This is a genomic window from Sanguibacter sp. Leaf3 (assembly GCF_001425965.1).
Classification (GTDB): domain Bacteria; phylum Actinomycetota; class Actinomycetes; order Actinomycetales; family Cellulomonadaceae; genus Sanguibacter; species Sanguibacter inulinus.
In genome coordinates this window covers 344,091-401,761 of the sequence record NZ_LMRH01000004.1, presented here as the reverse complement: position 1 = coordinate 401,761, position 57,671 = coordinate 344,091, and the positions used below count along the sequence as shown (strand labels likewise).

Here is a 57,671-nt window from a genome sequence, read left to right as displayed (position 1 = left end):
CGCTCCCCCGCCGAGGATGACCACGCCGATCGCGGGGAACAGCACGCGAGGCATCGCGAGGATCATCGCGACCAGGTCGACGAGGAAGGTCATGCGGACGTTGGGGCGCGTCGCGAGGTAGCGGAGCCCCTCGAGCACGGACGACAACCCGACCCGGCGGCGCGCCGCGTCCTTGGTCCCCGACCGTGGGTCGACCTCGCCCTCGACGCCGTCGACCCCGTCCCCGGCGTGCGAGGGCTCGGGCGGCATGCCGGGCAGCTGGACGAGGGCCCACAGCGCGGCCGTGAAGCACAGCACGTCGACCGTGTAGACGATGCCGTAGCCCCACCGGCTCACCACGAGGGCCGCGACCAGCGGACCGACGGTCAGCGCGATGTTCCAGGTGATGGTCATGAGGGTGTTCGCCGCCGGCAGCAGGCGCGCCGGCAGCAGCCTGGGGATGATGGCCGAGCGCGCCGGGTTGTTGACCGCGAAGGTGGCCGACTGGAGCGCGACCAGCCCGTAGAGCAGGCCGACCGAGCCGATGTCGAGCCACGCCTGCGCGGCGAGCAGCATCGTCACGACCCACAGCACCACCGACGCCGAGAGCGCGACCTTGCGGCGGTCGTAGGCGTCGACGAGCGCACCGCCGTAGAGGCCGAGCACGACGAGAGGCACGAGCGCGCAGATGCCCAGCACACCGACGGCGAAGGTCGACGAGGTGAGCGAGTAGACCTGGAGCCCGACCGCCACGACCGTGAGCTGAGCGCCGAGGTTCGAGATCCCCAGCCCCCACCACAGGCGCCTGAAGGCAGGCGACTCGCGCAGCGGGGTGGTGTCTGCGAAGAGGCGGCGGCCGCTAGCCACCGGCACGCTCGGTGAGGATCTCCGCCGCCCGCACGACGGTCCCGAGGGTGCCGCGGGCTCGGTCGGGGGTGCCGTCCGTGGTCCAGGTCGCGGCGCTGCCCGCCGAGGTGAGGACCACGTCGGCGAGCCCTTCGGCTGGCAGACCGAGACGCCGCCACGGGACGCTCACGAGGTCGGCGAGCCCCCGGACGTCTGCTCCTGCGCACTGCGAGACCGTCGCGGGCGGCAGGCCGGCCCAGAGCTGCGTCCCCCGCTCGACGGCGCGGGCGAGGAGCTCCCACCCACGAGAGTCCCAGCGGCCGTCGGCGACAGGGCCGACCTCGAGCCCGACGGCGTCGGCCCCCGACAGCACGACGGGCGGGACGGCGTCCCAGACCTGCCCGACGTGGACGACCGAGCGGGCACCGGCGGCGCGGACCGCGTGGACGACGGGCTCGAGCCCTTCGAGGATCTCCGGCCCGCGGACCGCACGCAGCCGTGAGTAGCCCGAGAAGCTCGGGATCACCCCCGCGGAGACCTGACCGAGGAGCGACTCGTCGACCTGGACCGTGAGCTCGACGCCCGGAGCCTGCGCCCGGACAGCAGCGACGTGCTCACCGATTCCCTCGGCGAGGGCGCCGACGAGGGCCCGCACGGCTCCGAGGTCGGAGAGCACCCTGTCGCCCCGTGCCAGGTAGAGGGTCGCGGCGAGCGTCCACGGACCGACGACCTGGACCGTCAGCGGGCCGCTGTACCCGGCGCCGGCGATCGCGAGGGCGTCGAGGTCTTCGCGCAGGAAGGCCTCGGCACGGCTCGCGTCGAGGCCGGGGTGGTCGGCGATCTTCCAGCCGTGCGGGCCGAGCTCGACGGGCATCTCGGGCAGGAGCAGCGCCGTCCGGGCGACGGGCTCAGAGCCGGCTCCCCGGCCGGGGAGCTGGGTGAAGAAGGGAAGGCCTTCGACCCCCGTCGGCGCAGCCGAGAGGTCGCCGATGATGGTCAGCAGCGACTCGAGAGGATCTGTGCCGGGCCAGACGCCCGGGCCGCTCGCCCCGGTCACGCCGAGCGTGCGGGCTCAGCCGTCGCGAGGCCCACCGGCTCGGCCGGGCGAGAGCGCGACGACGAGACCACCGTCGACTGCCCGAGGACCCGGGTGCCGAGGTAGACCACGAGCGACTGGCCCGCGGCGACGCCGCGCAGGGTCGCGCCGACGAGCTCGACCTCCATGCCACCGGTCGCCCCACCTGCGTCGGGGACCGAGCGGACACGGGCCGCCACGGGCTCCCCGTGCGCCCGGACCTGGACCTCGGCGTCGATCCACGCCGACGGTGCCGGGCCGCTCGGAGCAGCGGGAGCGTCAGCCCCCGAGGCGGTTGCAGGGGTAGCGACCCCGTGCGCCGCGAGCACGTCGTCTGCGAGCCACACGCTCTGGTCGCCGACGATGCGGTCGACCGAGAGCATCTCGGCAGGACCCACGACGACGGTGTTGGAGACGGGCTGGATGTCCAGGACGTAGCGCGGCTTGCCGTCGGCAGCGGGACGCCCGAGCTTGAGGCCCTTCCGCTGCCCGACCGTGTAGGTGTACGACCCCTCGTGCTCCCCGAGGACCGTGCCGTCGGAGTCGACGATGTCGCCGGTCTTCGCGCCGAGGCGCTCGCGCAGGAAGCCCTGGGTGTCACCGTCCGCGACGAAGCAGATGTCGTAGGAGTCAGGCTTGGTCGAGACGCTCAGCCCGCGGGCCGCAGCCTCGGCACGGACCTCGTCCTTCGTCTCGAAGGCCCCGAGGGGGAACATCGCGCGCTGGAGCCTGTCGGGCCCCATGACCGCGAGCACGTAGGACTGGTCCTTCGCGGTGTTCGGCGAGCGGTGCAGCTCGCGCAGCTCGGTGCCGTCGGCACGCGTCGAGGTGATCACCTGGGCGTAGTGCCCTGTCGCCACGGCGTCGAAGCCGAGGGCCGTCGCCTTGTCGAGCAGCGCCTCGAACTTGATGTGCTCGTTGCACCGCACGCAGGGGTTCGGCGTGCGCCCCGCCGCGTACTCGGAGAGGAAGTCGGCGACGACAGTCTCCTCGAACTTCTCGGACAGGTCCCACACGTAGTACGGGATCCCCAGCACGTCGGCTGCGCGGCGGGCGTCGCCGGCGTCCTCGATCGAGCAGCAGCCGCGAGACCCCTCGCGGAACTGGTTGCGGTTGCGGGACAGCGCCATGTGCACGCCGACCACCTCGTGGCCGGCGTCGACGACGCGTGCTGCGGCCACGGCGGAGTCGACCCCGCCGGACATCGCTGCGAGGACCTTCATGAGCTCACCTCTCGATCGCTGCGGGGACGGCGCGTCCCGACAGACGCAAGACCGGCTGTCGTCGCGCGGGCGACGACGTCGGGGAGGACCTCGAGGACGAGGTCCACGTCGCTCTCGGTCGACGTGGCGCCGAAGGAGAAGCGCAGGGCCCCTCGTGCGTCGTCTTCGTCGATGCCGAGCGCGAGCAGGACGTGGGACGGCTGCGGCACGCCGGCCTGGCAGGCCGAGCCCGTCGAGGACTGGACCCCCGCGGAGTCGAGCAGGTACAGCAGTGAGTCACCCTCGCAGCCCTCGAAGGTCAGGTGCGCGTTGCCGGGCAGCCGCAGAGTCGGGTCGAGCGCCGGGTCGGGCCCGCGGAGCGTGGCCGAGGGGACGAGCTCGGCGACCCCGCGCAGCAGACGGTCCCGCAGCGACGCGAGCCGGGGCGCGGTGGTCTCGCGCGCCGCGACAGACTCGCCGACCGCGACGGCGAGGGCCCGGATGCCGGCAGTGTCCAGGGTGCCCGAACGGATCCCCCGCTCCTGACCTCCTCCGTGCAGGACCGGAGTGACGTCGAGGCTCCTGCGGACGAGCAGCGCACCTGCGCCGACGGGTCCGCCGAGCTTGTGGCCGGTCAGGGTGAGCGCGTCGAGCCCGCTCGCGGCGAAGTCGACGGGCACGTGCCCGACTGCCTGGACGGCGTCCGAGTGCACGGGGATGCCGTAGGGGCGTGCTGCGGCGACGACGGCGTCGATCGGCTGGACAGCACCGACCTCGTTGTTGGCCCACATGACCGAGACGAGCGCGATCTCGTCGGCGTGGGCCGCGAGCTCGGCCCGGAGCGCGTCGACGTCGAGGATCCCCCGCGAGTCGACCGAGAGCAGGACGATCTCGGCGCCGGCGTGCTCGGCCATCCAGAAGGCGGGGTCGAGGACAGCGTGGTGCTCGACGGCCGAGACCAGGATGCGACGACGCTCGGGGTGCGAGACACGGCGGGCCCAGAACAGGCCCTTGACCGCGAGGTTGTCCGCCTCGGTGCCGCCACCTGTGAAGACGACCTCGCTCGGACGGGCGCCGAGCGACCCGGCGACCTGCTCACGGGCCTCTTCGACGACGCGCCGGGCGGCCCGCCCTGCGGAGTGCAGGGAGGACGGGTTGCCCACGAGCGCCATGTGCTGCGCGTAGGCCTCGATCGCGGCCGACGACATGGGGGTCGTCGCCGCGTGGTCGAGGTAGGCAGACCGGTCAGGATTCACAGTCGACCAGTCTACGAGCCACCGCTGGGCGCGCGATCCGCCAGGGCTGTGACGTCCGCAGCCCTGAGTCCTGCTGCCAGCAGCACGTCATCCCTGCGCTGCGCGCTCCTTGTGCGCACGGACGGCCTGGGCCGCCTGCGGGAGGACGTCGGCGAGGTCGCCCACGACGCCGAAGTCCGCGATCTCGAAGATCGGGGAGTCAGGGTCGTTGTTGACGGCGATGATGACGCTCGAGGCCTGCATGCCGCCGCGGTGGTGCGGCGCACCCGATATCCCCGCACCGACGTAGACCCGCGGCGCGATGGTCACGCCGGTCTGGCCGATCTGCGCGTCGTGCCCGACCCAGCCCTCGTCGACGGCGTCGCGGGTCGCGCCCACGGCAGCGCCGAGAGCGTCGGCGAGATCTTCGACGGGCCCGAAGTCACCGAGGGTGCCTCGTCCGCCGGCCACCACGTAGGCGGCCTCGTCGAGGGCGGGACGCCCGGAGGTCTCCCCCGCGGAGGCGTGGGGTGTGCGCGAGACGAGCACGGCGGCCGTCGCACGCTCTGTCGGCTGGACCGCGAGACGCTCGACCGCAGGTGCAGAGGGGACGGGCGCGCTCGAGGCGACGACGGCGTTGGAGCGCAGGGTGAAGACCGAGCGGCTCGTCGTCGGGGCGCACTCGACGTCCCAGGTCCCCGCGAAGACCCGCTTGACGCCGACCAGCCCGGCCTCCGTCACCGTGACACCCGAGGCGTCGTAGACGTAGCCGGCCGAGAGCGAGCGTGCGGCGAGCGCACCGATCTCCCGGTTGACGAAGGACGAGGTGAGCAGCACGACGTCGGCACCCCGGTGCTCGGCGGCAGCCGCGAGCGCCTCGGCGGCGACTGGGGTGAGGTGGGCTCCGACGGTCTCGTCGCCCGGGAGGTCGACGACCAGGACCGACGCCGCGCCCTGGTCGGCAAGACCGGCGAGGGTCGCCTCGGAGGGTTCGGCGAGGGCGACGGCGGTCACGGTCCCGAGGCTGCGGGCGAGGGTGAGCAGCTCGCGGGCGGGTGAGCGGAGGCCCTCGGCCGGGGTGTCGAGCAGGACGAGGACGGTGCGGTCTGGTGCAGTCATGGTCGGTCCGTCTCTCTCAGGTCAGACGAGGTCGTTGCGGATGAGGTAGTCGGCGAGCGCGAGCCCGCCCTCACCCTTGTCGGTGACGAGCTCCACGTCGGGGCGCGGCGGGCGCGGGGCACTCGTGACGACGGTCGCCCGAGCCGCCTGCGCGCCGACGGCCTCGGGCGCGAGGCCGACGTCGGAGAGCCCGAGGACGGTGATCTCCTTGGTGCGAGCCGCCATGATGAGCTTGAAGTTGGGGTAGCGCGGGGTGTTCACGTGGTCGGTCACGGAGACGACGGCGGGGGTCGGCGCGCTGAGCACCTCCGCCACGCCGTCGAGGTCGCGCTCGATCTCGACCTGGCCGTGCTCGACGCTCAGCCTGGACGCGAGGGTGAGCTGCGGGAGCCCGAGCTCGGCGGCGACGAGGCTGGTGACGACCGAGCCGAGACCGTCGAGGGCCGCCATGCCGGTGATGACGAGGTCGACGGGGGTCTGCGCGTCGAGGGTGCGGACGGCTGCGGCGACAGCCGTGGCCGTCGCGAAGACGTCCGAGCCGGCGAGCGCGTCGTCGCCGAGGCGGACCGCTGTGTCGACACCGATCTGGAAGGCCTTGCGGAGCGCGGCGTCGGCCTCGACGGGTCCGACGGTGAGCGCGACGACCTCGCTGGTCGCCCGCTCGGCCTCGTCGAGGGCCTCGACGATCTGCAGGGCAGCCTCGACGGCGTTCTCGTCGAGCTCGTTGAGGGTGCCGTCCTCAGCACCGCGCCTGACCCGGCCCTCGGGGGTGAGCCCTCGGTCGGAGTGGATGTCGGGGACGTGCTTGACCGGGACGACGATCCTCATAGTGCCGCTCTCTCTTCCGTCGCGATGATCCTGCTGAAGCCTACAACGGGGCTGCGACGCGACCTGGCCGGTCGGGCGGCGCTGGAGAGGTCGGCGACGAGCCACAATAGGGCCATGAGCGACACACGAGCCGCCTCCGTCCACGGTCCGGTCCCACCCTTCGGCGTCCACCTCGACGGCGGTGGCGTCCGCGTCTCGGTGCTGGCCTCGCACGCGACCGGGGTCGACCTCTGCCTGATCGACGTGGTGCGGTCCGCCCCGGGTGCAGAGCCCCGCTACACCGAGCGGCGGGTCCCGCTGACCGAGCGTGCCTACGGCGTGTGGCACGGCTACGTGCCGGGCGTCCACGAGGGCCAGCGCTACGGGTTCAGGACCTACGGGCCCTGGGACCCTGCGGCCGGTCTGCGGCACAACCCGGCCAAGCTCCTGGTGGACCCCTACGCCCGCGGGATCGTCGGCGAGCTCGACTTCGGCCCGGAGACCTACGGCCACGTCGCCCACGTCGAGCCCGTCGAGCCCGTCGAGCCCGTCGAGCCCTTCGACGGAATGCAGACCGCAAGCACCGCCACCACAGCACCCACAGCACCCACGAGCCTCACCGGGGTGGCCGACCTCGCCCGCACGGACGACGCTGACCAGACGTCCCTCCCGGGCGTCCCCCGCACGCGCACACCGATGCTCGGCAGGCACGTCGTCGGCGACCCCTACGGCCCCGCGGACGACCGTGACTCCCTCGGCTCGGTGCCGCACTCTGTCGTCGTCGGGCCGCGCCACCACCACCCACCCGTCCGCCGCCCGCAGGTGCCGTGGCGCGACACCGTGATCTACGAGGCGCACGTGCGCGGGCTGACCCAGCAGCTCGACGCCGTGCCCGAGCACCTGCGCGGTACCTACGCAGGTCTGGCGCACCCCGCCACCATCACGCACCTCAGAGACCTGGGCATCACCACGGTCGAGCTGCTGCCGATCCACGCCTTCGTCCCCGAGCCGCACCTCGTGACCAAGGGGCTGACCAACTACTGGGGCTACAACACGATCGGCTTCTTCGCCCCGCACGGCGGGTACGCGACGGCTGCAGCGCAGGCCGCAGGCCCGGGAGCCGTCCTCGACGAGGTCAAGGGCATGGTGCACCTGCTGCACGAGGCCGGTCTCGAGGTCCTCCTCGACGTCGTCTACAACCACACCTGCGAAGGGGGTGCGCCCGGTCAGCACATCGGCTGGCGGGGTCTGGACAACAGCGCGTACTACCTGCACGACGGCGGTTCGCCCGCACGGCTCGTCGACGTCACGGGGTGCGGCAACTCCCTGGACTTCAGCAGGCCGCGCGTCGTCCAGATGGCGCTCGACTCCTTGCGCTACTGGGCGCAGGAGGTCGGCGTGGACGGCTTCAGGTTCGACCTCGCCGTGACGCTCGGCCGCGACCGCGCAGGCTTCACCTCGAACCACCCCTTCCTCGTGGGGCTGCAGACCGACCCCGTGATCAACCAGCTCAAGCTCGTCGCCGAGCCGTGGGACGTCGGCATGGGCGGGTGGCAGACCGGCGGCTTCCCCGCGCCGATGGCCGAGTGGAACGACAGGTTCCGCAACGCCACACGCTCCTTCTGGCTCTCCGACCCCGCAGCCGCCGCCCACGGGCGCGGGGGTCATGGGATCCGCGAGCTCGCGACGCGTCTGGCCGGGTCCGCGGACCTCTTCGGGCACTCAGACCCGCCGCTCGTGCGTGGCGCGATCGCGTCGGTCAACTACGTCACCGCACACGACGGTTTCACGCTCGCCGACCTCGTCGCCTACGAGCACAAGCACAACCAGGCCAACGGTGAAGACGGCCGTGACGGCAGCGACGACAACCGGTCGTGGAACCACGGGATCGAGGGGCCGGTCCCGGCCGACTCGCTCGGCATGGAGATCGCTCCCCTGCGGCGCCGGTCGATCCGCAACCTGCTCGGCATGCTGCTGCTCTCCGCGGGCACCCCGATGATCACGGCCGGTGACGAGACCGGACGGACGCAGGGCGGCAACAACAACGCCTACTGCCAGGACAACGAGATCTCCTGGGTGGACTGGGACCTCACCCCGTGGAGGGAAGACCTCCTCGCGACCACCCAGCACCTGCTGCGGCTGCGGCGCGAGCACCTCGCGCTGCGCGTGGACGGGTTCTTCCTCGGCCACCCCCAGCCCGAGGACGAGCCCGGTCAGCCAGACCTCGCCTGGTACGACGCCGAGGCCTCGCCCGTCTCGCACGAGCAGTGGCACGACACCAGCACCCGGATCGTGCAGATGCTGCGCCGCGAGCGCCGAGGGCACGACGACCAGGAGATCGACGACTCGCACGTGCTGCTCGTCCTCAACGGCACCCTGGACGACGTGCACGTGACGCTCGCCGGGCGCGGCAACAGCTCGCGCGCCTGGACCCTCGCGTGGGACTCCGCGTGGGAGCACCCCGACGACCGCGAGCTGGCCGCCGACGGCGGACCGCACGACGTGGCCGCAGGGACCCGCGTCCACCTCGAGCCTCTGAGCATGCAGGTCTACCTCGCCTACCTGGACCACGCGTGAGCGGCCCGCAGACTCCTGTCCTGTGGGAGGTCGTCGACCCGACGTCCGAGGCAGCCCGGCAGATCCTCACGGAGTACTTCGACGACATCGTCGGTCGGTACTGGGGACGTGCGGCCACCCCGACCGAGGTCGCGACGGCGATGACCGACGAGCCGAGCGACGACCTCCAGGCACCGACGGGGCTGCTGCTCGTCGGCTCGGCGGACGGGACACCCGTCGCGTGCGGCGGGGTGCGGCTCGTCGGCTGCGGGGTCGCAGACCTGACGCGCATCTTCGTCTCCCCCGTCGTGCGCGGGAGGGGGCTGGGGGCCGGCCTCGTGGCCCGGCTCGAGGCGCTCGCGGTCGAGGCCGGGGTGCGGACCCTGCGCCTGGACGTGCGGGCCGACCTCGCGCAGGCCCGCTCGCTGTACCAGCGCCTGGGCTTCGTGGACGTCCCCAGGTTCAGCGACGCCCGCTACGCGGACCACTGGATGGCAAAAGAGCTGACCGCGCCCGCTCAGACGTCGAGCGCCCCCACGGTCTGACCGAAGAGCTCGACCCCTGTCGGCACAAAACCGAGCCGCAGGTAGAAGCCCTCGGGCCCGCCCTCGCCGCGCTCCCACAAGACCGTGATGCGCGAGGTTCCACGGCGACGCGCCTCGGCGACCACCTGCTCGACCGCAAAACGCCCGACTCCTGTCCCCTGGGCCGACGCGTCGACGAGCAGCCGCCAGATGCCGGCCCGGAACTCCTCGACCTCGTGCTCAGGGTCGAAGCTCGCCATGACAAAACCCACCACGGTGCCGTCGCGGACCACGACCCGCGGCCAGGCCGAGGGGTTGACGTAGGCCTCGGCGACAGACTCGAGGACCGAGGCCACGAAGACCTCCTGGCCTGGTGCGACACGCAGGCCGACAGCGGCAGGGAGGTTCTCCGGGGTGAGCTCGGCGAGCGTCAGGCTGGTCATCCCCCGAGTGTAGGCAGACACCCCCGCCGGGAGACCCGGCGGGGGTGTCTGGTCCCTCTCACGCGCAGGGCGTCAGCGGGTCGGTGAGGCGAGGAGGTCAGGCGTTGCTGACCAGCCCGAGCTCGGCCACGTTGGCGAGGCCGGCGTGCCGCGGCACGACCCGGACCGTGTAGCCGAAGGCCCCGGAGAAGTCGAGGACGATCTCCCCACCGAAGGCGAAGCGGCCGTTCTCGTACTCTTCGGTGACCTCGAGGGACTGCGTCTCGAAGCTCGACATCTCGTCGGACTCGGAGACCTTGCCGTGGACCACCTGCACGTCGACGTCGGCGGGCGTCAGCGCACCGAGCGAGACGTAGGCCCTGACGGCGAGCCTGTCACCGACCTGCGGGGACTCCCCGAGCCCTGCGGACTCGACGTGGTCGACGCGGACCTGCGACCAGTCGGACCGGACCGTGGCCTTCCAGCCCGCGAGGTCCTTGGCCCCTGCGTAGCCCGAGCCGTGCAGCTCCCGGCCCGCGACAGCAGCCGGGGCGTAGAGGTGCCGGACGTAGTCCTCGACCATGCGGGTCGCCTGGACCTTCGGGCCCAGGGTCGCGAGGGTGTGCCGGACCTGCTGCAGCCAGTGCTGCGGTGTCCCGTCCTCGCCACGGTCGTAGAAGCGCTGGGCGACCTGGGACTCGATGAGGTCGTAGAGCGCGGCCGCCTCGAGGTCGTCACGACGGTCTGCGTCTTCGACGCCGTCAGCCGTCGGGATGGCCCAGCCGTTCTCGCCGTCGAACCACTCGTCCCACCAGCCGTCGAGGATCGACAGGTTCAGGCCACCGTTGAGCGCGGCCTTCATGCCCGAGGTGCCGCAGGCCTCGAGGGGGCGCAGCGGGTTGTTGAGCCACACGTCGCAGCCCGGGTACAGCGTCTGGGCCATGCCGATGTCGTAGTTCGGCAGGAACACGATGCGGTGGCGCACGGCGGGGTCGTCGGTGAACTTGACGAGCTGCTGGATGAGGCGCTTGCCCTGGTCGTCGGCCGGGTGCGACTTGCCCGCGATGATCAGCTGGACAGGGCGCTCGGGGTCGAGCAGGAGCGCGCGCAGGCGGTCAGGGTCGCGCAGCATGAGCGTGAGCCGCTTGTACGTCGGCACACGACGGGCGAACCCGATGGTCAGGACGTCGGGCGAGAGCGCCTCGTCGACCCAGCCGAGCTCGGCAGGGCTCGCGCCGCGCTTGCGCCAGGACTTGCGCAGGCGGGCCCGCGCGTCCTCGACGGTCTGCGCCCGCAGCTCGCGGCGCAGCGCGAACAGCTCGGCGTCGGTGATGGCCGAGGGGTCGAGCCACCCTGTCGAGTCCGCGAGCGCCTCGGGCGCGAAGCGGCTCTCGGCGAGCTCGCTCACGCGGCGGTCGACCCAGGTCGGGGCGTGCACGCCGTTGGTGATCGAGCTGATCGGCACCTCGGAGCCGTCGAAGCCCGGCCACAGACCGTTGAACATGCCGCGAGATACCTCGCCGTGGAGCAGCGAGACACCGTTGGCACGGCCGCCGAGGCGCAGGCCCATGACGGCCATGTTGAAGACCGTCGGGTCCCCACCCTCGTAGTCCTCGGCGCCGAGCGCGAGGACACGGTCGAGCGGGACACCGGCAATCTCGTTGGCACCGCCGAAGTACTGGCTGATCGTGTCGACACCGAAGCGGTCGATACCCGCGGGGACGGGGGTGTGCGTCGTGAAGACCGTCGCGGAGCGGACGGCCTCGAGGGCCTCGTCGAAGCCGAGACCGTGCTGCGAGACGAGCTCGGCCACCCGCTCCACGCCGAGGAACCCGGCGTGGCCCTCGTTGGTGTGGTAGACCTCGGGCTCCGGCGCCCCGGTCAGGCGAGACCACAGGCGCAGCGCACGGACGCCGCCGACACCGAGCAGGAGCTCCTGCTGGAGCCTGTGCTCACCGCCGCCGCCGTAGAGGCGGTCGGTGACCTTGCGCGCGAGGTCGTCGTTCTCGGGGATGTTCGAGTCGAGGAGCAGCAGCGGGACGCGGCCGACGGCAGCCATCCACACGTGGGCGTGCAGCATCCGGTCGCCGGGCAGGTTGATCGAGACGGTCGCCGGGGTGCCGTCGTCCTCACGGACCAGCGTGACGGGCATGGCGTCGGGGTCGAGCAGCGGGTAGTCCTCGACCTGCCAGCCGTCACGGGTGAGGGACTGGACGAAGTAGCCGGCACCGTAGAGCAGACCGACGCCGACGATCGGCACACCGAGGTCAGAGGCGCTCTTGAGGTGGTCGCCCGCAAGGATGCCGAGGCCGCCCGAGTACTGGGGCAGGACCTTGGTGATGCCGAACTCGGGCGAGAAGTACGCGATCGCGGCGGGCAGGTCGTCGCCCGCGCCCTGGTACCAGCGCGGCTCGTTGAGGTACGTGCGCAGGCCTGCGGCCTCCACGCGGACACGCTCGACGAGCCCGGCGTCGGCGGCGAGGGCCGCGAGCTTCTCGGGGCTCAGCGCACCGAGGAGCGAGACGGGGTCGCCCTTGACCGAGGCCCACAGGGCAGGGTCGAGGCTCTCGAACAGGTCCCGGGTCGGGCCGTGCCACGACCAGCGGAGGTTGTGGGCCAGCTCGTCGAGATCGTGGAGCGCGGCGGGGAGGACGGTGCGGACGGTGAACCTGCGGATGGCTTTCACCTGGCTGACACTAACCACCCGACGGGCACCCCGTCACCAGTTCTCGGTAAATTCTCTGCAAGATCTGAAAAGGGTTGCTCGGAAGGGTGCCCGGACCCTCACGACCTGGGCCCTCTGTCCCGGTCACGACGTCGCCGGGCACCACCAGGATCGCCTCCCGAGTGTCCGGACCGGCCAGGAGTCGGTAGGTTCGTCAGGTGACCTCCAAGCGCAGCGCGAAGCAGTCCTCGCGAACCAGTCCTGCACCCGCTCCGGCCGCCACCACCGACCCCACCAGCAGCGCGACCCCGAGCGCCGCCGCGGCACAGCCCGTCGGTCGGCACACCGCTGACGACTCCCCCGCAGCGGTCGCCGTCCTGGTCGACCCGATCGGCCGCATCCCGGTCGTCGACGTCGCCCCCGTGATCGCCGAGGGCCGCTGGCCCGCGAAGGCGAGCGTCGGCGAGGTCGTCCCCGTCGAGGCGACGGTCTTCCGCGAGGGGCACGACGCCGTCGCGGCTACAGCCGTCCTCGTCTCGCCCACGGGCGAGCGCCACGAGGCCCGGATGGTCGACATCGCGCCCGGCCTCGACCGCTTCCGCGCCGAGATCGTCCCCGGCGAGGTCGGCGCCTGGACCCTCCTGGTCGAGGGCTGGTCCGACCCCTACGGCACCTGGGAGCACGACGCGACCGTCAAGATCGAGGCCGGCGTCGACGTCGACCTCATGCTCGCCGAGGGTGCAGCGCTCTTCGAGCGCGTCGCCGCCCTGCCCGGCCTCTCCCCCGAAGACGCCCAGGTGGTCGCCGGCACCGTGACGGCCCTGCGCGACACGAGCAGGCCCCCCGAGGTCAGGCTCGCCGCAGGCACCGCCCCCGAGGTGCACGCCGTCCTCGCGCGGACCCCTCTGCGCGACATGGTCTCGCCCAGCCGCGCGTACCCCCTCCAGGTCGACAGGCCCCTCGCGCTCGCGGGCTCCTGGTACGAGTTCTTCCCGCGGTCGGAGGGTGCACGCCTCGACGAGACCACGGGCACCTGGGTGTCCGGCACCTTCGCGACGGCGGCCGAGCGGCTGCCGGCGATCGCCGAGATGGGCTTCGACGTCGTCTACCTCACGCCGATCCACCCGATCGGCACGACGAACCGCAAGGGTCGCAACAACACCCTCGACCCGCAGCCGGGCGACCCCGGGTCGCCCTACGGCATCGGCTCGGCCGACGGCGGGCACGACGCGATCCACCCCGAGCTCGGCACCTTCGCCGACTTCGACGCCTTCGTCGCCCGGTCGCGCGAGCTCGGCATGGAGATCGCCCTCGACCTGGCGCTCCAGTGCTCCCCGGACCACCCGTGGGTGACCGAGCACCCCGAGTGGTTCACCACCCGGGTCGACGGGTCGATCGCCTACGCCGAGAACCCGCCGAAGAAGTACCAGGACATCTACCCCCTGAACTTCGACAACGACCCCGAGGGCATCTACACCGAGATCCTGCGGGTCGTCAGGCTGTGGATCGAGCACGGCGTGACCGCCTTCCGCGTCGACAACCCGCACACCAAGCCGCTGCCCTTCTGGGAGCGCCTGATCGCCGAGGTCCGCACGACGAACCCCGAGGTGATCTTCCTCGCGGAGGCCTTCACCAAGCCCGCGATGATGCACACCCTCGCGAAGATCGGGTTCCACCAGTCGTACACGTACTTCACGTGGCGGAACACCAAGGAAGAGCTCACCGAGTACCTCGAAGAGGTCTCTGGCCCCTCGGGCTCCTACATGCGTCCGAGCTTCTGGCCGACGACCCACGACATCCTGCCGCCGTACCTGCAGGAGGGCGGCGTGGCCGCCTTCGCGATCCGTGCTGTCCTGGCGGCGACGGCGTCCCCGACGTGGGGCATCTACTCCGGCTACGAGCTCGCCGAGCGCGTGCCGCGCCCGGGCGTCGAGGAGCAGATCGACAACGAGAAGTACGAGCTCAAGCAGCGCGACTGGTCGCAGGCCGCGACCGTGGGCATCTCGACCCTGCTCACCCGCCTCAACGAGATCCGCCGCGAGCACCCCGCGCTGCGCCAGCTGCGCAACCTCACGGTGCACCCGACGACGGACGACTCGATCTTGGCCTTCTCCTCCCACCTCGCGGCCGAGCACTCCCCGACGGGCGTCGCCGACACCGTGGTGACAGTCGTCAACCTCGACCCGCACAGCACCCGCTCGGCGATGGTCTGGTTCGACATGGCTGCCCTCGGTCTCGACGACGCGTCGGGCCACCCCGCGGCCTTCGCCGCCCACGACCTGCTCACCGGAGAGACCTACTCCTGGGGCTCGCAGGCCTTTGTCCAGCTCGACCCCTGGGCCAACTGCGCCCACATCATCGACGTGAGGCCGCTATGACGCGCGCGACCGACCCGCCCACCATGCCGATCCCCGTGGGCGCGCTGCCGCCCCGGCGCCAGCCCACAGCCCCGGGCGGCGGTGCGAGCGACGAGGCCATGGAGACCGAGCACACCTTCCCCGGCCTGACCGACGACCCCGAGTGGTTCAAGACGGCCGTCTTCTACGAGGTGATCGTCCGGGCCTTCTCCGACTCGACAGGTGCCGGCTCGGGCGACCTCCGCGGGCTGATCCAGCGCCTGGACTACCTCCAGTGGCTCGGCATCGACTGCCTGTGGCTGCCGCCGTTCTACCCCTCGCCGCTGCGCGACGGCGGGTACGACGTCGCCGACTACACGGCGATCGCCTCGCAGTATGGGGCCATGAGCGACTTCACCGAGCTCATCGACGAGGCCCACAAGCGCGGCATCCGGGTGGTCATCGACCTCGTGATGAACCACACGAGCGACGAGCACCCGTGGTTCCAGGCGTCGCGCTCGGACCCTGAGGGTCCCTACGGCGACTTCTACGTGTGGAACGACGAGAACACGAAGTACCAGGACGCCCGCATCATCTTCGTGGACACCGAGACGTCCAACTGGACCTTCGACCCTGTGCGCCGGCAGTACTTCTGGCACAGGTTCTTCTCGCACCAGCCCGACCTCAACTTCGAGAACCCCAAGGTCGTCGACGCGATGATCGACGTCGCGCGGTTCTGGTGCCAGGTCGGCGTCGACGGCTTCAGGCTCGACGCCGTGCCGTACCTCTTCGAGGACGAGGGCACGAACTGCGAGAACCTCCCCGCGACCCACGAGTTCCTGCGGACCGTGCGCAAGGTGATCGACACGGAGTTCCCGGGACGGATCATGCTCGCCGAGGCGAACCAGTGGCCCGAGGAGGTCGTCGAGTACTACGGGACCGACGAGGACCCCGAGTGCCACATGTGCTTCCACTTCCCGGTGATGCCGCGCATCTTCTACTCGATCAAGGACCAGCGCGCCAAGCCGATCCTCGACATCCTCGCGGACACCCCGGCGATCCCGGCGGGTGCCCAGTGGGGCACGTTCCTGCGCAACCACGACGAGCTCACCCTCGAGATGGTCTCGACCGAAGAGCGCGCGTCGATGTACGGCTGGTACGCACCGGACCCCCGGATGCGCGCCAACGTCGGCATCCGGCGCCGGCTCGCGCCGCTGCTCGACAACTCCCGCAAGGAGATCGAGCTGGCGCACGCGCTGCTGCTCTCGCTCCCGGGCAGCCCGTGCCTGTACTACGGCGACGAGATCGGCATGGGCGACAACATCTGGTTGCCCGACCGCGACGCCGTGCGCACCCCGATGCAGTGGACCCCGGACCGCAACGCCGGGTTCTCCACGGCTGACCCGGGCAAGCTGTACCTGCCGCTCATCCAGTCGCTCGTGCACAACTACCAGCACGCGAACGTCGAGGCCCAGTGGGCCCAGCCGACCTCGCTGCTGCACTGGGTGCACGGCATGCTCAAGGTCCGTCGTCAGCACCCCGCCTTCGGGACCGGCACCTTCGTGCCGCTCGAGGCGGACAACGAGTCTGTGCTCGCGTTCTTGCGCGTGACTGCGGACGAGACGCTGCTGTGCGTGACGAACCTCGCATCGACCGCACGATCGGCCAAGATCAGCCTCCCCGGGTACGCCGGCGCGCAGCTCACCGACGTGTTCGGGGGTTCTCCACTCGGCTCGACGGGCGCCGAGGGCGAGGTCGTGGTCACCTTGGGTTCACGCGACTTCTACTGGCTCTCCGTCGCCCGTGCCGAGGAGCCCCTCGGCACGGTGTAGACGGGAGCGACGACCGCCTCCGGGCGGTCGGTCCACGACGACGAGGACGGCAGGTTCACCCCTATGGCACACGAGAGCCCAGCACCGGAGACCTCCGAGCGTCTCGACGCCCCGGACGTCCTCGAGGCCGTGCGCGCCTGGTTGCCCGAGCGCCGGTGGTTCCCGACGACGGCCGACGCGACGTCGGTCGTCCGGGTCTCCCGGACCGACCTCGGGACCGACGAGCACGGCGCGCACGCTGTCGTCGACCTGCTGCGGGTGGCGGGGACCTCGTCCTCGTCGCCGCTGACCCTGCAGGTGCCGCTCGTGCTCGAGCCGGCCGGGACACCACCCGCGGCGGTCGACGCCCGCGGGCTGGTGGCTGCCCTCTCCGACGGCAGCCGGCTGCTCGACGGGGCCTACCACCCAGCCTTCGTGTCGGCGTGGCTCGAGCGGGCCACCTGGGCCGAGGGCTCGGGTGCTGCGGGTGGGGAGTCCAGCTCCGCCTTCAGCCCGGCACGGTTCGACGTCCGAGGCCTGCACGTCCTCACCGGCGAGCAGTCGAACACCTCGATCTTGCTGCCGTCCGTCTCCGGCGGGTCGATGCTCAAGGTCATCCGGGCGCTGGCCCCCGGCCAGAACCCCGACATCGTCGTGCCGCTGGCCCTGACCCGCGAGGGCTGGGGCGGCGTGCCCGCTCCCTACGCGTGGAGCGAGACCGCTGTCGACGAGAGCGCTGCCACGGACGGGGGTCCTGCCGGCGCGAGCACGGGTGCTGCTACGTCTGCCCTCCCCCGGACCTGGACCACGCACACCGGGGTGCTCGCCGAGCTCGTGCCGCAGGCACGGGACGGCTTCGAGCTCGCCTGCGACTTCGCCCGCGAGGGTCAGCCCTTCGCCAACCCGGCGCGCGAGCTCGGGACCCAGGTGGCCCAGATGCACAGCGCCCTGCGCCGTGCATTCGCCTCCGAGGTGCACGAGGCCGACCCCGAGTGGCTGCTCGACGCGATGCACCGCAGGGTCAGGTCTGCTGCCGGGGCCAGCACGGCCGTGCGGTCCAGGGTCGACCAGATCGAGGCCTTCCTCGAGCACATGCGCGGTGTGGCCGAAGAGGCCGTCCGTCAAGGACGCCCCCTCCCCCCGGTCCAGCGCATCCACGGAGACCTCCACCTCGGCCAGGCCCTCTACAGCCCGCAGAAGGGCTGGCGCATCCTCGACTTCGAGGGCGAGCCGTTGCGTCCGCTCGCCGAGCGCACCCGTCCGGACCTGGGCGAGCGCGACGTCGCCGGCATGCTCCGCTCCTTCGACTATGCCTCCGCGGTCGGCGGGGCGACGTCGAGCGAGTGGGCCCGCTCGGCCCGCCGCGCCTTCCTCGAGGGCTACACGGGCTACCTCAGCGTCCCGGGTGCCCTCGGTTTCGGCCGTCCGCCGTCGCTCGCCGACAGGGTGCTCATCCGCGACGCCTTCGAGCTCGACAAGGCCCTTTACGAGGTCGTCTACGAAGAGCGCAACAGGCCCTCCTGGATCTCGATCCCGCTCGACGCCGTCGACCGCGTGCTCAGCGGGCTGCCCGCGCCCCTCACCTCGGCGGACGCCGGGCGCCCCAGCAGCGGTGCCTGACCGTCCACCGTCTGACCCGTCGTGCGCGCCTGGCCCTGCACGACCCTCTCGACCATGGAATGGTAGGGCTATGACCGACTCTGAAGCACCGGCTCCCGCAGCGTCCCGGGTCCCCGCGACCCTCGACGACCTCGCAGCCGTCGCGCACGGCACCTTCTTCGCCCCGCACAGCGTCCTCGGCGGGCACGTCGACCCAGGCTCGGGGGCCGTGACGGTCCGCGTGGTGCGCCCCCTCGCCGACGAGGTGGAGATCCTCACCGAGCACGGGGCCACCCCCGCCGAGCACGAGCACGAGGGCGTGTGGGCCGCAGTCCTGCCCGACGCCGGCGGGCACGTCCCGGACTACCGCGTGAGGGCCCGCTACGGCGAGGACGTGACCGTCGCCGACGACCCGTACAGGTTCTTGCCGACTGTCGGCGAGCTCGACCAGCACCTCGTCCGCGAGGGCCGCCACGAAGAGCTCTGGACAGTCCTGGGTGCGAACACCAAGACCTTCCCCGGCACGCTCGGCGAGGTCCGCGGGACCGCCTTCGCGGTCTGGGCTCCCAACGCGCGCGCCGTCCGCGTGATCGGTGACTTCAACACCTGGTCCGGCTCGAGCCACCCGATGCGGTCCCTCGGCTCGACAGGTCTGTGGGAGCTGTTCGTCCCTGACGTCACCGCCGGGTCTCGCTACAAGTTCGAGATCCTCTCGGCCGACGGCTCGTGGCACCAGAAGGCCGATCCCATGGCCCAGGGCACCGAGATCCCGCCGGCCACGGCGTCGGTCGTCGTCGAGTCCGCCTACGAGTGGCAGGACGCCGACTGGCTCGAGCGTCGGGCCGCGAACGACCCGCACAACGCGCCGCTGAGCATCTACGAGGTCCACCTCGGCTCGTGGCGCCAGACGCTCTCGTACCGCGAGCTCGCCGAGCAGCTGACCGACTACGTGGTCGACATGGGCTTCACTCACGTCGAGCTCATGCCCGTCGCGGAGCACCCCTTCGGCGGCTCGTGGGGCTACCAGGTGACGTCCTACTACGCACCGACCTCACGCTTCGGGCACCCTGACGACTTCAGGTTCCTCGTCGACTCGCTGCACCAGGCGGGGATCGGCGTGATCGTCGACTGGGTCCCCGCGCACTTCCCCAAGGACTCGTGGGCTCTGGCCCGCTTCGACGGGACCCCGCTCTACGAGCACCCGGACCCCATGCTCGGCGAGCAGCAGGACTGGGGCACCTACGTGTTCAACTTCGGTCGGCCCGAGGTGCGCAACTTCCTCGTCGCCAACGCGACCTACTGGCTCGAGGAGTTCCACGTCGACGCGCTGCGCGTCGACGCCGTGGCCTCGATGCTCTACCTCGACTACTCCCGCGAGCCCGGCCAGTGGCGACCGAACGTCCACGGCGGCCGCGAGAACCTCGAGGCGATCGCGTTCCTGCAGGAGACCAACGCGACGGCCTACCGCCGCACCCCCGGGATCATGATGATCGCCGAGGAGTCGACCGCGTGGCCCGGCGTCACGAAGCCGACCGACGGTGGCGGGCTCGGCTTCGGCCTCAAGTGGAACATGGGGTGGATGAACGACACCCTCCGGTACCTGGCCGAGGAGCCCGTCAACCGTCGGTACCACCACCACGAGGCGACGTTCTCGCTGGTGTACGCCTACTCCGAGCAGTTCGTGCTGCCGATCAGCCACGACGAGGTCGTGCACGGCAAGGGCTCGTTGCTGCGCAAGATGCCCGGAGACGACTGGCAGCAGCTCGCCGGGGTCCGCACGCTCTTCGCGTACCAGTGGGCGCACCCGGGCAAGCAGCTGACCTTCATGGGCAACGAGCTGGCCCAGGGCACCGAGTGGGCCGAGTCGCGCAGCCTCGACTGGTACCTGCTCGACCACGCCCCGCACGCGGGGGTCCAGCGGCTCGTGCGTGACCTCAACACGGTCTACCGCGACCACCCGGCGCTGTGGGCTCTCGACCACGACCCCGCGGGATTCGAGTGGCTCGACGCCTCGGACGCCGACCACAACGTGCTCTCCTTCCTGCGACGGGACCGCGAGGGCAACGTCATGGCCGTCGTCATCAACTTCGCCGGGACGCCGCACCTCGACTACAGGCTGCCCCTGCCCTCGGGCGGGACGTGGCGTGAGGTCATGAACACCGACGCGCAGGTCTACGGCGGGTCCGGGGTGGGCAACCTGGGAGCCGTGCACTCCGACGACGTCCCCTGGACCGGGCGGCCGTTCTCCGCGCTCGTGCAGGTTCCGCCGCTCGGCGCCGTATACCTGATTCCAGAGGGCTGACGGGCAGAAGCCACGGCGCATCTTCTCGACTCGCCGAGAATTCACCCCGATGCGCGTACATTTTTCAAGAATTACTCCCCAATGCCAGGTCGTAGGTCCTCGAAGACCTCGACCCGTGAGTGATAGCTTGCGGTGCGGAAATCTTCCGCGCGCGGCTGGGTCTGACAAGACCCAGCCGCACCGGTACCACGCAAGGGGAGTTTCATGGGTCCGGTCCGACGTAGGACATCGCATCACCTCACAGTGCTTCTCGCATTCCTCCTGCTCCTCGGTGGGCAGGTTCTGATTGCGCCGACTGCAAGCGCCTCGACCGTCGACGGCGAGATCTCCCGCTCGGAGATCCTCGCGCGGGCGAACTTCTGGGTCAGCCGCAACGTCCCGTACAACCAAGGCCTCTCGACCGGAGACGTCGACGGCCGGAAGTACCGTCAAGACTGTTCCGGTTTTGTCTCCATGGCCTGGCACCTTCCGACGAGCGCATCCACCCGCACGCTCGCGACCTATGGCAACCGGCTAGCCAGCCTCGATCAGCTGCAGCCTGGAGACATGCTCCTCGACGCGGGCACCCACAGCTCCCTCTTCGTCGGCTGGAACAACTCGTCCCACACCTCAGCGACGATCTGGCACGAGTCGACACCAGGGGTCGGGACGGTAGCGGCGAACTGGACACGCGCCACGATGGGAAAGTACGTCCCGTACTCCTACAAGAAGGTGGTCGGCGACACCGCGACAAACCCTAACCCCGGCATCCTCAAGCGCGAGGTGTTCGAGTCCGCGAGCAGCACGGGATGGTCCGCACTCCCGACCGGGATCGCCGGAGAAGCCGTGGCCTCGATCACCATGGATGGCGTCAAGTACATCTACACCGTCAATGACGGGATCGTCTACGAGGCAGCGTCGAACAACAACTGGAAGAACCTCAGTACCCGGATCACCAGCAGCGGTGGAGTTGCCGCTACCGCGATCGACGGTGTCAAGTACGTCTACACGGTGAACGGTGGCCAGGTCTACGAGGCAGCCTCCAACAACAGCTGGAAGAACCTCAACTCCGGGATCCCGATGGGCGGCGTCAAGTACGTCTACACCGTCAACGGTGGCCAGGTCTACGAGGCAGCCTCCAACAACAGCTGGAAGAACCTCAACTCCGGGATCCCGAGCCGGGGGCCGCTGGCTGCGACGTCAGCCGACGGGGTCAACTACGTGTACACGGTCAACGGCGGCCAGGTCTACGAGGCAGCCTCCAACAACGGCTGGAAGAGCCTGAACTCGGGCATCTTCAGCACTACAGGTGTGGCAGCCACCGAGATGGGCGGCATCAAGTACGTGTACACGATGTGACCATCGTGAGCACCTGACCGCACGCTCGGCGCACGTCGGCTGGACGACTCTCGTGGTCCGAGCGAGGCATCGGCTGGGGGAACAGGCGAGCCGCTGGTGATCGAAAGATCCCAGCGGCTCGCCTGCGCTCTCTCGCTCAGCTCGTCACGGCCGACCGGCTGGACTCGCTGCCGTCAGTAGAGCGCGTTCGTCAGGGCGCGGCGGGCTGGTGCGACCCGCGGGTCCTGCGGGCCGAGGAGGTCGAAGTACTCGACGAGACGCTTGCGGAGCACGTCCTTGTCCTCGGCGTCGGGGACGAGCTCGATGAGACGACCCAGGGCGTCTTCCACCTTGCCGCCCAGGAGATCGAGGTCGGCCACGGCGAGCTGCGCCTCGACGTCCTCCGGGTGGTCGGCCGCGGCGGCACGGACCGTCGCGAGGTCCGCCCCGCGGGTGCGGAGCAGGAGGCGCGCCTGCGCCAGACCTGCGGTCGCGAGGTGGTCGCGGGGATCTTCGCGCAGTGCCTGCTCGTAGGCCGCGACGGCCGTCTCGAGGTCGTCGGCCTCGATCGCGTCGTAGGCCTTCTGGTGCAGCGGGGGGAGCTCGGGCTCAGGCTCGGCTGCGACAGCGGGGACCGTCGGCTGCTGGCCCTCCGGCGGGGCCAGGACACCTGTCACACCGTTCGCCTCGGCGGCGGTCAGGAGCTCGTCGAGGACAGAGCGGATCTGTGCCTCGTCGGCGGTCCCCTGGAACAGCGGGACCGGCTGCTGGGCGAGGACCGCGACGACAGTTGGGAAGGCCTGGACCTGGAAGGCCTGGGCGATCTGCGGGTAGGCGGTCGCGTCGATCCGGACGAGCAAGAACCGTCCGGCGTACTCGGCCGTCAAGGCCCCGAGGGTCGTCGCGAGACGTGCGTTCTCGGCGTCGGTCGGCATCCACAGGAGGGCCACCACGGGGACCTGGGCCGACTGCTGGACGACCGAGGGGAACATCTCGTCGGTGATGTCGACGACGAAGCCGCCGGCTGCGGGCGCGCCCCCCGGGGCTCCGGGCGGCGGGGCGCTCGGACGGCCGAGCGAGGACAGGTCGACCGCTCCGCGGACGTCGAACTGGGGACCGGGTGCGCCAGGCTGACTCATGGGGACTATCTTTCCATCCGTCGGTGACAAGGGAGACGGCTCGCCGTCCGTGCTGGACGGGGCGGGCCTGAGGGCTCGGACCACTCTACCGAGAGAGACGGCCACCCACCGGGCGGCCGTCTCTGGGGTGCTGCTGTCGGACCAGGAGCCCCCTGGAGCCGGTCTGGCTGCCTGGGCGGAGCGATCCCTGCGAGGGTCGGGGACCCGGGACGGTCAGGGGATCGACGCAGAGGTCGTGAGGAACTCGCTCCCGACAGCCTGCAGACCGGTCTCGCCGCCGTCCGCCGGCGGGACGTAGATGCCGACGACGATCGTCCGGCCCCACGACACGGAGTTCGAGTCGGGGGTGTCGCCGATCAGCGCGCGCTGCGAGGCGGCAGGGGACACGATCGCGCCCTCTTCCCCCGTCAGGGTCGACGCGGAGTCGATCTGCGCGACGACGAGCGCACCGCCGTCGGCGGTCCGCACCGACCGCAGGGCACCCTCAGGTGCCGAGTAGGTCTCGGTGTAGGTGCCGGCGAGCTCGGCCGCGATCGCCGTCTGCTTGGTGAAGGAGTCGGCCATAGCGGCCCGCAGCGGGTCGGCCGCGAAGTCGGCCGCGTAGGCAGAGCCCTCGCGCGAGGCCAGCACGTCGACGTATCGGGCGACGGCGTCGGCCGGGGTGACCAGCAGCGAGGTGTCGTCGGGTGCCACGGCCTCGGAGCCGACGCTCGGTGCGGCGAAGGTCGGCAGGGTGATCGAGGGGAACAACCGGATCCAGGCCCAGAGCTGGTACTGCGCGCGCGCCGAGTCCTGGCCCAGCACGAACAGTCGCTCGGTCCCGAGGTCGTCAGGGCGGGCCGAGACCGCCATCGAGGTGCGTGGCCACGTCTGGGTCGTCGGGAGGATCTCGGACTGGACCGTCGTGGGGAGCTCGGTGAGCCCGTCCTGGTTGCCGACGGCCGCGGCGACCTGCAGCTCGACGGTGCGCAGGGTCAGCGCGGGGCCCGTGAGCCTGGGAGCCAGCTCGGCCGGGTCGCCCGTCTCGGAGGCGGTGGTGAGGGCGGCGCCGATGGCGTCGAAGACCGCCGCGTCCTGGGCGCTCGAGAGGACGGGGAGGGGTGTCGGCGGGGCGGGGTCGGTCTGGACCATGGGGAGCTCGGGGGTGCACGCGGTGAGCGCGACGAGCCCGGCGGCCACGAGCACGAGGGCGCGAGGGGTGCGGCGCATCAGTCGGAGTCCTTCGAGGTGTCGTCGGTCGGTTCGGTGGTCCCGTCGGTGCGGCCGGAGCCTGTCGACGGTGTCCCGTCTGCACCCGGCGCGGGACGCGGGGTCCCCGCCGGGTCGGTTCCGGGCCGGGCGGGCTGCGCCCACGGCGACCTGGAGGCGCTCCAGGCCGAGGGCGCCTGCTGCTGGTCGCGACGGATCCTGCGCGCGGGGGCGCTCTCGTCGCTCGACCGCAGCGTGATCCGCTGGAACGGCGAGCCCGGGTCGACAGGCCGCGCGGCGGGAGGGCGGGCGGAGGTGCTGGACGACGTGGGCTTCGACGACTGCGGGGCCGGGCGCTGCCCGGACGGTGCCGTCGGTGCGGACGGGGCCGACCGGGTCGTCGGGGTCGGAGCGGTCGGAGCCTTCGGGCCCGGTGTGCTGGGCGTGCTCACGGCCGTGCCACCGGCGGCACCTCCTGCGGACTCTGTGCCGGCTGCGGCCTCCCCAGGGGTGCTCGGTCCCGCGACGGCGGCCGATCCAGGTGCCGCGTCGTCAGGCGTGGTGCCGGCTGTCCCGGTCTCCGGGGCGCGGACGCCCCAGGCCGCTCGCCAGCTGGAACCTGAGGTCGAGCCCGTGCCCTCAGGGAGCCAGGCGGGACGGTGCGCCTCGGGTGCCGCTGGCTTCTTGTCGGCCTCGTCGGAGTCTTCAGGCTCGGCAGGCTTCACCACCGGGATCGCACCGGTCCAGGGCCACTGACGCTTCTGCCGCGGCGCAGCAGCAGCAGCCGCGGCCTCGGTCTCGGCTTCTTGCTTCTCGGCGAGCTCGCGCAGCTGGCGGCGCGTCAGCGTGCCGGCAGCGGGAGTACCGCCAGCAGGTGTCGGCACCACGGCATCGTCCGCACGGTCGGTGGGTGCCACGACGGGGCGGCGCCGGCGTCCTCGGGTGACGATCCCGTAGATCAGGCCCAGCACGACGAGCAGGACCCCGAGGGCGACGCCGGGCCAGAGGAGCGGCGTGGTCACCTCGCGCGGCCACGACAGGGTCAGCTGGGGAGCCGCTGCGTCTTCTCCCACGGCCGCGACGAGCAGCACCTGGTCGGTCGACGTCGCGTCCCAGTCGAGGGTGGCCGTGCCGGTCCCGCTCGTGGACTCGACCCACATGTCGGAGCCCGAGGGGTCAGGTCCGGGGGCTGCAGGGGCTGCAGCGTCGGTCTCGGCGGTCGCCTCGGTGCTGGGGTCGGCGGACGTGTCGGTCGCGTCACGCGTGTCTGAACCAGCGCTCGAGACCTTCGAGACCGTGAGGGTCTCCCAGTCCGAGGCGCCCGTCACGCGCAGGGCGGGGTCTTCTCCGACCCATCCCTCGACGTCGACCTGGGACCCGAGGGCGAGCACCACCTGGGCGTCGTCGGAGGACCGCGCCGTGATGGTCACGTCTCGGTCGACGAGCGAGAGGACCCCGGGGGCGGTCGTGAGCAGGGTGGCGCCGGACTGCTCTCCGGTCGTCATCACCGCCGTGTCGCTCGGACGCCAGACGGTTGCGGACGCGACGCCGAGGCCCGCCACGACGAGCCCGACGACCACGAGGCCGACCATAACGATTCTGTGCAGCACTGAGTGTTCCCTTCCGAACCAGATCTGTCAGCGTAGCGGCCACGGGCCTCGGGTGACGTGCCAGAACGCTCACAGGACCCGCCCCGGACCGGCCCGCACGAGCCGTGTTCACGAGACCGTCGAACGGATAGGGTGGTGGCGGACCGAGCCTGGACCGCAGTCAGCCCTCGTCAGACGACGACGGCCGGCGCTCACTGGCCTCTCGTCCCCACGACCTGATCTGGCATGTGAATGTTCAGTGCAGCATGCCCTACCCCGACCCCGGAGGTCTGCAGTGTCCGACGAACGTCCGATCTTCCCTGTCGTGATGCGCGGCTACGACCGCAGCCAGGTCGACGGCCGGGTGAGGTCGCTCGAGTCGGCCCTGGCAGACGCCCAGGCACGGATCGACGCCCTGGACGCCGACGTGCGACGCACCGGCGAAGAGCTCGTCGCCGCGCAGGACCAGCTCCGCGAGGTCGACCGTCCGTCCTACGCCGGGCTCGGCTCGCGGATCGAGCAGCTCATGCGCTCGGCCGAGGAGCAGTCGAGCGACGTCCTCGACCAGGCGACCCGGCAGGCCGAAGAGGCCGTCGAGCGCGCCCGACTCACCTCGTCGCAGATGAAGGCCCGCGCCGAGAACGAGGCCGCCGAGATCCTCGCCGCCGCACGCCGCGAGGCCGAGGAGGTCCGCTCGGCCGCGGCCACCGAGGCCCAGACCACGACAGAGTCGGCCGAGCGCCGCGCCGAAGAGCTCGTCGGTTCCGCAGAGCGTGAGGCCGCGCGCATCCAGACCGCGATCACGACCGAAGAGACCGAGCGTCGGACGGCCCTCGAGCGTGAGCTCGGGACGCTGCGCGCGACCACGGAGCGGGAGACCACAGAGCTGCGTGTCACGACCGAGCGCGACGCTGACGAGCTGCGGACACGGACCGTCGCCGAGACCACGACCCAGCGCGAAGAGGCCGACCGCTACGCCCGCGAGCTGCGTGCGGCGGCTGACGTCGAGACTGCTGAGCTGCGCCACTCGACCGAGACCGAGATGGCCGACCTGCGCCGTACGACCGAGCAGAACGCCGCCGTGCTGCGCTCGACGACAGCCCGCGAGACGGACGAGCTCCGCCAGCGGACCGAGTCGGACGCCGCAGCCCTGCGGACCGCCGTCGAGGAAGAGGCGACCGCCCGCCGCAACGAGCTCGACCGCGAGCTCGCCACGCTGCGCCAGGACACCGAGGCCGAGATCGCGAAGCTCCGCTTCGGGGTCGACCAGGAGCTCGACGCGCTGCGCCTGCAGGCCGAGCACGACCTCAACGACCTGCGCTCGACCACGCAGGGGTCCGTCAACGAGCAGCTCGCGAACGCGCAGCTGCAGGCGTCGCACCTCGTCGAGACCGCGCAGCGCGAGAGCACCGAGCTGCGCGAGACCGCAGCCCGCGAGACCACCGAGCTGCGCGAGACCACGACCCGCGAGACCACCGAGCTGCGCGAGTCGACGACCATCGAGGCGGAGCGGCTCGTCTCGGACGCCCGCCGCGAGGCCGAGGACGTGCTCTCGAGCGCCCGCGACGAGGCGTCGACGATGCTCACCACAGCGCGCGAGACCCTCGCCGCCGCCGAGCTGGAGATCGCTGCCAAGCACGAGGCCGCCCAGCTGGCCGACACCGAGCTGCACGCCCAGAGCAAGGCCGAGACCGACAAGCTGCTCGGGGACGCCGAGCGGCACGCCGCCGAGGCCGAGCGCCGCGCCGCCGAGGCGCTCTCGACCTACGAGCAGATCCGCAAGGACTCCGACGCGCACGCGAAGGAGTCCGCCGAGACCGCGCGGGCTACCGCAGCCGAGATCCTCGGCTCGGCCCGCCAGCAGGCCGAGCAGACCCTGTCCGACGCCCTCGTCGAGTCCGAGCGTGAGCGGTCGACCGCCCAGCGCCAGGTCGACGACCTCAACCGTCAGCGTGAGTCCATCACGGCCTACCTGGACGAGCTGAGGTCGCTGCTCGGCAGCGAGGCGATCCCGAGCGCGCAGACCCTCGAGAAGGCTGCTGCGGTCGAGGAGTCCTTCGCCGCGGCGACCAGCGGCTCGGGGTCGGCACCCGCTGCAGCCTCGACCGACGGCACGAAGAACGGCGCCGACGAGGCCGAGAAGACCTCCGGGGCGGCACCGTCGAGCCCGGCGCCCGCCCCCAAGGCGAAGAAGGCTGCGCGACCGGCGCCGCTGTCGGCCGCAGGCACACCCGCTCAGCAGGCCCGCAAGGCTGCGTCGGGCAAGGGTGCACGCCCCGCGCCGGTCTCCGCGACAGGCACCGGGACGCAGACCGAGGCAGGCTCGTCCGACGCCGAGGCTGACGCTGACGCCCAGGCACCTGCCTCGGACGAGACCGCCTCCCCCACCCAGGACTGACGGCAGCCCAGGTGTCCGACGGTACGAGCACGTCAGACGCCGCGTGGCGCGAGGAACGCTCGCGCAACGCGGCGCACCAGGCGGCCGAGCTCGAACGACGCAGGTCGGTCGAGACGGCCGCCGCCCGCGAGCTGATCGCGGAGTTCGTCGCCAGGGCTGAGGCAGCGGGTGTCCCCACCCAGCGCCTGGTCGCCCGGGGCTACCGAGGCTCAGGCACGTACCGCACGTCGATCGACGGCTGGTACCTCCGCAAGAACCAGAGCGTCGGGATCGGGTCGGACGGCCAGTTCTACGTGCTCTCCGTCGAGGGCTCGCTGCGTGCGCGGCTGCGGGGCGCCACACCACCGCCGAGCGACCCTCCGCTGGTCCTCGGCCAGGGCGCTCGGGACGGCGAGTCGATCGACCTCGCCGAGGCGCTGGACCGCGCGCTGCACGGCACGACGGACGACCCGGCCTGACACGCTCCGTACGGTCAGCTGGTCGGGGTCTCGGGGCTCTGGGGCGTCGCCTCGGCCGCGCGCCGGAGCAGCCTGTCAAGGGCGGCCGCGACAGGTCCAGGGGCCTCGAGCGCACTGAGGTGGCCGGCCCCGGGGACCGTCACGAGCTCGGCGTCAGGGGCAGTGCTGGCCATGTGCTGGGCAACCGCGAGCGGCGTGATGGTGTCGTCCTCCCCCACCACGACGACCACGGGTCCGTCGACGTCGGCCAGGACGTCGCTGCGGTCCGGACGGGTGGCCATCGCCCGCTGGGACCATGCGATCCCGGCGGGCTGCTGCTCGCGGATCCAGCCGGTCACGATGCTCGGCAGGTCCGGACGCTCCCGCACGCTCTCGTCGCTGAGCAACGAGCCGACCATGCCGAGCACGGCCTCGACCGAGCCTGAGGACTCCACCTCGTCGGCGACCCGTTCGCGGTTGGCCCGGGCGGCCTCCTCGTCGGCGGTCGACTTGGTGTCGACCAGGGCGAGCCCCGCGACCAGGCCCGGGTGGCGCTCGGCGAGCGCCAGAGCGACATAGCCGCCCATCGACAGGCCGGCGACGACCACGCGCTCATGACCGGCGGCCTCGACCAGCGCGGCGACCTCGTCGGCCGACCTGTCGACCGACGGCTCGCCGTCGGGGACGGCCGCTCCCCCGAGCCCGGGGAGGTCTGGGGCGAGGACCTGGAGGTCCGTGGCGAGCGAGCCTGTCAGGTCGTCCCACATACGGTGGTCGAGCGGGAAGCCGTGCAGGAGGACGAGCGCGGTCGCAGGGCCGGTGCTGCTGGAGGTGTCGGTGTCGTTCACTGTCGTCCTTCGCTGTCGGTCGGTCGTCGGCGGATGTCGGTGCGTCGCCGGCGGATGTCGGTGCTTCGCCGGCGGATGTCGGTGCTTCGCCGGCTGGGGTCCGTGCGTCGCCGGTGGCTCCTGGTGCGCTCACCTGGGAGGAGCGCGGGCGCGGCTCCCGGTGCTCGAGGGGCCTCAGCCCCAGCAGCGCAGGTGCCAGTGCCGGCGTGCGGCGAGCGCCGCCTCACGGCCGAAGAGCGACTCCGTGGCCCAGGCGACGACGTGCGCCGAGCCCGCAGGCACCGGCTGGTGGCAGCCCGGGCACGTGTAGGTCTTCTCGCTCGACCGGACGTTCTGCACGGTCCACTCCTCGCCGCGGCGGATCTCGGTGCGCCTACCCCCGGTGGCCCGCTCCATGTCGAGAGGGCGGGGTTCTTCGGAGTAGGGGCGGCGCGAAGAGCGGCGGGACGACGGCATCCCTCCAGTCTGCCTGTGCCGCACGGGCGAGACCAGCCGTGCTCGGCCGCGCAGGGCTCTGCGCACCCGCACTGCGCGTGTGTGTGGAGACCGTGACCACCTGGTGGGAGCCCTGCGTCACGCGCACGGACCCAGCCCGCGCACAGCCTGGGAGGCTACAGTTGACGAGGCCGTCGACCGCGGACCACCCCCAGATCGAAGGACTGACGTCTTGAAGCACCGCACCTCGCGCGCCGTGACCGCGCTCACCATCGCCACAGCGCTCCTGCTCGCCGGGTGCGGGAGCTCGAGCGACGACGACGCCACAGCGACACCGAGCGCGACGGACGCCGCGACAGACGTCCCCACCCCCACCGCCGAGGACATCGCGGCCCTCGACGCCGTGACCGTCACCGGCGACGCCGGCAGCGAGCCGACGCTCGAGTTCACCGCGCCGCTCACGGTCTCCGCCCCGACGGTCCGCGTCCTCGACGAGGGCACCGGCGAGGACATGACGGAGACGAGCCTCGCCTCGATGCACTCCGTCGTCTACAACGCGGGTGACGGCAGCGTCGTCGACTCCAGCTGGGCCGAGCCGGCCGCACCCGAGTGGGACCTGGCGACGGACTTCTCCGGCGTGCCTGCCCTCCAGGAGGCGCTCGTCGGCAAGAAGGTCGGGACGCGCATCCTCTTCGCGCAGACCGCGACCGACGGCACCACCTACCTCTACGTCTTCGACTCGGTCTCGGTCCGCGACACCCCGACCCGCGCCGAGGGTGAGGCCGTGACGCCGGCCGAGGGCCTGCCGACCGTGACGCTCGACGACACGGGCAAGCCGAGCATCGAGATCCCCGAGGGCTACACGGCCCCGGCCGACCTCGTCGTCCAGCCGCTCATCAAGGGCACCGGCCCCGTCGTCGCGGCCGGCCAGAACGTCCAGGTCCAGTACTCCGGCTGGAAGGTCTCCGACGGCGAGCAGTTCGACTCCTCGTGGGAGAACGGGTCGCCCTTCGTGGTCAACAACCTCGGCTCGGGCGCAGTCATCGCCGGCTGGGACCAGGGCCTCGTCGGCCAGACCGTCGGCAGCCAGGTCCTCCTGGTGATCCCGAAGTCCCTCGCCTACGAGGGATCGCAGAACGAGCTCGCTGACGAAGACCTCGTCTTCGTGGTCGACATCCTTCGCGCAGGCTGACACAGCTCCGCTCGACCGAGAGCCCCGGACCGTCACGGTCCGGGGCTCTCGGCGTCTGCGGGCGAGGCTGTGACCACGCCGGGGACGGACTGCTTCCGACCGCGTCGTGGTGCACGCGTGCCGGCACCATCCCTCGCGTCCTCGGTCTCGGGACCCCGCGTCCTCGGACCGGGACCTCGGTGCGATCTCGGGCCGCTCTGCGGGTCGTATCGTTGAGGGGTGACCGATGCCACCGCCCCCAGCCCTGCCCGTGAAGTCCTGACGTGGGACGCCTTCGGCGTCGCCACGCGTGAGATCGCCGAGAAGGTGGTCGCGAGCGGCTTCCTGCCCGACGTCGTCGTCGCCATCGCCCGCGGTGGTCTGCTGCCCGGTGGCGCTGTCGCCTACGCCCTCGGCACGAAGGGTGTGGGCACGCTCAACGTCGAGTTCTACACGGACATCGGCGAGACCCTCCAGGACCCCCGGGTCCTCCCCCCGCTCATGGACACCTCAGAGCTTCCCGGGTCGAAGGTGCTCGTCGTCGACGACGTCGCCGACTCCGGCCGGACCCTCAAGCTCGTCATGGAGATCATGGAGGCCAAGGGCGTCGAGGCCCGGTCAGCAGTCCTGTACTCCAAGCCGCAGTCGATCGTGACCCCGGACTACTCCTGGAAGGACACCGACCTCTGGATCACCTTCCCGTGGTCGGCGCAGCCCCCGGTCGAGGGTGCGCACACCGCTGCGCGGGAGTGAGCTGGCCCTGGGCGGAGCGGACGACGGCGCCCACGCAAGGACGGGAGCGCTCCTCCGTCCAGCCGCACAGGTCGGCTCCACACCCTGACGTATCGTGGTCGATTCACTGTCGGACGAGGGACACGTGTCAGACAGTGGTCGGCACTCGAGGAGTTGGTGATGGCTAGGCTCAGTGACGTCGCACGGTCTGAACGCCGTGACAGCATCATCGCCGCAGCCGCTGAGCGATTCTCCAGCCAAGGATTTCATGCGACGTCGATGGCTGAGATCATCTCGGACTCCGGAGTGGCTGCAGGCACCGTCTACATGCACTTCGCCAGCAAGGACGATCTGATCGTCGCGACGGCAGAGCAGGCTCTTGACGGGGTCGGACGCACTCTGGCTGGCCTTCTCGACCGCGACCCCGCTCCTTCCCTGGCGGCCTTTCTCACGTCGATCCGGACCTCGCTGCCGTCGGACGCCTCCGGAGCGCTCCGCGCTCACCTCGTCCTGCACAGCTGGGCGGAGACGAGCAGAAATCCTCGTCTGGCCGCCCTCGTGAGCGACCGCTACGACGCGCTGCTCGCCGGGGTGAACCCGTTGATCTCGATGTGGAGAGAGCGCGGTGAGATGCCGAGCGACCTTAGCAGCGCTGAGCTCGGTCGGGACCTCTTAGCCCTTGTGCAGGGACACATCGTCCAGGCCGCGGTGCTCAGCGGCGGGCGTGATCCACGGAGGCGCGCTGTCCCGGACGCCGGCTCTGACCCCCACCGGTAGTAGCGACGCGCCGCCCTGGTCGCACAGCCCGGCCACCCGCCGTCATTCGATCCCCTTCAGCGCACCGACCATGTCTACCCGCCTGATCCGCCTGCCGAGCAGCACCGTCGTCAGCAAGGAGAAGAACACGGCGATGAGCGTCGCGATCCCGATGCTGGCCAGTCCGATCTGCGCCGTGTACTCCAGACGTGCCGTCGAGAACGTCCCGACGTACATCCCCAGAAACCAGAAGCCAGCCGGTACACCCAGCAGCACGCCCAAGGCGGTCGCGACGATGTTCTCCCGGAAGGCCAGGCGTCTCAGGTCACGGGTCGTGAACCCGAGGACCTTGAGGGTGGCATAGTCGCGGGTGCGTTCGGTGAAGGCGAGTGCCCCGAGGCTGTACAGGACGATAACCGCCAGGAGAATTGCGAAGACCCGGATCAGCATGAAGATCCCGCCCAGGTCGGTGACCATGTCTGCAGCGTTGGTGCGCTGCGCCTGGAGCGTCAGGACGCTTACCACGTCAGCCCGTCCTCGCAGCTCGACGAGCGACGTCTCCTCCCCGACGAGCAGTGTCGTCGGTGTGAAGGTCTGCCCGAGGCTCTCCCACACCTCTCGTGACATGGTGAAGCCCTGCGGAGCGCTGCCCCTGACGACCTGATCCACTCGGAGGTCGACAGTCCCCTGGCCTGCTGGGAGCTCTAGCCTGACGGCATCACCAGCCGCGAGTTCGAGGCGTCGGGCCGTCGCCTCGCTCACCGAGACCACGCCTAGGTCTGCTGCGCTCCCGTCGAGCATCTCGAGGTGCACATAGTGTCCGTCGTCGAGAACCGTCATGGCGCGGTCGAAACCGTCCGTCGGATCTGTGCGCACGACGACCTCCTGAACACGCTGCCCGTCTGGCGCGACCTCCTCCAGGGAGTCGAGGTCCGCCGAGGCTGCCAGTGCGGCACGAGCTGTGTAGGTGCTCTCCTCGACGAACGCTGTCCTGACCTGGCCGTTCATGCTGTCGGCCATCCCGAACCCTGCGAACAGCAGCATCAGGCTTCCTGCGACGGCGACGACCCCCATACCGAAACGTGCTGGGTTGGCACCGCTGTCACGCCAGGCCCAACGGCTGCCATAGCTGGTCCGCGCCCAGACGCTGCGAGCACGTTCGAGGAAGACTCGGCGCCCCCGAGCGATCCCGGGTCTGAGCTGGTCCGCAGGTATGCCTCGGAGGGCCGGGCGCGCCGCGAGATAGGCGCCCAGGACACACACCGCTACGACCACGACGAGCACGACCACGGGGACGGTGGTGTAGGCGATAGACCATCGCGGCATGGACAGCATCGCCTCCTGAGTACCGAGGACGAAGGTCGACATCACCGGTGCCACAAGTAGCCCGACCAGAGCACCAAGCCCTCCCGCCACGAGCCCGTACATCATGAAATGAGCACCGATGGACCGGGCCGAGAAGCCGAGAGACTTCAGTGCCGCGATCTCCCGTGTCTGCATCTCGACGAGCCGTCGGGTGGAGGTGTACATGGCGAGGACTGCCAGAAGCACGAAGATGAAGGAGAACAACAACGAGAGATTCCGGATCTGGTCGACGCGGTCGAAGGCTGTGGAGACAGTGGGATTCGACTCCTGCCCTGTGACCCTGATCAGCTCGTCCCCTGCAAGAGCAGCAATCTGATCTTGCATCTCGACGTCCGGCCGCGCGTCTACCCGCAGCACTGTCTGTCTCAGAGGTGCAGGGTCGAGGTCGGCGACCTCCGCTGCTGGGAGCAGCGCGTAGCTGTACAAGCTGTGATCGGGCGCCACCAGCGCCGGCGTTCCCGTGTAGTACAGCCTCTCCGCCGAGTGGTAGGTGCCGCTGACTGCGAACGACCGGGTCTGAAGCCCGATCGTCAGGTCGACTGTGTCGCCCACCTCGATGCCCTTCTCCTCGGCGAAGGGCACCGCCAACCAGATGCCCTGACCGTCGTGCTCGGGTCGAGAGCCCTCGTCGATCACCGGACGTGAGATCTCAGACGAGTCCTCCCCGAGGACCTCGATCTCGAGGGAGACATCGCCGTGGCTCGACGCCGCAGCACGGAGGAACGAGGCCTCTTCGACAGCGTTGACACCTTCGAGGGATGCGACGTCGTCCGCGAGCGCTCCGGCCGCGCCCGTCGTCGTCACCCACACGTCAGCAAGGTTGGTCTCGTCGGCGAGCTCTTCGAGCTGGTTGCTCAGACCGTTCCACGCACCTTCTAGCCCCGTATAGATCAAGACGGAGAGCAGCGCCATGAGGAAGACGGCTACGAACTGAGACGCGTAGCGACGGAGATCGCGCACCAGCTTGATGGTGAGGTACCGGCTCACCAGTCGATCTCCTCTACTGAGATCGGTACCTGGTGCTCGACATGCGACTGCACCCGTCCGTCATGGAGGGTGACTGTGGCGTCACCGACGGCTGCGACAGAGATGTTGTGGGTGACGACGACCACCGCTGTCTGCGTCGTCCCCGCGATGCTGCGGAGCAGTGCGATGACCGCGCGCCCAGTCTCCGAGTCCAGTGCACCTGTGGGTTCGTCGCAGAGCAAGAGCCGAGGTCTCTTCGCGATCGCCCGGGCGATCGCGACCCGTTGCATCTGCCCACCGGAGAGCTCGGAGGGGAACGATCGTTCTCTTCCAGCCAGGCCCACGCTCGCCAGCGCGTCGTCCGGTGACATGGCGTCCCGGCTGTACTGCGACCCGATACCGACATTCTCGGCTGCCGTCAGGTTCGGGATCAGGTTGTAGTGCTGAAAGACGAACCCGACCTGCTCACGGCGGTAGAGCGTGAGCCGGGCATCGTCAAAGGAGCTGATCTCTTCACCTGCTGCGACGATCGTCCCCGAGGTCGGCGTATCCATACCGCCGATCATGTTCAGAGCTGTCGACTTCCCAGAACCCGACGGCCCGAGGACGACCGTCATCTTCGCGGGCTCGATACCGAAGCTGACATCGTCGAGAGCGGTGACGTCTTGCGCGCCGGTGCTGTATTTCTTGACGACGCGGGAGAGTGAGATGAGCGTCATGATTCCTTCCACCAGCCGTTCAAAGACGAAAAGTAATTGCTGCTCGTTCGCGCAACGTCAGTGGGGATTCTTGGGCGAGGATTCTCTGAGCTACTGCTTCCCTGCTCTGAGCAATGTCTTCTCGCGCCTCGGAGACCGCAGCCCGAACGCTGGACACCTGCGGAAGCCCCAGCGCGTGGATCGCCGCCTGGACCCGGTCCTCGATCGTGCCGCGGACCACGTGGACGCCGAGATCGAGAGCAGTGAACTCACGGAGCAGCTCCGTGTCGGACAGCGTGCGGTAACGCTCAGAGACAGGCCGGTGACCATCCGGGTTCATGCTGAACTCGATCGGGAGATGGATCACGTCGGTGTACGTGTCGCGGGCGTGGAATCGGGCCATGACGCCGTACGCCCGGACATATCGTTTCAAAAATGGCAACGACGGGACCGTCACAGCAGCCTTGACCAGCTGCTGAGGGATACCCGCACCTGGGTTCAGTCCGATACGGGCTCTCACTGCCGCGTATGCCCACTCGTTCAGCACAGACCCGTCCGAGATGAAGCCGGTCTCGTGGAGCTCCGCCTCGGCCCTCAGTCGCTCTCCAAGCCGACGAAGCCCGAGCGCCAAAAGCTCCTCGGCACTCATGTGGTGGAACTTCCGTCCTGGGTACAGTGACGTGAGGATCTCTCGTGCGGACTGCGCGCTTACTAGTGGCATCCCAGTGGCCTTCGAAAGCGCAGTGGCTGTCGTGGTCTTACCGGTTGAGTAAGTGCCAGACACGACAACGCGTCGACCGTCCTTCACAGTGCTTCACTCGCCGCGTCTGGCAGGATATGCGCGACGTCCGCGATGGCATCGATCCCCTGCCCGGCGGCCGCCAGTCGGAGAGTTCGCCACACGGCTCCACGGACGACTACCTCATCGGCCTTCAGGATCTCGACGCGGACGTCGACCAGCTGGCCGACCTTGATCCAGGGACGGACGAGGTTGATGTCGAACCTCCGGAGCCAGAAGACTGCGCTCTGGTCACGAGACATGTGGTCGTACTCATACGCGATCGCCTGGGCGAGCTGGGCGAGGCATACGATCGCCTCACAGACCGAGAAGACCTTGGAATGAGCGCTCTGGAGCCCACGGAATCCGTCCGCGACTCCGCTCGACGCCGCAAGCGCCCCGAGCCGGGCGCGCATCACTCCCGCTTCGAGGTCGATGTCGATGTCAGTGATGTGCTGGACCCGACTCCGCAGATGCCCCGCGAAAAAAGCCGGACTCGGCCCCTCCGCCCGGAGAGGAGTCTCTGCCGCGACCGGCACGACGGTCAGGGAGACCTTCATCGTCCCGACCACCACGGAGCAAGCAAAAGCGCGATCTTCTGGCAGCCAGTCGACGCGAGCCTCTACCGGGACAGCGACCAAGTCGTCCGTGGAGGCGGATCCCGCCCTGACCGACGCCGAGGTGACCATCAGACTCTCGAGCTCGACCGGCTCTTGCTGGAGCACGACCTCGAGCGCTAGACCAGCCAAGGAGACAGCATCGATCGTGCTGAGATGCCGCGAGACGACCCCCGCCTCTTTCGAGGACCAGGACCCGTCCTGCGTCACCGTGCTGATGCCGGTGACAAGACCCCTGACCAGGGTTTTCGTCGTGAAGGAGTAGGTCGAGCGACGGTGCCCGTCCCCAAAATAGCGTTCCCCGGGGGCCCCCAACGCGTGGTCGATCGTCGAGTAGTGGCTGGCCATGAGCGATCCCCCTGTCCGCCCAAACAGAGCCGAATGAGCGTTTAGTGTTAAAATAGACCAAGGGGACAGTACTGTCAAACACCGAATATCACTCGGAGCGCCTGTAGTCGCTCGTCGTGTCCGAGATACGACACCAGGACCCGACATGGGTGAGGATCTCGATATCGGTCCGGTGACCCAGCCGGACCCGTCGGCTCCGGCTCCGGCTCCGGCTCCGGCTCCGGCTCCGGCTCCGGCTCCGGCTCCGGCTCCGGCTCCGGCTCCGGCTCCGGCTCCGGCTCCGGCTCCGGACAGCCTGGACCTGCTGGTATGCGAAGAGGCCCGGACCTGCAGATGTCTGCAGGTCCGGGCCTCTCGGAGGTCGGGCGAAGCTGGGTGGCTCTAGAAGTCCCAGTCCTCGTCTTCGGTGTTGACGGCCTTGCCGATGACGTACGACGAGCCGGAGCCGGAGAAGAAGTCGTGGTTCTCGTCGGCGTTGGGGCTCAGGGCGGAGAGGATCGCGGGGTTGACGTCAGTCTCGTCCTTGGGGAAGAGGCCTTCGTAGCCGAGGTTCATCAGCGCCTTGTTGGCGTTGTACCGGAGGAACTTCTTGACGTCCTCGGTGAGACCGACACCGTCGTAGAGGTCCGCGGTGTACTGGACCTCGTTCTCGTAGAGCTCGAAGAGCAGCTCGAAGGTGTAGGCCTTCATCTCGTCGCGCTCGGCGGGGCTGAGCTTCTCGAGGCCCTTCTGGTACTTGTAGCCGATGTAGTACCCGTGGACGGCCTCGTCGCGGATGATGAGGCGGATGAGGTCGGCCGTGTTGGTGAGCTTCGCGCGGCTGGACCAGTACATCGGCAGGTAGAAGCCGGAGTAGAAGAGGAAGGACTCGAGCAGCGTCGAGGCGACCTTCCGCTTGAGCGGCGAGTCACCGTGGTAGTACTCGAGGACGATCTCGGCCTTGCGCTGCAGGTTGGGGTTCTCCTCCGACCAGCGGAAGGCGTCGTCGATCTCCTGCGTGGAGATCAGCGTGGAGAAGATCGAGGAATAGCTCTTGGCGTGGACCGACTCCATGAACGCGATGTTCGTGTAGACGGCTTCCTCGTGCGGCGTGATGGCGTCAGGGATAAGGCTGACGGCACCGACGGTCCCCTGGATGGTGTCGAGCAGTGTCAGACCCGTGAACACCCGGGTCGTCAGCTCCTTCTCGACAGGAGTGAGGGTCGCCCACGACTGGATGTCGTTGGACACCGGCACCTTCTCAGGCAGCCAGAAGTTTCCGGTGAGCCTGTCCCAGACCTCGGCGTCCTTCTCGTCTTCGACACGGTTCCAGTTGATCGCCTGGACCCGGCTGACCAGCTTGAGCTTTCCGGTGGACATCGCTCTGAACTCCCTCTCCCACCGACACCGGTGGGGACTGACCAAACACCAAGAACCACACACCAGCAGGCACGAACCCACCAGCTTCCAGCAACACCCTAAGCCCCACCGCACCACCCAGACCGAGCGTCCAGAACAGTGCAGGTCGGGCGGCTGTCCGGCATCTGACGCCCCGAAGAGCACCGACGCCCAAGCACCAGACAAGAGGTCCCACGACCCCTCAGGGCCCCAGACATCACCCCGCCAAGCCCACCCAGCCGCACCGCGCGACGTCACGAGGTAGCGCCTGGAGCGGCGCGTGTCTGCGATCGTGGTGGGCCTGGCAGGCCGCCCTGCGGCCCGGCGATCGCAGACACGCGCCGCGGAAGGCGCGGACCCGACTACGACGTCACAGCATGCAGGAGACGCACCCCTCGACCTCGGTGCCCTCAAGAGCCAGCTGCCGCAACCGGATGTAGTACAGCGTCTTGATCCCCTTGCGCCACGCGTAGATCTGCGCCCGGTTCACGTCGCGCGTCGTCGCGGTGTCCTTGAAGAACAGCGTGAGCGAGAGTCCCTGGTCGACGTGCTGCGTCGCCGCGGCATAGGTGTCGATGATCTTCTCGTAGCCGATCTCGTACGCGTCCTGGTAGTACTCCAGGTTGTCGTTCGTGAGGTATGGCGCCGGGTAGTAGACGCGCCCGATCTTGCCTTCCTTGCGGATCTCGATCTTCGAGGCCACGGGGTGGATCGAGGAGGTCGAGTTGTTGATGTAGCTGATCGAGCCTGTCGGCGGCACGGCCTGGAGGTTCTGGTTGTAGATGCCGTGCTCCATGACGGAGGCCTTGAGCTCGGCCCAGTCCTGCTGGGTCGGGATGTGCACGCCTGCCTCGGCGAAGAGCTCGGCGACGCGAGGTGTCGCGGGCTCCCACACCTGGTCGGTGTACTTGTCGAAGTACTCGCCGGTCGCGTACTTGGAGTCTTCGAAACCGCCGAAGTAGCGCTTGCGCTCGATCGCGAGGCGGTTGGACGCCGCGATCGCGTGGAAGGCGACCGTGTAGAAGTAGATGTTCGTGAAGTCGATGCCCTCTTCGGAGCCGTAGAAGACCCGCTCACGAGCGAGGTAGCCGTGGAGGTTCATCTGGCCGAGGCCGATCGCGTGGCCGGACTCGTTGGCGCGGCGGATCGACGGGACGGAGTCGATGCTCGTCTGGTCGGAGACGGCCGTGAGAGCACGGATCGCGGTGTCGATGGTCTTCGCGAAGTCGGGCGAGTCCATGGCCTTGGCGATGTTGAGCGAGCCGAGGTTGCACGAGATGTCGCGACCGATGTGGTCGTAGGACAGGTCGGTGTTGTACGTCGACGGCGTCGAGACCTGGAGGATCTCGGAGCAGAGGTTCGAGTGCGTGATGCGGCCCTTGATGGGGTTCGCAGCGTTCACGGTGTCTTCGAACATGACGTACGGGTAGCCGGACTCGAACTGCAGCTCGGCGAGGGTCTGGAAGAACTCGCGGGCCTTGATCTTCGTCTTGCGGATCCGGGCGTCGTCGACCATCTCGTGGTAGGTCTCGGAGATCGCGACGTCGGCGAAGGGCTTGCCGTAGACGCGCTCGACGTCGTACGGCGAGAAGAGGTACATGTCCTCGTTCTTGCGGGCGAGCTCGAAGGTGATGTCGGGGATGACCACACCGAGCGAGAGCGTCTTGATGCGGATCTTCTCGTCGGCGTTCTCACGCTTGGTGTCGAGGAACCGCATGATGTCGGGGTGGTGGGCGTGCAGGTACACAGCACCGGCACCCTGACGCGCCCCGAGCTGGTTGGCGTAGGAGAAGGAGTCTTCGAGCAGCTTCATCACGGGGATGACACCCGAGGACTGGTTCTCGATGTGCTTGATGGGCGCGCCGTGCTCGCGGATGTTGCTGAGGAGCAGGGCCACGCCGCCTCCGCGCTTGGACAGCTGGAGGGCAGAGTTGATGCCGCGGGCGATCGACTCCATGTTGTCCTCGATGCGCAGCAGGAAGCAGGAGACGGCCTCGCCGCGCTGCGCCTTGCCCGAGTTGAGGAACGTGGGGGTCGCGGGCTGGAAGCGCCCGGCGATGATCTCTTCGACGATGTTGACGGCAGTCGCCTCGTCGCCGTCGGCGAGGGTCAGCGCGACCATGCAGACGCGGTCTTCGAAGCGCTCGAGGTAGCGCTTCCCGTCGAAGGTCTTGAGGGTGTACGAGGTGTAGTACTTGAAGGCGCCGAGGAAGGTCTCGAAGCGGAACTTCTTCGAGTACGCGAGGTCGAACAGCGACTTCGTGAAAGCGGGGGTGTACTTCGCGAGGATCTCGGGCTCGTAGTACTTGTTCTCGACGAGGTACTCGAGCTTCTCCTCGAGGCTGTGGAAGAAGACCGTGTTCTGGTTCACGTGCTGCAGGAAGTACTGCCGCGCAGCCTGACGGTCCTTGTCGAACTGGATCTCGCCGTCCGGTCCGTAGAGGTTGAGCATCGCGTTGAGCGAGTGGTAGTCGAGCTCGGTCTCTAGGCCGATTTCCGTGACTGTCGTTGCCAAAACTGTTCCAATCCTTCGCGGACGCGGAGAACGTCCTCGGTCGTCCCGAGGAGCTCGAAGCCGTACAGGTACGGCACAGAGCACTTCTGGGAGACGATGGCGCCGGCGAGGCAGTAGGCCTCGCCGAAGTTGGTGTTTCCGGCGGCGATGACGCCGCGGATGAGCGACCGGTTCTGCTGGTCGTTGAGGAACTTCACGACCTGGCGGGGCACAGCCCCGCCGTCGTTGCCTCCGCCGTAGGTCGGGACGACCAGGACGTAGGGCTCGTCGACGTGCAAGAACTCGTCCTTCGGCAGCAGCGGGATGCGCTGCGCCTCGAGACCGAGCTTCTCGACGAACCTGTGGGTGTTCTCCGACGCGCTGGAGAAGTAGACGAGGCGGGCCACGTCAGGGGACCTGAAGGGTCAGGCGACGGACGCGGAGACCTTGGCCGCGAGCGCGTTGATCTGGTCGGGGCGGAACCCGGACCAGTGCTCGTCGCCGGCGATCACGACGGGGGCCTGGAGGTAGCCGAGGCCACGGACCATCTCGAGGGCTTCCGGGTCTGCGCTGATGTCGACGATCGAGTACTCGATGCCCTTCTTGTCGAGGGCTCGGTAGGTCGCGTCGCACTGGACGCACGCCGGCTTGCTGTAGACCGTGATGCTCATGCGGAGTCTCCTCGAGGTGAGGGGCTGGGGAAGCCCGTGAGTGCTGGGTGGTGCGCTGCCGACGCTGCAGTGGTGACGCCTGATCGGCGGGTTCCCCAGAGCTGTGTGGCGTGCCGTGCTGTGGTGTCTGAGCCCTCGCGTGGAGTGTGGTGCTGTCCTGCGCGCTGGGCGTGGAACCACTATACCTAGTGCCTCGACCGGATAGCCACCCCTAGACCTGGTGCTGCGTGTCGGAAGAGACACACAGGTGTGGATGACGGTGTGGACAACCGTCACGGCCCCGGCACCCCCGTGGTGCGACTGCGCAGAGAGGTGTGCGACCGACCCTGTCGAGTATCCCCGGGACCCCTGACATCCCGCGCCGAGGCCGTCCACCGGAGCCGTCGGCGAGCGCGGTGGAGGCTGTCCACCGCCTGTGGACGACGGACGTCCACGGGCGGTGGACAGCGACGATGAGACGGCTGTCACGGAGGGTCGTCGGGGCGGGTGAAAAGCGTCCTCGTGCAACGCGGGCTCGGCGTGTCCGGCTCGCTCGGCGTGTCGCCCGACCGGCGTGTCGCCCGCGAGGTCGCACCACGGACGACGAGGTCGCACAGACACGCCGTACAGCCGCCTGCCGGAGCAGGAGCTGGCGTGTCCGTACGACCTCGCGGTCAGAGGTGCGACCTCATGCGCGAAGGTGCGACCTCGCGGGCACCCTCACACTCCAGGGCACCCGCGCTCGGGTCAGACCTCGTACCGGATGTCGTCCACAGCGGGCAGCGCGCCTGTCGTCGCAAGGGTCCGGTACCAGTACGCGGAGTCCTTCCAGGTGCGCTCGAAGGTGTCGTAGTCGACGCGGATGATCCCGAAGCGGCGGTCGTAGCCGTAGCCCCACTCGAAGTTGTCGAGGAGGGACCACGCGAAGTACCCGCGGACGTCGGCCCCGGCGTCGATCGCCGCGCCGACGGCGTCGACGTGGTCGTGCAGGTAGGACACGCGCAGCGGGTCGTGCACCCGGCCGTCCTCGGAGACCTCGTCGTAGAACGCGGCGCCGTTCTCGGTGATCATCATCGGCTGGTCGGGGTAGGCGTCGCGGACGGTGAGCAGCAGCTCGGTCATGCCCGCGGGCTCGATGTTCCAGCCCATCGCCGTGTACGGCCCCGGCTGCTGGATGAACTCGACGTCGGTCACACCGATCCACGGAGACGCCGCGGACGCACCGTGCCCGTCGTTCTGCGCGGCCTCGCCGTCCCCCTCGAAGTGGCGGACGCGGACCGTCGAGTAGTAGTTGACGCCGAGCACGTCGATGCGCTGGCGGGTGATCTTGCCGTCGCCGGGGAGCACGAAGCCCCAGTCGGTCACGTGCGCGGTGTCGGCGAGCAGGTCGTCGGGGTACGCCCCGTCGAGGACCGGGCCGAGGAAGGCCCGGTTGGCGAGGGCGTCGATCTTCCGCACGGCGTCGAGGTCGGCCGCCGAGGAGGGGTCGTCCGGGCGGATCACGTGCAGGTTGAGCGTGATCGAGACCTTGGCGGCGTCGCCGAGGACCTCACGGATCGCCAGGGCCGCGAGACCGTGGGCGAGGTTGAGGTGGTGGACCGCGGCGAGCGCCGCGGCAGGCTCGGTGCGTCCCGGGGCGTGGACGCCCGAGCCGTACCCGAGGTACGCCGAGCACCAGGGCTCGTTGAGGGTCGTCCACACGTCGATCCGGTCCCCGAGCTCTTCGGCCATGCGGCGGGCGTAGACCGCGAAGGCCTCGGCGGTCGCACGGTTCGCCCAGCCCCCCTCGTCCTCGAGCTCCTGCGGGAGGTCCCAGTGGTAGAGCGTCACGACAGGCTTGATGCCGGCCCCGATGAGGCCGTCGACGAGCGAGGAGTAGAAGGCGATGCCCTCCGGGTTGAACTCACCGGTCCCGCCGGGCTGCACGCGTGACCACGAGATCGAGAACCTGTAGGCGTCGAGGCCGAGGTCCTTGATGTGCTGCACGTCCTCGGCCCAGCGGTGGTAGTGGTCGTCCGCCTGGTCTCCGGTGTCGCCGTTGAGCGTCTTGCCGGGGGTGTGCGAGAACGTGTCCCAGATGGACGGGCCGCGGCCTCCCTCGGTCGCTGCTCCCTCGATCTGGTACGAGGCCGTCGCCGAGCCCCAGACGAAGTCTGCGGGGAACTGGCGGGCGGCGGTGCCTGCTGCGGTCATGACTCTCCTCGATGTGTGCGGCGCTCGTCGTCGAAGCGCTTCGCTCCGACCTTATACGGGTGGGGCCAGGTCGGGCCGGACGCCCGTCGTCGGGGCGTCCGGCCCGGCGGTCAGGACCGCGCGCAGCTGTTGACGGACCTCACGACGGACGCGACCACGTCCGCGGCGGCCAGCTCGGCGACCCGATCTTCCGAGACTCCCGCCCCGCTCGACACGAGGAAGGTGTGCGCCTCCCCCGGGAGCAGCGAGACGAGCATGTCGTCGACCACCCCGTCGGGCACGATGCGGTCGGCGAGGACCGAGACGTCCAGGGCAAGGGTCGCCGCCGAGACGTCGACCACGAGACCGCCCTCGACCGCACGGAAGGACACGTCGACCGCAGACGGGTCGAGCACGAGGTCCTTGGGCTCGGCGAAGAGGTGGATCTCGCGGACGTCGTCGAGCTCGGCGACGAGCACCTCACGCGTCGCATCCCCGGGGGTCGTCAGCGCAGCAGAGAGCGGCACCTCGTGCACGGAGCGCGCGGGCACGGAGACCGAGACCTGCTCGGCCGCACCCTGCTCGGCGCCGCTCACGTCGAGGCGACGCAGCGTCACCTGGCCGTCCCACGCCTCCGCGTGGTCGTTGACCACCACGAGCGTGGGCACGCCGTCGCGCGGCTGGACCGTCAGCAGGCGGTCCGCGTAGGCGTGGCGCAGGGCGTAGAACAGCGGCTTGGGGCGCTCGTCGCCGTCGACCGCAGCCCACGAGGTCACCGGCCAGCAGTCGTTGAGCTGCCAGACGATCGACCCGGCAGTCCGCGGCCAGTACGAGCGGTAGTGCTCGATCCCGTACTGGACGGCGTGCGCCTGGTTGAGCTGGGTGGTCCAGTGCCAGTCGTCGAAGGCCGACGGTGTGGGCAGGTGCGGCTCGAGGCCGCGGTCGAGCTTGAGGTTGCCGTCGGCGGCCTTCTGGTGGAGCAAGAACTCGGGCGACTCCTTGGTGAGCGCCGCCTCGGGGATCGACCGGGTCAGGGTCGTCCACGCCGGCGGACCCTGGAAGCCGAACTCGGAGCTGAAGCGCGGGACCTGGTCGCGGTACGTGGTGTAGTCGACGCGGTTCCACACCTCCCACTCGTGCCGGGTGCCGTGGTCGGCGTCGTTGGGGTGCACGGCCGGTGCGCCGCCGGCGACCTCGGCCGTGAAGCCCGGGCTGTAGGGCGAGCCGTCGCAGTAGGGCCGGGTCGGGTCGAGCTCGGCGACGATCGCCGGGAACAGCTCGGTGTAGTAGCGGAAGCCCCACGTACGGCCCTCGAGGTCCTGCTGCCACCCCCAGTCGAGGTAGCCCCAGAGGTTCTCGTTGCCACCGTTCCACAGCACGAGCGAGGCGTGCGGGGTGAGGCGGGCGACGTTCTCGCGGGCCTCGGCCTCCATCTCGGACCAGATCGGCTCTTCTTCGGGGTAGGCGGCGCAGGCGAGGAGGAAGTCCTGCCACACCATGACGCCCCGCTCGTCGCAGACGTCGTAGAAGTCCTCGGTCTCGTAGATGCCGCCGCCCCACACGCGCAGCAGGTTCATGTTGGCGTCGAGGGCCTGGTCGACCCGCCGCTCGAGGCGCTCCCGGGTGATCCGCGTGAGCAGGTGGTCGTCCGGGATCCAGTTCGCACCCTTGACGAAGACCGGCTGGCCGTTGACCGAGATCGTGAAGGGTGTGCCCTGGTCGTCGGGCGTCGTGTCGAGCTCGACGGTGCGGAAGCCGATGCGCCGCTCGTAGGTCTCGAGGGTCACTCCGTCGGTCGTCCCGAGGGTGAGCGAGAGGTCGAAGAGCGGGTGCTCCCCGTAGCCGACGGGCCACCAGAGAGGCGCGCCCGGGACCTCGAGGTGCACGACGGCGGTGGGCTCGCCGGGGACCACCGTCACGGTCGCGACGTGGTCGCCGATCCCGTGGGCGGCCGCGAGCGTGGCCGTGAGGATGACGTCGCCGTGGTGGCGGTCGTCGACACCCCGTCCGAGGTCGACGTGGACGTCGACGTGCCCGGTCCCGTCGGGGCCCACGGTCACGAGCGGGCGGACCTGGGCGAGGTGCGCGAGAGTCCAGCGCTCGAGGCGCACGCTCTTCCAGATGCCTGCGGTCTGGAGGTCGGGGCCCCAGTCCCAGCCGAAGGAGCAGGCCATCTTGCGGACCATGTTGAAGGGGTGGTCGTAGGCGCGCGGACGCAGCACGATCTGGTCGGCGACCTCGCGGGCGTGGGTGAGCGCCGAGCGCAGGTCGACGACCAGGTGGTTCTCGCCGTCGACCACCAGAGCGGCGACGTCGAACCTGTAGCTGCGGTGCTGGTTCGCGGCGCGCCCGACCTCGGTGCCGTTGAGGGTGACCGTCGCGACGGTGTCCAGGCCGTCGAAGACGAGCTCGATCTGCTCGCCGTCTGCCGCAGGGGACGCCGTGAAGGTCGTCTCGTAGCGCCAGTCGACCAGGTGCATCCACGCGAGCTCGGTCTCGTGGAGGTCGAGGTACGGGTCGGGGATCAGACCGGCGTCGAGCAGCGCGGTGTGGGAGGTCCCGGGGACCTGGGCAGGGACGGTGTCCTCGACGAGCCTGGAGGTCAGCTCGGGTGGCACAGGGCCGCCCGTGGCTCGCAGGGTCCATCCTGTGTGCAGCGTCTGGCTGGTCATCTGTGCGTGGGCTCCTGGGTCGAGAGGACGGTGGGGCCGCGAGACGTCGGCGGCTCGGTTCGATGAGGTGCAGGTCGGCGAGAGGCCGGCGGGAGGTCGGGGGGCAGCGGGCGGCAGACCGACGTCTGCAGCGCACCGGTGCGTCGGGGGTCGGGGGGCGGTGCTGGCAGGACGGGCCGGGCTCCAGTCCATCCTGGGGCACCTCGCGAGACTTCGTCAACCTTCCTGACGAACCGTCTCGCAGCTCGCCCGCACATGCTCCTTCCACAATCTTCGGAGAGCGAATAAAGTGGGCTCAAGACCGTTCAGCCCACCCGAGACGGAGCAGTCGGACATGGTTCAGGCACAGCGTGGCGGGACGGCGAGCACCTCCGCCGTGGTCGACGCGATCCGTGCCGCCGGGACCATCTCCAGGGTGGGGCTCACGAGCGTCACAGGGCTCACCGGCGCGACAGTCTCGACCGTCGTACGACGACTGATCGACGACGGTCTCGTGGTCGAGATCGGCCGCGCGGAGTCGACGGGCGGCAAGCCACGGGTGCTGCTCGAGCTCGAGCCGACAGCCCGCTACGCCGCCGGCGTCCACCTCGACCACGCGTCGATCACCTGCACCGTGACCGACCTGACCGGCACCCCGGTCGCGATCTCGACCCGTCCTGGCCCCGGGACCGAGCACCCTGCCGCTGTCCTCGAGGCTGTCGCCGCCGAGGTCGACAGGCTCGTCGACGAGGCCGGGGTCGACCGCGAGCGCCTCTTGGGCGTCGGCGTGGTGGCCCCCGGCCCGCTCACCTCCTCGGGAGGCATGCACCGCACCCCACCGAGCATGCGGCCCTGGACGGACTACCCGATCACCCTCGAGCTCGGACGGCTCACCGGGCTGCCGGTGCTGCTCGAGAACGACGCCACGGCCTCGGCTGTCGGCGAGTACTGGTCTGGCGGGACGGACTCCGAGGGCAGCTTCGCCGTCCTGTACATGGGCACAGGGCTCGGTGCCGGGCTCGTCCTCGACGGTGTCGCGTACCGAGGCTCGAGCGGCAACGCCGGGGAGATCGGCCACACCACGCTCGACCTCGACGGGCCGCTGTGCTGGTGCGGCACACGGGGCTGCGTCGAGGCCCTCGCGGGACCGGCCGCCGTCGTGGCCGAGGTGCGTACCTCCCCAGGTCTCGCGCGCCAGCTCGGGATCGCACAGGCAGACGGAGCACCCTCAGGAGAGCTCGGGGCGCCAGCGGACGCCGGCCGCACCGACGACCCCGCGACCGTGGACGACTCTGTGGTCACGGCCTTCGCCGCCGTCGCCGCTGCTGCCTCGGCCGGTCACCCCGAGGCGCGCCGGATCCTCGACCGCTCGGCGCGCTACGTCGCCGCAGCCGCCCTCAACACCGTGAACCTGCTGGACGTCCGCATGCTCGTCCTCTCGGGGGCCAGCCTCGCTGCGGCCGGCGACGTCTACCTGCCCGTCGTCCGCGACCTCTTGTCCGCAGCACTCTTCGCCCGGGGCGACCACCCCGTCGACGTGCGGCTGTCCCGGACGGCCGCGAGCGCCCCGGCCGTCGGCGGCGCGGCCCTCGTGCTGCAGTCCCACCTCGTGCCGACGCTGGCACCCCCTGCACACCCTCGCCCCAGCGCCCCGCTGAGCGAGATCTCCACCCTGTCGACGTAGGAGTCACCGATGACCTCACCTGCCAACAGCTGGCTGACCACCCCCACGCACCTCGACTGGCTCGACGAGCACGCCCGCAGCCTGCTCGCCTTCGGGTCAGGGTTCGTCAGCCCGCAGGGCGGCGCCGGGTGGCTGGCGGACGACGGGACCCTCGACGCCGAGCGCGGGGTCTTCACCTGGATCACCTGCCGGATGGCGCACGTCTACGGGCTGGGCGCGCTGCTCGGCGTCCCCGGGGACCGGCCGCTCGCCCAGGCCGCCCTCGACGCGCTGCGCGGTCGGCTGCACGACGACGTGCACGGCGGCTGGTTCGCCTCGGTCGCAGCCGACGGGACCGTCGACACGACCAAGAGCGGGTACGCGCACGCCTTCGTGGTGCTGGCCGCGAGCACGGGTGTGGTGGCCGGGCTCGACGGCGCGCGGGAGCTCCTCGACGACGCTCTCGACGTGCTGGACACGCGGTTCTTCGACGCCGAGACAGGTCTGCACGTGGACGAGTGGGACGAGTCGTGGTCGACCCTCGACCCCTACAGGGGTGTCAACGGGAACATGCACGCCGTCGAGGCGCTGCTCGCCGCGGCCGACGTGACGGGAGACGCCCGGTGGCGCGAGCGCGCCCTGGGGATCGCCCGGTACGTGGGCGTCGAGTGGGCGCCCGGCAACGGGTGGCGGATCCCCGAGCACTTCGACGAGGCCTGGGTGCCCCAGCCCGACCTCAACGAGGCCACACCGGACGACCCCTTCAAGCCCTACGGTGCGACGGTCGGCCACGGTATCGAGTGGGCGCGGCTGTTCCTCAACCTGTCGGCCGGGCTGGGCGCGGACGCACCCGACTGGCTCGTCCCCGCAGCGCAGGAGCTCTACGCCCGCGCCGTCGCCGACGGCTGGCGCGAGAGCACCCCGGGAGCCCACGGCTTCGTGTACACGACGGGCTGGGACGGAGAGCCCGTCGTCGAGACCCGCATGCACTGGGTCGCGGCCGAGGCCGTCGGCGCTGCGGCGTCCCTGTTCAAGGCGACGGGCGAGGCCCGCTACGCCGCCGACTACGAGCGCTGGTGGGACCACGTCGCCGCGGTGTTCCTCGACGGCGAGCACGGATCGTGGCACCACGAGCTCGACGCGACGAACACGCCGACCGCGAAGGTCTGGCCCGGCAAGCCCGACATCTACCACGCCTTCCAGGCGACGCTGTTCCCCCAGCTCCCGCTGGCACCGTCGCTCTCGGTCGCGCTGCGCGACGGGCTGCTGCGCAGCTGAGGCTGCTCGGCCCCGCACGCGGGGCCCCGAGCACCGAGCCTGAGGGCCCCCTGACCCCAGGCTCGGTGCTCGTGCTCGTGCTCGTCAGACCTGGACGACCAGCACGTCGTCCTCTCCGTCAGCCTCGACGCGCGCACCTCCCACCTCGACGGCCCAGGCGCTGCGTCGCTGCGACTCGACCCTGCGGATCTCGACGGACCCGCCCGTGCGCTCGACCGTGAACCTCGCCGCGACGACGCCGCCGTCCTCGCTCGAGGGGACGACCACCTCGCTGCTGTGACCGTCGGCCAGCTCGAAGAGGCGCAGCGTGACACCGTCCGCCCAGTCGTAGTCGGGCCTGTCGGAGCGTGCCCCGACAGGGAGCACGGACCCCGGCCGGACGAGCAGGGGCAGGGAGTCGAAGCCGTGGTGCTCCTCGACCCACCGCGGGCCGACCACGGTCTCCCCGCTCAGCAGGTGCGTCCACGTCCCCTCGGGGACGTAGAAGGAGACCGTGCCCTCGGCCGAGAACACCGGGGCCACCAGCAGGCTGTCGCCGAGCATGTACTGGGTGTCGACGGTCGCGGCGGTGCGGTCGGCCGGGAGCTCGAGCATCATCGGTCGCATGACCGGCAGACCACGGGTGTGCGCGAGCTCGCCCAGCCGGCCGAGGTACGGCATGAGCGACATCTTGAGCCGCGTGAACTGGCGGGTGACGTCGACCGCCTCGTCGTCGAAGGCCCACGGCACGCGGTACGAGCTCGACCCGTGCAGCCGCGAGTGCGAGGACAGCAGCCCGAAGGCCGCCCAGCGCTTGAAGACTGCCGGGTCGGGTGTCCCCTCGAAGCCGCCGATGTCGTGGCTCCAGTACCCGAAGCCGGACAGCGCGAGCGAGAGCCCGCCGCGCAGCGACTCGGCCATCGAGACGAAGGTCGACTCGCAGTCCCCGCCCCAGTGCACCGGGAACTGCTGGCCGCCGGCCGTCGCGGCCCGGGCGAAGAGCACGGCCTCCCCCTCGCCGCGCTCGGCCACGAGCAGGTCGAAGACGCACTTGTTGTACAGGTGCGCGTAGTAGTTGTGCATGGCCTGCGGGTCCGAGCCGTCGTGCCACACGACGTCTGTCGGGATGCGCTCGCCGAAGTCCGTCTTGAAGCAGTCGACCCCCTGGTCGAGCAGCACCTTGAGCTTGCTCTGGTACCAGGCTGCGGCGTCAGGGTTGGTGAAGTCGACCAGGGCCATGCCGGCCTGCCACATGTCCCACTGCCACACGTCGCCCTGCGGCGTGGTCACGAGGTAGCCGAGCTCGCGTGCCTCGGCGAAGAGGTGGGACCGCTGGGCGATGTACGGGTTGATCCACGCGGAGATCTTCAGCCCCTTGGCCCGCAGCCGGGCGAGCATGCCCTCGGGGTCGGGGAAGGTCGCCGGGTCCCACACGAAGTCGCACCAGTGGAACTGGCGCATCCAGAAGCAGTCGAAGTGGAACACCGACAGCGGGATGTCGCGCTCGGCCATCCCGTCGATGAAGCCGGTCACCGTCTGCTCGTCGTAGTCGGTCGTGAAGGAGGTCGACAACCACAGCCCGTAGGACCAGGCGGGCACGCGGGCCGGCCGGCCGGTCAGGGCCGTGAGCTTGTCGAGGATCTCCGCGGGGCTCGGCCCGTAGATCACGTAGTACTGCAGGTGCTGGCCCTCGACGCTGAACTGGGTGCGCGAGACCACCTCGGTGCCCACCTCGAAGGAGACCCTGTCCGGGTGCGCGACGAAGACGCCGTAGCCCGCGTCGGAGAGGTAGAAGGGCACGTTCTTGTAAGCCTGGTCGCTCGCCGTGCCGCCGTCCTCGTTCCAGATGTCGACCGACTGGCCGTTCTTGACGAAGGGCCCGAACCGCTCGCCGAGGCCGTAGACGTGCTCGCCGACCCCGAGCGTCAGCTGCTCGTGGACAAAGCTGCGACCGTCGTCCCTCGAGACGATGCCGACGCTGCGCGGGGTCGACGACGTCAGGACGCGACCGTCGGCCACGAACTCGACCCCCCAGGCGCCGTCGGTCGAGACCCGCGCCGTGAGCGCCCCCGAGGTGATGCTCGCGACAGGGTCCCCGTCGACCACGGGCGCGATGGCCTTGGCGTCCCCGGGGGCGCGGGTGACGTCGAAGGACGGCCCCCGGTCGAGCGCCCCCTGGAAGTGCTCGATCCTCACGCCCACGACGTCGTCGGCCGGGGTGTCGAAGGTGACGGTCACCTGGGGCCGGTTGAGAGTGTCGCCGCGGGTCTGGATCCGGGCGGTCGGGGCGAAGACCGTGAGCCGGGCGCCGTCCGCGGTGTCTTCGGCGACGACGTCGTCGACCGAGCCCGGGCGCAGGATGGAGACTCCGGGCAGGACCTGCCAGTAGCCGTCGGTGAACTTCATGAGGGCCTCTCGGTGAGCACTAGGACGTCCACGGGTGGGACGACGGCCGAGCCGCTGTGCACGGCGCTGGTGAGGAGGTCGGTGAGCGGGGTGCTCCCGACCGGGACGGAGACCGGCGAACCGGTGTGGTTGAGCAGGAAGAGCAGGTCGCCGCGGCGCACGGCCTCGACGCCGAGCCGAGCGGCAGGGGTGCCGAGCGCGGACAGGGTGCCGCTCTCGCGCAGGACCTCGGCCAGGACCGCGTCGAGCGCGGCGTCGGGGAGCAGCGCACCGACGTACCAGGCGCGGCCGGCGCCCGAGCGACGACGGACCACGACCGGGGCACCGGACAGACCGGCCGGCGCGCTGCTGCTAGCGACCACGACGGCCTCGGCCGCCTCTGCGGTCGTGCCGCTGCCGTCAGCGCCGTCGGCGGCTTGGGTGCCTTCGGTGCCGTCGGTGCCGTCAGCGCCGTCGAGCCGCAACCTCTCGACGTAGGAGTCGACGTGGGCGATCCCGGGCAGCACGCCGTCCGGTCCGGCCCACAGGTCGGAGACGACGTCGAGGCCGTCGTCGTCGAGCGGCAGCCACTCTTCGCCGCTCGCACCGACGAGGTCCGCGAGCTGGACCGGGAACCGGCCCGGGCGCACGTGCGCGTCACGTGTGGCGACGTCGCTGAAGGGCCCCAGGACGAGCGTCCCGCCGCCCGCGACGAAGGCCCGCAGGTTCGCGGCGTCAGGCTCGTCGAGCAGGTAGAGGTTCGGGGCGAGCACCAGGTCGTACTCCCCCAGCGCGTCGCCCGGGCGGACCAGGTCGACCGCGACACCGCGCTCCCACAGCGCCCTGTGCCACCGGCGGACCTCGTCGACCACGCGCAGCCGCCGGGTCGGCCCGGCCTCGCCCTCGGCGGCCCACCAGCTCGACCAGTCGAAGGTGATCGCCACGGTCGCCCGCGAGCGCCCGCCGACCACGGGCCGCAGCCGCGCGAGGTCCGCGCCGAGGCCGACGACGCCGCGGTGCACGTCCGTGTCGGCTCCGGCGTGCGGGAGCATCGCAGAGTGGAAGCGCTCGGCCCCGGCACGGGAGGCGCGCCACTGGAAGAAGCAGATGCCGTCTGCGCCGTGCGCCACGGCCTGGAGGGACTCGAGCCGCATCCGGGCAGGCGTCTTGGGGACGTTGTGGTCGCGCCAGTTGACCGCGCTCACGGCCTGCTCCATGAGCAGCCACGGGGCTCCACCGCCCAGGGACCGCATGAGGTCCTGGGTCAGGGCGGCCGAGGCGAGCGAGGTGGGGTCGCCGGGGTCGGGGTACGCGTCGTCCGAGACGACATCGAGGTCCTGCGCCCAGGACCAGTAGTCGACGAGCGGGAAGAACCCCATGAAGTTGGTCGTCACGGGTCGGCGGGGGTCCAGCTCGCGGATGATGTCGCACTGCTCCCTGTACACCGCGCGCAGCGCGTCCGAGGTGAAGCGCCGGAAGTCGAGCTCTTGGGTCGGGTTGATGAGGTACGGCGCCCGACGGGGCGGGACGACCTCGTCCCACCGGCTGTACCGCTGACTCCAGAACGTGGTGCCCCACGCCTCGTTGAGACCGTCGAGCGAGCCGTAGCGCTCGTCGAGCCACGTGCGGAAGGCGAGGGCCGTGGCGTCCGAGTGGCACACCTGCCCGAGCTCGTTGCCCACGTGCCACATCCGGACCGCCGGGTGCTCGACGTACCTGTCGACGAGGTCGCGGGTGATGTCCCGGGCGAAGCCGCGGTACACCTCCGACGACGGGCTGAACTGGTTCCGGGAGCCGTAGGTGAGGCGCACCCCGTCGCGGTCGACCGGGAGGGTCTCGGGGTACAGGTGGCCCATCCACGGTGGCGGTGACGCCGTCGGGGTCGCGAGGTCGACGGCGATGCCGTGCGCGTGCAGCAGGTCGAGGACCTCGTCGAGCCAGCCGAAGCTGCGCTCGCCGGGTCGTGGCTCGAGCAGAGCCCACGAGAACACCCCGACGGTCACGAGGTTCACGCCCGCCGCCTGCATGAGGCGGGCATCCTCGAGCCAGGTCTCGCGGTCCCACTGCTCAGGGTTGTAGTCCCCGCCGTAGAGCAGCCCGAGCTCGTCGGTGAGCGTGGACAGCGCCGGGCGCATCGGGCGCGTCGTCGCGTCCGGTGCCCTGCTCTTGTGGTCCGTCATGCGTGTCTCCTCCGTGCTCCGGCGTCCCCGGCGAGCCTGCGGAAGACCGTCGGCTCGTCGTCGAAGCGCTTCAATGATTGTAGGGGCAGCGCCACTGCGCAGCTGCCCCCTCTTCTGTCTCGTGCCAACGTTCTGACAGAGGACGACGGGGCGAAGAACCGTCGAAATACTGTCGTCGAGGGTCCCGCTCCCCTACGCTGAGCCTGCGCGCAGCGCACGTCTGGCACCCGGCCCCGGGGCCCAGGCGGCCCGTCAGACCGAGGAGCACCCCGTGGCCACCATCGACGACGTCGCCCGTACGGCCGGTGTCTCTACCTCGACCGTGTCCTACGTGCTGAGCGGCAAGCGACCGATCTCGGCACCGACCCGGCTGCGCGTCGAGAAGGCGATCCGCGAGCTCGGCTACCGCCCGCACGCCGGTGCGCGGGCCCTCGCCTCGAGCCGCACCCAGGTCATCGCGCTCATGGCTCCGCTGCGGGTCGACGTCGACGTGAGCGTCATCATGCAGTTCGTCACCGGCGTGGTCACCGCCGCCCGGACCTACGAGCACGACGTGCTGCTCCTGACCCAGGACGACGCCGCAGGCCTCGACAGGGTGGCCAGCGGCTCGATGGTCGACGCCCTCGTGGTGATGGACATCGAGGACGACGACCCGCGCGTCCCGCTGCTGGCGACGCTGCGCCAGCCGACCGTGCTCATCGGCCTGCCGCACGAGGCTGCAGGCCTGAGCTGCGTCGACCTGGACTTCGAGGGCGCTGGCCGGCTCGCCGTCCGCCACCTCGCAGCCCGCGGGCACAGGGCCGTCGGCCTGGTCGGCTCGCCGCCCGCCGTGCTCGAGCGCCACACCTCGTACGCCGAGCGCATCTTGCGGGGCTTCCGCAGCGAGGCGCAGTCGCTCGAGGTGCAGTCCGGGCACGTGGCGTGCGAGTCGTCGCCGAGCGGCGCACGTGCCGCCGTCGACGCCCTGCTGGCCGCCGTGCCTGATGTCACCGCCGTGGTGGTCCACAACGAGGTCGCCCTCCCGTTCGTCGTCTCTGCGCTCCACGACCGCGGGCTGCGCACACCGCAGGACGTCTCCGTCCTCGCGGTGTGCCCGCCCGAGGTGGCCGAGTCGCAGCCTGTCCCGCTCAGCTCGATCGACCTGCCTGCGCACACGATCGGCGCCGTCGCGGTCGAGATGGTCATGGCCCGTCTGGACCAGGACCACCCCGCCGAGACCCGGCTGCTCACCCCTCGGGTGGTCGACCGCGGCAGCGTGCTCGACCGGGCTGCCGTGCCCGACCAGCGCGTCAGCCCTTGATCGCCCCGAAGATCACGCCCTTGGTGAAGTGGCGCTGCACGAAGGGGTAGACCAGCAAGATCGGCACGATCGCCAGGACCATCACGGCCATCTGGATCGGCAGACCCGTCACAGCGCCCGAGGCCACGTCGACCTGGCCGGTCCCGCTGCCGGGCAGCGTCACGCCCTGGAGGACGTAGGACCGCAGGACCAGCTGGAGCGGCCACTTCTCGTTGTCGTTGATGTAGAGGATCGCGTTGAAGAACGCGTTCCAGTACCCGACCCCGTAGAACAGCGCGACGACAGCCGTCGCGGCCTTGGACATCGGCAGCACGAGCGACCCGAGGATGCGCCAGTCGCCCGCACCGTCGATGCGCGCGGCGTCGAGGATGGCCGGCTCGATCCCCATGAAGAAGTTCCTCAGGATCAGCACGTTGAAGGCCGACACCGCGCCGGGCAGGATGAGTGCCCAGTAGGAGTCGATGAGACCGAGCTCGCTCACGAGCAGGTACGTCGGGATGAGCCCGGCGCCGAAGAACATCGTGATGAGGAAGACGAACAGGATCGGGCGGTGCCCGAAGGAGTTCGACCGCGACAGCCCGTAGGCGGCGAGGATCGAGACGACCGTCGAGATCACCGTGCCGACAGCGGTGATCCCGATGCTGACGATCGTCGCCCGCGTGACGATGCCTCCGCTGAGGATCTGCTTGTAGGCGTTGAGGGTCATCTCCCCCGGGACCACGACAAGACCTCCGGCACGCAGCGTCTCGGCCTGCGTCGACAGGCTGGTGAGCACCACGGTGTACAGCGGGAAGACCACGACGAGCACCATCACGGCGAGGGTGAGGAACTTCAGGCTCGCGCCGACGGGGGTCGGTGACTCTTCCCACACCGGACGGTGCTGGGACTGGAACCGGCGTCTCTTGCGCGGGGCCGGCGGGCCAGAACCACGCCGGTCGTCGACGACGTCGGAGGGCAGGACGGCCACGGAGGCCGAGAGCTCAGGTGATTGTCCGCTCATGCTCGCTTGTACACTCCCGATTCTCCGAAGACGTGCGCCAGCTTGTTGGCCCCGAGGACCAGCCCGAGGCTGACGACCCCCTTGACCAGACCGGCCGCGGCGGCGAAGCTCCAGTCGCCGTAGACGACCCCTTGGTAGTAGACGAAGGTGTCGATGACCTCGGAGACCTCTGCCCCGACAGCCCCGCGCTGGAGGATGAGCTGTTCGAAGCCGACGGTCAGCGCGTCACCGAGACGCAGGATGAGCAGCAGGATGATGACGGGCTTGAGCGCGGGCAGCGTGATGTGCCACATGCGTCGCCACCGGCTCGCCCCGTCGACCGCCGAGGCCTCGTAGAGCTCGGGCGAGACCGTGCTGAGCGCCGCGAGGAAGATGATGATCCCCCAGCCGGCGTCCTTCCACACGGACTGCATGGTGATGAGCAGCAGGAAGGTGTCGGGGTTGGTCATGAGGTCGAAGCCCTGGTGACCGTGCGCCCGCAGCGTCTGGTTGATCAGGCCAGCCCCACCGAAGATCTGCTGGAACAGCGTCACCACGAGCACCCACGAGAAGAAGTGCGGCAGGTAGACGATCGACTGGATCGTCGTGCGGATCCGGGGTGTGATGACCGAGTTGAGCAGCAGCGCCAGGACGATCGGCACCGGGAAGAAGAACACCAGCTGGAAGGCGGTGATGGTGAGCGTGTTGCCGACGGCGTTGAGGAACAGCGGGTTGCTGAAGACCCTCTCGAAGTTCGACCAGCCGGCCCAGGTGCTGTTGATGAACCCGGAGTACGGCGAGTAGTTCTGCCACGCGATGACGTTGCCGAGCATCGGGATGTAGGCGAACACGACGAGCAGGCCGACAGCCGGCAGCGTCATGATGAGCAGCGAGCGGTCGCGGCGCAGGCGGGTGCGCCAGCCGATCTTGCGCTGGACTACCGGGGTCCGCGCAGGGGGCGGGGCCGGGGTTCCCGCTCCGCTGCGCGCCCCGTCCTTCACGTCGGAGGCCGTCACTGCTTGTCCAGGATGTCCTGGTAGAAGGTCCGCAGCTCGTCGCCGCCCGACGACTTCCACGTCGCGATCGCCGAGTCGAGGTCGGAGATCGACTTCCGGCCGCGGGAGATGTCCTTCTCGAGGTCGACGAAGGGCTGCGCGATCGACGCGTACTGCTGCGGCTCGGAGATCTGCTGGCCGAAGAACACCGGCTCGGTGACGAACTCGGAGGCCGCAGCCTGCCAGGTCGACGAGGCCTCGACGTAGCCGGGGTACTGCACCCGGGTGTTCGCGATCGGACCGTCGAC

The 57,671-nt window shown here is 70.2% G+C and carries 43 protein-coding genes (2 of these 43 cut by a window edge); 15 read left to right on the top strand and 28 right to left on the bottom strand.

All coding sequences use genetic code 11. The features are described from left to right. The 6 genes from ASG53_RS19195 to ASG53_RS19170 all read right to left on the bottom strand — a co-directional run. Window positions 1-846: the 5' portion of an MFS transporter gene (locus ASG53_RS19195; protein WP_056137185.1), read on the bottom strand. The gene continues 507 nt to the left of window position 1, outside the view; 846 of the gene's 1,353 nt are visible here — the first part of the coding sequence; the start codon lies at window positions 844-846; the stop codon falls past the left edge of the window. Beyond that, entirely contained in the window at window positions 839-1,882 is a 1,044-nt protein-coding gene (locus ASG53_RS19190) for a hypothetical protein (protein ID WP_056137055.1), read from the bottom strand. Before ASG53_RS19190 ends, ASG53_RS19195 begins: the two co-directional genes overlap by 8 nt. Beyond that, window positions 1,879-3,123 carry a tRNA 2-thiouridine(34) synthase MnmA gene (gene mnmA, locus ASG53_RS19185; protein ID WP_056137053.1) on the bottom strand — a complete coding sequence of 415 codons (1,245 nt, stop codon included), beginning with the start codon at window positions 3,121-3,123 and terminating at the stop codon, window positions 1,879-1,881. Before mnmA ends, ASG53_RS19190 begins: the two co-directional genes overlap by 4 nt. Beyond that, window positions 3,120-4,358, bottom strand: a complete 1,239-nt coding sequence (locus ASG53_RS19180; protein ID WP_082544240.1) for a cysteine desulfurase family protein — start codon at window positions 4,356-4,358, stop codon at window positions 3,120-3,122. Before ASG53_RS19180 ends, mnmA begins: the two co-directional genes overlap by 4 nt. An 87-nt stretch (window positions 4,359-4,445) precedes the next feature. After that, on the bottom strand, window positions 4,446-5,456 hold the full coding sequence (locus ASG53_RS19175) for an electron transfer flavoprotein subunit alpha/FixB family protein (protein ID WP_056137048.1): 1,011 nt from the start codon (window positions 5,454-5,456) through the stop codon (window positions 4,446-4,448). Window positions 5,457-5,477: 21 nt separating this feature from the next. Continuing rightward, entirely contained in the window at window positions 5,478-6,284 is an 807-nt protein-coding gene (locus tag ASG53_RS19170; RefSeq protein ID WP_056137047.1) for an electron transfer flavoprotein subunit beta/FixA family protein, read from the bottom strand. 114 nt (window positions 6,285-6,398) lie between these two features. Between ASG53_RS19170 and glgX the strand changes: the two genes are divergently transcribed. After that, the gene (gene glgX, locus ASG53_RS19165) at window positions 6,399-8,840 is read left to right on the top strand and encodes a glycogen debranching protein GlgX (RefSeq protein WP_056137045.1); all 2,442 of its coding nucleotides are present in this window, start codon (window positions 6,399-6,401) and stop codon (window positions 8,838-8,840) included. After that, entirely contained in the window at window positions 8,837-9,364 is a 528-nt protein-coding gene (locus tag ASG53_RS19160; RefSeq protein WP_056137043.1) for a GNAT family N-acetyltransferase, read from the top strand. Before glgX ends, ASG53_RS19160 begins: the two co-directional genes overlap by 4 nt. Here the strand turns inward: ASG53_RS19160 and ASG53_RS19155 are convergent. Continuing rightward, window positions 9,337-9,786 carry a GNAT family N-acetyltransferase gene (locus tag ASG53_RS19155; RefSeq protein WP_056137040.1) on the bottom strand — a complete coding sequence of 150 codons (450 nt, stop codon included), beginning with the start codon at window positions 9,784-9,786 and terminating at the stop codon, window positions 9,337-9,339. The two genes, ASG53_RS19160 and ASG53_RS19155, sit on opposite strands and share 28 nt — an antisense overlap. Before the next feature lie 97 nt (window positions 9,787-9,883). Beyond that, on the bottom strand, window positions 9,884-12,451 hold the full coding sequence (glgP, locus tag ASG53_RS19150; RefSeq protein ID WP_056137039.1) for an alpha-glucan family phosphorylase: 2,568 nt from the start codon (window positions 12,449-12,451) through the stop codon (window positions 9,884-9,886). A 197-nt stretch (window positions 12,452-12,648) separates the two neighbouring features. Between glgP and ASG53_RS19145 the strand changes: the two genes are divergently transcribed. The 5 genes from ASG53_RS19145 to ASG53_RS19125 all read left to right on the top strand — a co-directional run bounded on the left by ASG53_RS19145 (window position 12,649) and on the right by ASG53_RS19125 (window position 21,816). Then, complete coding sequence (locus ASG53_RS19145) at window positions 12,649-14,808, top strand: alpha-1,4-glucan--maltose-1-phosphate maltosyltransferase (protein ID WP_442983378.1); 2,160 nt, start codon at window positions 12,649-12,651, stop codon at window positions 14,806-14,808. Then, complete coding sequence (gene treS / locus ASG53_RS19140; RefSeq protein WP_228087647.1) at window positions 14,805-16,598, top strand: maltose alpha-D-glucosyltransferase; 1,794 nt, start codon at window positions 14,805-14,807, stop codon at window positions 16,596-16,598. The genes ASG53_RS19145 and treS overlap by 4 nt, the downstream gene beginning before the upstream one ends. 63 nt (window positions 16,599-16,661) lie before the next feature. After that, window positions 16,662-18,197: a maltokinase N-terminal cap-like domain-containing protein gene (locus ASG53_RS19135; RefSeq protein ID WP_056137037.1), complete on the top strand. Its 1,536-nt coding sequence runs from the start codon at window positions 16,662-16,664 to the stop codon at window positions 18,195-18,197. A gap of 70 nt (window positions 18,198-18,267) precedes the next feature. After that, window positions 18,268-20,478 carry a 1,4-alpha-glucan branching protein GlgB gene (glgB, locus tag ASG53_RS19130; RefSeq protein WP_056137035.1) on the top strand — a complete coding sequence of 737 codons (2,211 nt, stop codon included), beginning with the start codon at window positions 18,268-18,270 and terminating at the stop codon, window positions 20,476-20,478. A 243-nt stretch (window positions 20,479-20,721) separates the two neighbouring features. Further along, complete coding sequence (locus tag ASG53_RS19125; protein ID WP_056137033.1) at window positions 20,722-21,816, top strand: hypothetical protein; 1,095 nt, start codon at window positions 20,722-20,724, stop codon at window positions 21,814-21,816. Window positions 21,817-21,989: 173 nt separating this feature from the next. Here ASG53_RS19125 and ASG53_RS19120 read toward each other — a convergent pair whose 3' ends face one another. The 3 genes from ASG53_RS19120 to ASG53_RS19110 form a co-directional block, all read right to left on the bottom strand. After that, on the bottom strand, window positions 21,990-22,934 hold the full coding sequence (locus tag ASG53_RS19120) for a tetratricopeptide repeat protein (protein ID WP_056137031.1): 945 nt from the start codon (window positions 22,932-22,934) through the stop codon (window positions 21,990-21,992). Window positions 22,935-23,147: 213 nt separating this feature from the next. After that, a complete protein-coding gene (locus ASG53_RS19115; RefSeq protein ID WP_056137029.1) occupies window positions 23,148-24,143 on the bottom strand; it encodes a hypothetical protein in 996 nt (331 codons plus the stop codon). Continuing rightward, window positions 24,143-25,714, bottom strand: coding sequence for a hypothetical protein (locus ASG53_RS19110; protein ID WP_056137027.1), 1,572 nt, complete (start codon window positions 25,712-25,714; stop codon window positions 24,143-24,145). Before ASG53_RS19110 ends, ASG53_RS19115 begins: the two co-directional genes overlap by 1 nt. Before the next feature lie 292 nt (window positions 25,715-26,006). Between ASG53_RS19110 and ASG53_RS19105 the strand changes: the two genes are divergently transcribed. Beyond that, on the top strand, window positions 26,007-28,109 hold the full coding sequence (locus ASG53_RS19105) for a hypothetical protein (RefSeq protein ID WP_056137025.1): 2,103 nt from the start codon (window positions 26,007-26,009) through the stop codon (window positions 28,107-28,109). An 11-nt stretch (window positions 28,110-28,120) separates the two neighbouring features. After that, window positions 28,121-28,567: a hypothetical protein gene (locus ASG53_RS19100; RefSeq protein ID WP_056137023.1), complete on the top strand. Its 447-nt coding sequence runs from the start codon at window positions 28,121-28,123 to the stop codon at window positions 28,565-28,567. Window positions 28,568-28,581: 14 nt separating this feature from the next. Here ASG53_RS19100 and ASG53_RS19095 read toward each other — a convergent pair whose 3' ends face one another. Beyond that, window positions 28,582-29,394: an alpha/beta fold hydrolase gene (locus ASG53_RS19095; protein ID WP_056137021.1), complete on the bottom strand. Its 813-nt coding sequence runs from the start codon at window positions 29,392-29,394 to the stop codon at window positions 28,582-28,584. A 174-nt stretch (window positions 29,395-29,568) separates the two neighbouring features. After that, on the bottom strand, window positions 29,569-29,850 hold the full coding sequence (locus ASG53_RS19090) for a hypothetical protein (RefSeq protein WP_082544239.1): 282 nt from the start codon (window positions 29,848-29,850) through the stop codon (window positions 29,569-29,571). A gap of 211 nt (window positions 29,851-30,061) precedes the next feature. Between ASG53_RS19090 and ASG53_RS19085 the strand changes: the two genes are divergently transcribed. From ASG53_RS19085 to ASG53_RS19075, 3 genes are all read left to right on the top strand, one after another. Then, window positions 30,062-31,021 (top strand): FKBP-type peptidyl-prolyl cis-trans isomerase, encoded by a 960-nt coding sequence (locus tag ASG53_RS19085; protein WP_056137015.1) that lies wholly within the window; start codon window positions 30,062-30,064, stop codon window positions 31,019-31,021. Between the two features lie 219 nt (window positions 31,022-31,240). After that, the gene (locus tag ASG53_RS19080) at window positions 31,241-31,753 is read left to right on the top strand and encodes a phosphoribosyltransferase (RefSeq protein ID WP_056137013.1); all 513 of its coding nucleotides are present in this window, start codon (window positions 31,241-31,243) and stop codon (window positions 31,751-31,753) included. A gap of 159 nt (window positions 31,754-31,912) precedes the next feature. Beyond that, the gene (locus ASG53_RS19075; protein ID WP_082544238.1) at window positions 31,913-32,509 is read left to right on the top strand and encodes a TetR/AcrR family transcriptional regulator; all 597 of its coding nucleotides are present in this window, start codon (window positions 31,913-31,915) and stop codon (window positions 32,507-32,509) included. A gap of 42 nt (window positions 32,510-32,551) precedes the next feature. On the opposite strand, the gene ASG53_RS19070 is transcribed toward ASG53_RS19075, so the two are convergent. From ASG53_RS19070 to ASG53_RS19025, 10 genes are all read right to left on the bottom strand, one after another. After that, complete coding sequence (locus ASG53_RS19070; protein WP_056137009.1) at window positions 32,552-34,840, bottom strand: ABC transporter permease; 2,289 nt, start codon at window positions 34,838-34,840, stop codon at window positions 32,552-32,554. Continuing rightward, the gene (locus ASG53_RS19065) at window positions 34,837-35,538 is read right to left on the bottom strand and encodes an ABC transporter ATP-binding protein (RefSeq protein WP_056137006.1); all 702 of its coding nucleotides are present in this window, start codon (window positions 35,536-35,538) and stop codon (window positions 34,837-34,839) included. The genes ASG53_RS19070 and ASG53_RS19065 overlap by 4 nt, the downstream gene beginning before the upstream one ends. Window positions 35,539-35,557: 19 nt before the next feature. After that, window positions 35,558-36,301 carry an AAA family ATPase gene (locus tag ASG53_RS19060; RefSeq protein ID WP_200945533.1) on the bottom strand — a complete coding sequence of 248 codons (744 nt, stop codon included), beginning with the start codon at window positions 36,299-36,301 and terminating at the stop codon, window positions 35,558-35,560. 20 nt (window positions 36,302-36,321) lie between these two features. Continuing rightward, window positions 36,322-37,260, bottom strand: a complete 939-nt coding sequence (locus ASG53_RS19055) for an AvrD family protein (protein ID WP_056137001.1) — start codon at window positions 37,258-37,260, stop codon at window positions 36,322-36,324. Between the two features lie 381 nt (window positions 37,261-37,641). Then, window positions 37,642-38,619, bottom strand: a complete 978-nt coding sequence (gene nrdF / locus ASG53_RS19050) for a class 1b ribonucleoside-diphosphate reductase subunit beta (RefSeq protein ID WP_056136999.1) — start codon at window positions 38,617-38,619, stop codon at window positions 37,642-37,644. Between the two features lie 388 nt (window positions 38,620-39,007). Continuing rightward, window positions 39,008-41,152, bottom strand: a complete 2,145-nt coding sequence (gene nrdE / locus ASG53_RS19045) for a class 1b ribonucleoside-diphosphate reductase subunit alpha (RefSeq protein WP_056136996.1) — start codon at window positions 41,150-41,152, stop codon at window positions 39,008-39,010. Continuing rightward, window positions 41,122-41,538: a class Ib ribonucleoside-diphosphate reductase assembly flavoprotein NrdI gene (gene nrdI / locus ASG53_RS19040; RefSeq protein WP_056136993.1), complete on the bottom strand. Its 417-nt coding sequence runs from the start codon at window positions 41,536-41,538 to the stop codon at window positions 41,122-41,124. The genes nrdE and nrdI overlap by 31 nt, the downstream gene beginning before the upstream one ends. An 18-nt stretch (window positions 41,539-41,556) precedes the next feature. After that, the gene (nrdH, locus tag ASG53_RS19035; RefSeq protein WP_056136991.1) at window positions 41,557-41,802 is read right to left on the bottom strand and encodes a glutaredoxin-like protein NrdH; all 246 of its coding nucleotides are present in this window, start codon (window positions 41,800-41,802) and stop codon (window positions 41,557-41,559) included. Window positions 41,803-42,528: 726 nt separating this feature from the next. Continuing rightward, a complete protein-coding gene (locus tag ASG53_RS19030) occupies window positions 42,529-43,974 on the bottom strand; it encodes a GH1 family beta-glucosidase (protein WP_056136989.1) in 1,446 nt (481 codons plus the stop codon). A 110-nt stretch (window positions 43,975-44,084) separates the two neighbouring features. Beyond that, window positions 44,085-46,625: a glycoside hydrolase family 2 protein gene (locus tag ASG53_RS19025; RefSeq protein ID WP_056136986.1), complete on the bottom strand. Its 2,541-nt coding sequence runs from the start codon at window positions 46,623-46,625 to the stop codon at window positions 44,085-44,087. A 334-nt stretch (window positions 46,626-46,959) separates the two neighbouring features. Here ASG53_RS19025 and ASG53_RS19020 point away from each other — a divergent pair, with 334 nt between their 5' ends. Continuing rightward, window positions 46,960-48,288, top strand: coding sequence for an ROK family transcriptional regulator (locus ASG53_RS19020; RefSeq protein WP_056136983.1), 1,329 nt, complete (start codon window positions 46,960-46,962; stop codon window positions 48,286-48,288). 9 nt (window positions 48,289-48,297) lie between these two features. Continuing rightward, window positions 48,298-49,545: an AGE family epimerase/isomerase gene (locus tag ASG53_RS19015; RefSeq protein WP_056136981.1), complete on the top strand. Its 1,248-nt coding sequence runs from the start codon at window positions 48,298-48,300 to the stop codon at window positions 49,543-49,545. A gap of 84 nt (window positions 49,546-49,629) precedes the next feature. On the opposite strand, the gene yicI is transcribed toward ASG53_RS19015, so the two are convergent. Then, window positions 49,630-51,930 carry an alpha-xylosidase gene (gene yicI, locus ASG53_RS19010; RefSeq protein WP_056136978.1) on the bottom strand — a complete coding sequence of 767 codons (2,301 nt, stop codon included), beginning with the start codon at window positions 51,928-51,930 and terminating at the stop codon, window positions 49,630-49,632. Further along, window positions 51,927-54,089: a beta-galactosidase gene (locus tag ASG53_RS19005; protein ID WP_082544235.1), complete on the bottom strand. Its 2,163-nt coding sequence runs from the start codon at window positions 54,087-54,089 to the stop codon at window positions 51,927-51,929. The genes yicI and ASG53_RS19005 overlap by 4 nt, the downstream gene beginning before the upstream one ends. 271 nt (window positions 54,090-54,360) lie before the next feature. Here ASG53_RS19005 and ASG53_RS19000 point away from each other — a divergent pair, with 271 nt between their 5' ends. After that, a complete protein-coding gene (locus ASG53_RS19000; RefSeq protein WP_056136976.1) occupies window positions 54,361-55,389 on the top strand; it encodes a LacI family DNA-binding transcriptional regulator in 1,029 nt (342 codons plus the stop codon). Here the strand turns inward: ASG53_RS19000 and ASG53_RS18995 are convergent. The 3 genes in view from ASG53_RS18995 to ASG53_RS18985 are tightly spaced (each overlapping or abutting the next) and all read right to left on the bottom strand, a layout consistent with a single transcriptional unit that may run on beyond the window. Beyond that, window positions 55,379-56,389: a carbohydrate ABC transporter permease gene (locus tag ASG53_RS18995; RefSeq protein ID WP_056136974.1), complete on the bottom strand. Its 1,011-nt coding sequence runs from the start codon at window positions 56,387-56,389 to the stop codon at window positions 55,379-55,381. The genes ASG53_RS19000 and ASG53_RS18995 overlap by 11 nt on opposite strands. Continuing rightward, complete coding sequence (locus ASG53_RS18990) at window positions 56,386-57,384, bottom strand: ABC transporter permease (RefSeq protein WP_056136972.1); 999 nt, start codon at window positions 57,382-57,384, stop codon at window positions 56,386-56,388. The genes ASG53_RS18995 and ASG53_RS18990 overlap by 4 nt, the downstream gene beginning before the upstream one ends. Beyond that, a protein-coding gene (locus tag ASG53_RS18985) for an extracellular solute-binding protein (RefSeq protein ID WP_056136970.1) crosses the window boundary here: on the bottom strand, window positions 57,381-57,671 show its 3' end. Its footprint extends 1,371 nt past the window's final position; 291 of the gene's 1,662 nt are visible here — the last part of the coding sequence; its start codon lies off the right edge, out of view — the gene reads right to left on this strand; it ends in the stop codon at window positions 57,381-57,383. Before ASG53_RS18985 ends, ASG53_RS18990 begins: the two co-directional genes overlap by 4 nt.

Excerpts from the sequence above, each read along its gene's own strand:
- ASG53_RS19065 (WP_056137006.1), bottom strand. The coding sequence starts at position 35,538 with ATGACGCTCATCTCACTCTCCCGCGTCGTCAAGAAATACAGCACCGGC.
- ASG53_RS19155 (WP_056137040.1), bottom strand. The coding sequence starts at position 9,786 with ATGACCAGCCTGACGCTCGCCGAGCTCACCCCGGAGAACCTCCCTGCC.
- nrdF (WP_056136999.1), bottom strand. The coding sequence starts at position 38,619 with ATGTCCACCGGAAAGCTCAAGCTGGTCAGCCGGGTCCAGGCGATCAAC.
- ASG53_RS19005 (WP_082544235.1), bottom strand. The coding sequence starts at position 54,089 with ATGACGGACCACAAGAGCAGGGCACCGGACGCGACGACGCGCCCGATG.
- ASG53_RS19110 (WP_056137027.1), bottom strand. The coding sequence starts at position 25,714 with ATGGTCGGCCTCGTGGTCGTCGGGCTCGTCGTGGCGGGCCTCGGCGTC.
- ASG53_RS19025 (WP_056136986.1), bottom strand. The coding sequence starts at position 46,625 with ATGACCAGCCAGACGCTGCACACAGGATGGACCCTGCGAGCCACGGGC.
- glgB (WP_056137035.1), top strand. The coding sequence starts at position 18,268 with ATGACCGACTCTGAAGCACCGGCTCCCGCAGCGTCCCGGGTCCCCGCG.
- ASG53_RS19030 (WP_056136989.1), bottom strand. The coding sequence starts at position 43,974 with ATGACCGCAGCAGGCACCGCCGCCCGCCAGTTCCCCGCAGACTTCGTC.
- treS (WP_228087647.1), top strand. The coding sequence starts at position 14,805 with ATGACGCGCGCGACCGACCCGCCCACCATGCCGATCCCCGTGGGCGCG.
- ASG53_RS19120 (WP_056137031.1), bottom strand. The coding sequence starts at position 22,934 with ATGAGTCAGCCTGGCGCACCCGGTCCCCAGTTCGACGTCCGCGGAGCG.
- ASG53_RS19055 (WP_056137001.1), bottom strand. The coding sequence starts at position 37,260 with ATGGCCAGCCACTACTCGACGATCGACCACGCGTTGGGGGCCCCCGGG.
- glgX (WP_056137045.1), top strand. The coding sequence starts at position 6,399 with ATGAGCGACACACGAGCCGCCTCCGTCCACGGTCCGGTCCCACCCTTC.
- ASG53_RS19075 (WP_082544238.1), top strand. The coding sequence starts at position 31,913 with ATGGCTAGGCTCAGTGACGTCGCACGGTCTGAACGCCGTGACAGCATC.
- ASG53_RS19115 (WP_056137029.1), bottom strand. The coding sequence starts at position 24,143 with ATGCGCCGCACCCCTCGCGCCCTCGTGCTCGTGGCCGCCGGGCTCGTC.
- mnmA (WP_056137053.1), bottom strand. The coding sequence starts at position 3,123 with ATGAAGGTCCTCGCAGCGATGTCCGGCGGGGTCGACTCCGCCGTGGCC.
- yicI (WP_056136978.1), bottom strand. The coding sequence starts at position 51,930 with ATGAAGTTCACCGACGGCTACTGGCAGGTCCTGCCCGGAGTCTCCATC.
- ASG53_RS19170 (WP_056137047.1), bottom strand. The coding sequence starts at position 6,284 with ATGAGGATCGTCGTCCCGGTCAAGCACGTCCCCGACATCCACTCCGAC.
- ASG53_RS19135 (WP_056137037.1), top strand. The coding sequence starts at position 16,662 with ATGGCACACGAGAGCCCAGCACCGGAGACCTCCGAGCGTCTCGACGCC.
- nrdH (WP_056136991.1), bottom strand. The coding sequence starts at position 41,802 with ATGAGCATCACGGTCTACAGCAAGCCGGCGTGCGTCCAGTGCGACGCG.
- ASG53_RS19175 (WP_056137048.1), bottom strand. The coding sequence starts at position 5,456 with ATGACTGCACCAGACCGCACCGTCCTCGTCCTGCTCGACACCCCGGCC.
- ASG53_RS19090 (WP_082544239.1), bottom strand. The coding sequence starts at position 29,850 with ATGCCGTCGTCCCGCCGCTCTTCGCGCCGCCCCTACTCCGAAGAACCC.
- ASG53_RS18995 (WP_056136974.1), bottom strand. The coding sequence starts at position 56,389 with ATGAGCGGACAATCACCTGAGCTCTCGGCCTCCGTGGCCGTCCTGCCC.
- ASG53_RS19015 (WP_056136981.1), top strand. The coding sequence starts at position 48,298 with ATGACCTCACCTGCCAACAGCTGGCTGACCACCCCCACGCACCTCGAC.
- ASG53_RS19020 (WP_056136983.1), top strand. The coding sequence starts at position 46,960 with ATGGTTCAGGCACAGCGTGGCGGGACGGCGAGCACCTCCGCCGTGGTC.